Origin of the sequence: Kitasatospora sp. NPDC018058 (assembly GCF_044327205.1) — a bacterium.
Taxonomy (GTDB): domain Bacteria; phylum Actinomycetota; class Actinomycetes; order Streptomycetales; family Streptomycetaceae; genus Kitasatospora.
This window is the reverse complement of sequence record NZ_JBIRFA010000024.1, coordinates 57,672-110,938: the sequence shown is the minus strand read 5'-3', so window position 1 is coordinate 110,938 and position 53,267 is coordinate 57,672. Positions and strand designations below refer to the sequence as shown.

Annotated in this window: 60 protein-coding genes and 3 pseudogenes (2 of these 63 cut by a window edge); 39 read left to right on the top strand and 24 right to left on the bottom strand. The window is 72.0% G+C overall.

The genetic code is table 11. From position 1 onward, the window contains the following. From ACH4E7_RS29705 to ACH4E7_RS29695, 3 genes are all read right to left on the bottom strand, one after another. Nucleotides 1-207: the 5' portion of an ABC transporter permease gene (locus ACH4E7_RS29705; RefSeq protein WP_396252149.1), read on the bottom strand. The gene continues 1,347 nt to the left of window position 1, outside the view; the window shows 207 of its 1,554 coding nt (coding positions 1-207); its start codon is at nt 205-207; the stop codon falls past the left edge of the window. Continuing rightward, nucleotides 204-1,271: an iron ABC transporter substrate-binding protein gene (locus tag ACH4E7_RS29700; protein WP_396252147.1), complete on the bottom strand. Its 1,068-nt coding sequence runs from the start codon at nt 1,269-1,271 to the stop codon at nt 204-206. The genes ACH4E7_RS29705 and ACH4E7_RS29700 overlap by 4 nt, the downstream gene beginning before the upstream one ends. A gap of 378 nt (nt 1,272-1,649) precedes the next feature. Then, nucleotides 1,650-3,896, bottom strand: coding sequence for a heavy metal translocating P-type ATPase (locus ACH4E7_RS29695; RefSeq protein WP_396252146.1), 2,247 nt, complete (start codon nt 3,894-3,896; stop codon nt 1,650-1,652). Between the two features lie 277 nt (nt 3,897-4,173). Between ACH4E7_RS29695 and ACH4E7_RS29690 the strand changes: the two genes are divergently transcribed. Together ACH4E7_RS29690 and ACH4E7_RS29685 are read left to right on the top strand one after the other, a co-directional pair. Further along, on the top strand, nt 4,174-4,473 hold the full coding sequence (locus ACH4E7_RS29690; RefSeq protein WP_396252183.1) for a metal-sensitive transcriptional regulator: 300 nt from the start codon (nt 4,174-4,176) through the stop codon (nt 4,471-4,473). Nucleotides 4,474-4,520: 47 nt separating this feature from the next. Then, the gene (locus tag ACH4E7_RS29685; RefSeq protein ID WP_396252144.1) at nt 4,521-5,456 is read left to right on the top strand and encodes a hypothetical protein; all 936 of its coding nucleotides are present in this window, start codon (nt 4,521-4,523) and stop codon (nt 5,454-5,456) included. A 107-nt stretch (nt 5,457-5,563) separates the two neighbouring features. Here the strand turns inward: ACH4E7_RS29685 and ACH4E7_RS29680 are convergent, their stop codons facing one another. Then, entirely contained in the window at nt 5,564-6,403 is an 840-nt protein-coding gene (locus ACH4E7_RS29680) for an SDR family oxidoreductase (RefSeq protein WP_396252142.1), read from the bottom strand. 92 nt (nt 6,404-6,495) lie between these two features. Here ACH4E7_RS29680 and ACH4E7_RS29675 point away from each other — a divergent pair, with 92 nt between their 5' ends. From ACH4E7_RS29675 to ACH4E7_RS29665, 3 genes are all read left to right on the top strand, one after another. After that, nucleotides 6,496-6,882 carry a winged helix-turn-helix transcriptional regulator gene (locus ACH4E7_RS29675; RefSeq protein WP_396252140.1) on the top strand — a complete coding sequence of 129 codons (387 nt, stop codon included), beginning with the start codon at nt 6,496-6,498 and terminating at the stop codon, nt 6,880-6,882. Between the two features lie 42 nt (nt 6,883-6,924). Beyond that, on the top strand, nt 6,925-7,176 hold the full coding sequence (locus ACH4E7_RS29670; RefSeq protein WP_396252139.1) for a hypothetical protein: 252 nt from the start codon (nt 6,925-6,927) through the stop codon (nt 7,174-7,176). A gap of 97 nt (nt 7,177-7,273) precedes the next feature. Beyond that, the gene (locus tag ACH4E7_RS29665) at nt 7,274-7,834 is read left to right on the top strand and encodes a YncE family protein (protein ID WP_396252137.1); all 561 of its coding nucleotides are present in this window, start codon (nt 7,274-7,276) and stop codon (nt 7,832-7,834) included. A gap of 361 nt (nt 7,835-8,195) precedes the next feature. Here ACH4E7_RS29665 and ACH4E7_RS29660 read toward each other — a convergent pair whose 3' ends face one another. Beyond that, a complete protein-coding gene (locus ACH4E7_RS29660; RefSeq protein WP_396252136.1) occupies nt 8,196-9,368 on the bottom strand; it encodes a permease in 1,173 nt (390 codons plus the stop codon). A gap of 255 nt (nt 9,369-9,623) precedes the next feature. Between ACH4E7_RS29660 and ACH4E7_RS29655 the strand changes: the two genes are divergently transcribed. The 8 genes and pseudogenes from ACH4E7_RS29655 to ACH4E7_RS29620 all read left to right on the top strand — a co-directional run. Further along, nucleotides 9,624-9,938 carry a type VII secretion target gene (locus ACH4E7_RS29655; RefSeq protein ID WP_396252135.1) on the top strand — a complete coding sequence of 105 codons (315 nt, stop codon included), beginning with the start codon at nt 9,624-9,626 and terminating at the stop codon, nt 9,936-9,938. Next, nucleotides 9,938-11,521 (top strand): hypothetical protein, encoded by a 1,584-nt coding sequence (locus ACH4E7_RS29650; protein WP_396252133.1) that lies wholly within the window; start codon nt 9,938-9,940, stop codon nt 11,519-11,521. The genes ACH4E7_RS29655 and ACH4E7_RS29650 overlap by 1 nt, the downstream gene beginning before the upstream one ends. After that, on the top strand, nt 11,518-11,907 hold the full coding sequence (locus ACH4E7_RS29645) for a hypothetical protein (protein ID WP_396252132.1): 390 nt from the start codon (nt 11,518-11,520) through the stop codon (nt 11,905-11,907). The genes ACH4E7_RS29650 and ACH4E7_RS29645 overlap by 4 nt, the downstream gene beginning before the upstream one ends. Next, entirely contained in the window at nt 11,907-12,407 is a 501-nt protein-coding gene (locus tag ACH4E7_RS29640) for a hypothetical protein (RefSeq protein WP_396252130.1), read from the top strand. Before ACH4E7_RS29645 ends, ACH4E7_RS29640 begins: the two co-directional genes overlap by 1 nt. A gap of 50 nt (nt 12,408-12,457) precedes the next feature. Then, nucleotides 12,458-14,047, top strand: coding sequence for a hypothetical protein (locus ACH4E7_RS29635; protein WP_396252129.1), 1,590 nt, complete (start codon nt 12,458-12,460; stop codon nt 14,045-14,047). Continuing rightward, entirely contained in the window at nt 14,044-14,556 is a 513-nt protein-coding gene (locus tag ACH4E7_RS29630) for a hypothetical protein (protein WP_396252127.1), read from the top strand. The genes ACH4E7_RS29635 and ACH4E7_RS29630 overlap by 4 nt, the downstream gene beginning before the upstream one ends. 297 nt (nt 14,557-14,853) lie before the next feature. Then, nucleotides 14,854-15,630, top strand: a complete 777-nt coding sequence (locus ACH4E7_RS29625; protein ID WP_396252126.1) for a hypothetical protein — start codon at nt 14,854-14,856, stop codon at nt 15,628-15,630. Nucleotides 15,631-15,697: 67 nt separating this feature from the next. Continuing rightward, nucleotides 15,698-15,889 (top strand): annotated as a pseudogene (locus ACH4E7_RS29620) (DUF6087 family protein); the annotation flags it as partial. A 301-nt stretch (nt 15,890-16,190) separates the two neighbouring features. On the opposite strand, the gene metF reads toward ACH4E7_RS29620, so the two are convergent. Next, complete coding sequence (metF, locus tag ACH4E7_RS29615) at nt 16,191-17,144, bottom strand: methylenetetrahydrofolate reductase [NAD(P)H] (RefSeq protein WP_396252124.1); 954 nt, start codon at nt 17,142-17,144, stop codon at nt 16,191-16,193. Between the two features lie 465 nt (nt 17,145-17,609). On the opposite strand from metF, the gene ACH4E7_RS29610 reads away from it, so the two are divergent. Both ACH4E7_RS29610 and ACH4E7_RS29605 read left to right on the top strand, forming a co-directional pair. After that, entirely contained in the window at nt 17,610-17,930 is a 321-nt protein-coding gene (locus tag ACH4E7_RS29610) for a heavy-metal-associated domain-containing protein (protein ID WP_396252123.1), read from the top strand. Further along, a complete protein-coding gene (locus ACH4E7_RS29605; RefSeq protein ID WP_396252121.1) occupies nt 17,890-18,318 on the top strand; it encodes a metal-sensitive transcriptional regulator in 429 nt (142 codons plus the stop codon). Before ACH4E7_RS29610 ends, ACH4E7_RS29605 begins: the two co-directional genes overlap by 41 nt. 153 nt (nt 18,319-18,471) lie before the next feature. On the opposite strand, the gene ACH4E7_RS29600 is transcribed toward ACH4E7_RS29605, so the two are convergent. After that, on the bottom strand, nt 18,472-19,014 hold the full coding sequence (locus ACH4E7_RS29600) for an MOSC domain-containing protein (protein ID WP_396252120.1): 543 nt from the start codon (nt 19,012-19,014) through the stop codon (nt 18,472-18,474). Nucleotides 19,015-19,061: 47 nt separating this feature from the next. Continuing rightward, on the bottom strand, nt 19,062-19,655 hold the full coding sequence (locus tag ACH4E7_RS29595) for a TetR/AcrR family transcriptional regulator (protein ID WP_396252118.1): 594 nt from the start codon (nt 19,653-19,655) through the stop codon (nt 19,062-19,064). Nucleotides 19,656-19,791: 136 nt separating this feature from the next. Between ACH4E7_RS29595 and ACH4E7_RS29590 the strand changes: the two genes are divergently transcribed. Next, on the top strand, nt 19,792-21,321 hold the full coding sequence (locus ACH4E7_RS29590; RefSeq protein WP_396252117.1) for an FAD-dependent monooxygenase: 1,530 nt from the start codon (nt 19,792-19,794) through the stop codon (nt 21,319-21,321). 12 nt (nt 21,322-21,333) lie between these two features. On the opposite strand, the gene ACH4E7_RS29585 is transcribed toward ACH4E7_RS29590, so the two are convergent. Continuing rightward, nucleotides 21,334-21,753, bottom strand: coding sequence for a DUF4345 domain-containing protein (locus tag ACH4E7_RS29585; RefSeq protein WP_396252115.1), 420 nt, complete (start codon nt 21,751-21,753; stop codon nt 21,334-21,336). Between the two features lie 105 nt (nt 21,754-21,858). Here ACH4E7_RS29585 and ACH4E7_RS29580 point away from each other — a divergent pair, with 105 nt between their 5' ends. Both ACH4E7_RS29580 and ACH4E7_RS29575 read left to right on the top strand, forming a co-directional pair. Continuing rightward, entirely contained in the window at nt 21,859-22,476 is a 618-nt protein-coding gene (locus tag ACH4E7_RS29580; protein WP_396252114.1) for a TetR/AcrR family transcriptional regulator, read from the top strand. A 130-nt stretch (nt 22,477-22,606) separates the two neighbouring features. Further along, nucleotides 22,607-23,806 carry a cytochrome P450 gene (locus ACH4E7_RS29575; RefSeq protein WP_396252113.1) on the top strand — a complete coding sequence of 400 codons (1,200 nt, stop codon included), beginning with the start codon at nt 22,607-22,609 and terminating at the stop codon, nt 23,804-23,806. A 15-nt stretch (nt 23,807-23,821) separates the two neighbouring features. Here the strand turns inward: ACH4E7_RS29575 and ACH4E7_RS29570 are convergent, their stop codons facing one another. Then, entirely contained in the window at nt 23,822-24,604 is a 783-nt protein-coding gene (locus ACH4E7_RS29570) for a phosphotransferase enzyme family protein (protein ID WP_396252112.1), read from the bottom strand. A gap of 63 nt (nt 24,605-24,667) precedes the next feature. Then, nucleotides 24,668-25,816, bottom strand: a complete 1,149-nt coding sequence (locus ACH4E7_RS29565) for a Dyp-type peroxidase (RefSeq protein ID WP_396252111.1) — start codon at nt 25,814-25,816, stop codon at nt 24,668-24,670. An 85-nt stretch (nt 25,817-25,901) separates the two neighbouring features. Between ACH4E7_RS29565 and ACH4E7_RS29560 the strand changes: the two genes are divergently transcribed. The 9 genes from ACH4E7_RS29560 to ACH4E7_RS29520 all read left to right on the top strand — a co-directional run bounded on the left by ACH4E7_RS29560 (nt 25,902) and on the right by ACH4E7_RS29520 (nt 33,833). Further along, entirely contained in the window at nt 25,902-27,263 is a 1,362-nt protein-coding gene (locus tag ACH4E7_RS29560; protein ID WP_396252110.1) for a right-handed parallel beta-helix repeat-containing protein, read from the top strand. Between the two features lie 141 nt (nt 27,264-27,404). Further along, nucleotides 27,405-27,704 (top strand): polysaccharide lyase, encoded by a 300-nt coding sequence (locus tag ACH4E7_RS29555; RefSeq protein ID WP_396252109.1) that lies wholly within the window; start codon nt 27,405-27,407, stop codon nt 27,702-27,704. Continuing rightward, a complete protein-coding gene (locus ACH4E7_RS29550; protein ID WP_396252108.1) occupies nt 27,704-28,432 on the top strand; it encodes a TSUP family transporter in 729 nt (242 codons plus the stop codon). Before ACH4E7_RS29555 ends, ACH4E7_RS29550 begins: the two co-directional genes overlap by 1 nt. Nucleotides 28,433-28,498: 66 nt before the next feature. After that, nucleotides 28,499-29,773 (top strand): MFS transporter, encoded by a 1,275-nt coding sequence (locus ACH4E7_RS29545; protein ID WP_396252107.1) that lies wholly within the window; start codon nt 28,499-28,501, stop codon nt 29,771-29,773. A gap of 137 nt (nt 29,774-29,910) precedes the next feature. After that, the gene (locus ACH4E7_RS29540) at nt 29,911-30,552 is read left to right on the top strand and encodes a hypothetical protein (RefSeq protein WP_396252106.1); all 642 of its coding nucleotides are present in this window, start codon (nt 29,911-29,913) and stop codon (nt 30,550-30,552) included. Continuing rightward, nucleotides 30,549-30,902 (top strand): metalloregulator ArsR/SmtB family transcription factor, encoded by a 354-nt coding sequence (locus ACH4E7_RS29535; RefSeq protein ID WP_355675223.1) that lies wholly within the window; start codon nt 30,549-30,551, stop codon nt 30,900-30,902. The genes ACH4E7_RS29540 and ACH4E7_RS29535 overlap by 4 nt, the downstream gene beginning before the upstream one ends. Before the next feature lie 113 nt (nt 30,903-31,015). Further along, complete coding sequence (locus tag ACH4E7_RS29530; RefSeq protein WP_396252182.1) at nt 31,016-32,383, top strand: MFS transporter; 1,368 nt, start codon at nt 31,016-31,018, stop codon at nt 32,381-32,383. 221 nt (nt 32,384-32,604) lie between these two features. Then, the gene (locus ACH4E7_RS29525) at nt 32,605-33,345 is read left to right on the top strand and encodes a hypothetical protein (RefSeq protein WP_396252105.1); all 741 of its coding nucleotides are present in this window, start codon (nt 32,605-32,607) and stop codon (nt 33,343-33,345) included. 113 nt (nt 33,346-33,458) lie between these two features. Next, a complete protein-coding gene (locus tag ACH4E7_RS29520; RefSeq protein ID WP_396252104.1) occupies nt 33,459-33,833 on the top strand; it encodes a hypothetical protein in 375 nt (124 codons plus the stop codon). 431 nt (nt 33,834-34,264) lie between these two features. On the opposite strand, the gene ACH4E7_RS29515 is transcribed toward ACH4E7_RS29520, so the two are convergent. Further along, on the bottom strand, nt 34,265-36,268 hold the full coding sequence (locus tag ACH4E7_RS29515; RefSeq protein ID WP_396252103.1) for a heavy metal translocating P-type ATPase: 2,004 nt from the start codon (nt 36,266-36,268) through the stop codon (nt 34,265-34,267). 98 nt (nt 36,269-36,366) lie between these two features. On the opposite strand from ACH4E7_RS29515, the gene ACH4E7_RS29510 reads away from it, so the two are divergent. Beyond that, entirely contained in the window at nt 36,367-36,732 is a 366-nt protein-coding gene (locus ACH4E7_RS29510; RefSeq protein ID WP_396252102.1) for an ArsR/SmtB family transcription factor, read from the top strand. A gap of 6 nt (nt 36,733-36,738) precedes the next feature. Here the strand turns inward: ACH4E7_RS29510 and ACH4E7_RS29505 are convergent, their stop codons facing one another. The 6 genes from ACH4E7_RS29505 to ACH4E7_RS29480 form a co-directional block, all read right to left on the bottom strand. After that, a complete protein-coding gene (locus ACH4E7_RS29505; protein WP_396252180.1) occupies nt 36,739-37,374 on the bottom strand; it encodes a response regulator in 636 nt (211 codons plus the stop codon). Further along, nucleotides 37,374-38,459 carry a sensor histidine kinase gene (locus tag ACH4E7_RS29500; RefSeq protein ID WP_396252101.1) on the bottom strand — a complete coding sequence of 362 codons (1,086 nt, stop codon included), beginning with the start codon at nt 38,457-38,459 and terminating at the stop codon, nt 37,374-37,376. Before ACH4E7_RS29500 ends, ACH4E7_RS29505 begins: the two co-directional genes overlap by 1 nt. Beyond that, nucleotides 38,456-39,139: a DedA family protein gene (locus ACH4E7_RS29495; RefSeq protein ID WP_396252100.1), complete on the bottom strand. Its 684-nt coding sequence runs from the start codon at nt 39,137-39,139 to the stop codon at nt 38,456-38,458. Before ACH4E7_RS29495 ends, ACH4E7_RS29500 begins: the two co-directional genes overlap by 4 nt. A 230-nt stretch (nt 39,140-39,369) precedes the next feature. Then, a complete protein-coding gene (locus ACH4E7_RS29490; protein ID WP_396252099.1) occupies nt 39,370-39,522 on the bottom strand; it encodes a hypothetical protein in 153 nt (50 codons plus the stop codon). Beyond that, complete coding sequence (locus tag ACH4E7_RS29485) at nt 39,510-39,773, bottom strand: hypothetical protein (protein WP_396252098.1); 264 nt, start codon at nt 39,771-39,773, stop codon at nt 39,510-39,512. The genes ACH4E7_RS29490 and ACH4E7_RS29485 overlap by 13 nt, the downstream gene beginning before the upstream one ends. Next, nucleotides 39,770-40,138: an ATP-binding protein gene (locus ACH4E7_RS29480; RefSeq protein WP_396252097.1), complete on the bottom strand. Its 369-nt coding sequence runs from the start codon at nt 40,136-40,138 to the stop codon at nt 39,770-39,772. The genes ACH4E7_RS29485 and ACH4E7_RS29480 overlap by 4 nt, the downstream gene beginning before the upstream one ends. A 275-nt stretch (nt 40,139-40,413) precedes the next feature. On the opposite strand from ACH4E7_RS29480, the gene ACH4E7_RS29475 reads away from it, so the two are divergent. The 3 genes and pseudogenes from ACH4E7_RS29475 to ACH4E7_RS29465 form a co-directional block, all read left to right on the top strand. Continuing rightward, nucleotides 40,414-41,262: a helix-turn-helix transcriptional regulator gene (locus ACH4E7_RS29475; protein ID WP_396252096.1), complete on the top strand. Its 849-nt coding sequence runs from the start codon at nt 40,414-40,416 to the stop codon at nt 41,260-41,262. Next, nucleotides 41,259-41,486, top strand: coding sequence for a DUF397 domain-containing protein (locus ACH4E7_RS29470; protein WP_396252095.1), 228 nt, complete (start codon nt 41,259-41,261; stop codon nt 41,484-41,486). Before ACH4E7_RS29475 ends, ACH4E7_RS29470 begins: the two co-directional genes overlap by 4 nt. A gap of 99 nt (nt 41,487-41,585) precedes the next feature. After that, nucleotides 41,586-41,792: pseudogene (locus ACH4E7_RS29465) on the top strand (maleylpyruvate isomerase N-terminal domain-containing protein); the annotation flags it as partial. Nucleotides 41,793-41,886: 94 nt separating this feature from the next. Here ACH4E7_RS29465 and ACH4E7_RS29460 read toward each other — a convergent pair. Beyond that, the gene (locus ACH4E7_RS29460; protein ID WP_396252094.1) at nt 41,887-42,498 is read right to left on the bottom strand and encodes a TetR family transcriptional regulator; all 612 of its coding nucleotides are present in this window, start codon (nt 42,496-42,498) and stop codon (nt 41,887-41,889) included. 121 nt (nt 42,499-42,619) lie between these two features. Between ACH4E7_RS29460 and ACH4E7_RS29455 the strand changes: the two genes are divergently transcribed. Together ACH4E7_RS29455 and ACH4E7_RS29450 are read left to right on the top strand one after the other, a co-directional pair. Next, the gene (locus ACH4E7_RS29455; protein WP_396252093.1) at nt 42,620-42,877 is read left to right on the top strand and encodes a hypothetical protein; all 258 of its coding nucleotides are present in this window, start codon (nt 42,620-42,622) and stop codon (nt 42,875-42,877) included. A 16-nt stretch (nt 42,878-42,893) separates the two neighbouring features. Then, nucleotides 42,894-43,475: a hypothetical protein gene (locus tag ACH4E7_RS29450; RefSeq protein ID WP_396252092.1), complete on the top strand. Its 582-nt coding sequence runs from the start codon at nt 42,894-42,896 to the stop codon at nt 43,473-43,475. 10 nt (nt 43,476-43,485) lie between these two features. On the opposite strand, the gene ACH4E7_RS29445 is transcribed toward ACH4E7_RS29450, so the two are convergent. Beyond that, nucleotides 43,486-44,136 carry a DUF5753 domain-containing protein gene (locus ACH4E7_RS29445; RefSeq protein WP_396252091.1) on the bottom strand — a complete coding sequence of 217 codons (651 nt, stop codon included), beginning with the start codon at nt 44,134-44,136 and terminating at the stop codon, nt 43,486-43,488. Between the two features lie 304 nt (nt 44,137-44,440). Between ACH4E7_RS29445 and ACH4E7_RS29440 the strand changes: the two genes are divergently transcribed. From ACH4E7_RS29440 to ACH4E7_RS29425, 4 genes are all read left to right on the top strand, one after another. Continuing rightward, nucleotides 44,441-45,112, top strand: coding sequence for a DUF6879 family protein (locus ACH4E7_RS29440; protein WP_396252090.1), 672 nt, complete (start codon nt 44,441-44,443; stop codon nt 45,110-45,112). Next, complete coding sequence (locus ACH4E7_RS29435) at nt 45,109-45,951, top strand: helix-turn-helix domain-containing protein (RefSeq protein WP_396252089.1); 843 nt, start codon at nt 45,109-45,111, stop codon at nt 45,949-45,951. The genes ACH4E7_RS29440 and ACH4E7_RS29435 overlap by 4 nt, the downstream gene beginning before the upstream one ends. Nucleotides 45,952-46,079: 128 nt before the next feature. Continuing rightward, nucleotides 46,080-46,238: a hypothetical protein gene (locus ACH4E7_RS29430; RefSeq protein WP_396252088.1), complete on the top strand. Its 159-nt coding sequence runs from the start codon at nt 46,080-46,082 to the stop codon at nt 46,236-46,238. 12 nt (nt 46,239-46,250) lie between these two features. Beyond that, nucleotides 46,251-47,414 carry a methyltransferase domain-containing protein gene (locus tag ACH4E7_RS29425; protein WP_396252178.1) on the top strand — a complete coding sequence of 388 codons (1,164 nt, stop codon included), beginning with the start codon at nt 46,251-46,253 and terminating at the stop codon, nt 47,412-47,414. 138 nt (nt 47,415-47,552) lie between these two features. On the opposite strand, the pseudogene ACH4E7_RS29420 reads toward ACH4E7_RS29425, so the two are convergent. After that, nucleotides 47,553-47,912: pseudogene (locus tag ACH4E7_RS29420) on the bottom strand (FtsX-like permease family protein); the annotation flags it as partial. 5 nt (nt 47,913-47,917) lie between these two features. Between ACH4E7_RS29420 and ACH4E7_RS29415 the strand changes: the two are divergent. Continuing rightward, the gene (locus tag ACH4E7_RS29415; RefSeq protein WP_396252087.1) at nt 47,918-48,256 is read left to right on the top strand and encodes a hypothetical protein; all 339 of its coding nucleotides are present in this window, start codon (nt 47,918-47,920) and stop codon (nt 48,254-48,256) included. Between the two features lie 189 nt (nt 48,257-48,445). Further along, nucleotides 48,446-49,054: a response regulator transcription factor gene (locus tag ACH4E7_RS29410; RefSeq protein ID WP_355676674.1), complete on the top strand. Its 609-nt coding sequence runs from the start codon at nt 48,446-48,448 to the stop codon at nt 49,052-49,054. 46 nt (nt 49,055-49,100) lie between these two features. Here ACH4E7_RS29410 and ACH4E7_RS29405 read toward each other — a convergent pair whose 3' ends face one another. The 3 genes from ACH4E7_RS29405 to ACH4E7_RS29395 form a co-directional block, all read right to left on the bottom strand. Beyond that, nucleotides 49,101-50,018, bottom strand: coding sequence for a sensor histidine kinase (locus ACH4E7_RS29405; RefSeq protein WP_396252086.1), 918 nt, complete (start codon nt 50,016-50,018; stop codon nt 49,101-49,103). A gap of 319 nt (nt 50,019-50,337) precedes the next feature. After that, nucleotides 50,338-51,966, bottom strand: a complete 1,629-nt coding sequence (locus ACH4E7_RS29400) for a SagB family peptide dehydrogenase (RefSeq protein ID WP_396252085.1) — start codon at nt 51,964-51,966, stop codon at nt 50,338-50,340. A gap of 61 nt (nt 51,967-52,027) precedes the next feature. Continuing rightward, nucleotides 52,028-53,267 carry the 3' portion of a TOMM precursor leader peptide-binding protein gene (locus ACH4E7_RS29395; protein ID WP_396252084.1) on the bottom strand. The gene runs 1,073 nt beyond the window's last position, so only the last 1,240 of its 2,313 coding nucleotides appear in the window; its start codon lies off the right edge, out of view; it ends in the stop codon at nt 52,028-52,030.

Genomic DNA, 53,267 nt, shown 5'->3' with positions numbered 1-53,267 from the left:
GGCGGTCAGGCCGAGGGTGTGCCCGAGCAGGGTGGCGATCAGCGGGCGGCCGAGCAGCCGCCGGGTCTGGTCCCAACCGGCCTGCGCGGCCTGGGCGATGACGAAGCCCAGCGGCGAGGCGACCACCGCGACGACGGCGACGGCGACGGGGGCGAGCAGGCCGGTGGCCCGCCCGCGCCACCGCCGTCCGCCAACGGGGATCGTCACTGGAGCAGACCGGCGTCCTGCAGCAGGGCCAGGGCCTGCTTGCCGTCGCCGAGCTGCGCCGGGTCGGCGACGGTGCCGATGCCGTCCAGGGCGGGCAGTTCGGGCTTGCCCTTCACGCCGTCGACCAGCGGGTACTCGTAGCTCGCGGAGTTCGCGATGACGGTCTGGGCCGGGGCGGAGGCGAGGTAGCCGAGGAAGGCCTGGGCGGCGGCCTGGTGCTTGCCGTGCTTGAGGACGGCGGCACCGGAGACGTCGACCAGCGAGCCGGGGTCGCCCTTGGCGAAGTAGTGCAGGGTCGCGTGGGTCTCGGCGGCGCCCTTCTCGTCGCGCATCCGGTAGAAGTAGTAGTGGTCGATGACGCCGCCCTCGACCTCGCCGCTGTTGATCGCGGCGGAGAGGTTCTCGTTGCTGTCGTAGACCTTGGCGTTGTCCTTGAGGCCCTTGAGCCACTGCTTGGCCGCGTCCTCGCCCTTGGCCTTGAGGACCTGGGTGACGACCGGGGCGAAGTCGGTCTCGCTGGGGGCGATGCCCAGGCGCCCCTTCCACTCGGGCTTGGCCAGGTCGAGCACGGAGGCGGGCGGCGCGGTGTCGGCGCCCTTGCCGGTGCCGGCCAGGAAGGCGGAGGTGCGGGCGGAGACACCGACCCAGTCGCCCTTGCCGGAGCTGTCGGCGGCCGGCACGGACTTGAGGGTGTCGGGGGCGACCTTGGTGAGCAGGCCCTTGTCGCCGAGGACGGTGAGCGCGGGCGGGTTCTCTGCGTAGAAGACGTCGGCCGGGGAGGCGTCGCCCTCCTGGAGGATCTGGTTGGCCAGCTCGGCCTCGTCGCCGGAGCGCAGCTCGACCTTGATGCCGGTGCGCTTGGTGAAGTCCTCGGTGAGCGCCTTGACGGTCTGCTCGTGCTGGCCGCTGTAGAGGGTGATGGTCTGGCCGGCCAGGGCGGTACCGGAGGGCGCGGGCGCGCCGCTGTCGCCACCGGAGCCGCCGGAGCTGCCGCAGGCGGTGAGCGCGAGGGCGCAGGCGGCGACGAGGGACAGGCCCACGAGGGGCCGGACGGTTCCGGGCATGGTGAGGGTCCTCCGAGGAAGCGGGTACGGCCGTACGGGCCTGCGGCAGCCGCAGGGCACCGGCCTGGCGACACGAGAATCTAGGGCAGGAAAGGCTTGCCTAACAAGTGGCGGAGCGTCACATCTCGGTCCGGTCGCGATGAGGTAGGACTTCGGTGAGTGCTCCCCCAAGTCCACGCAAACAGCCCTTCAAGTGCAGGCCATATCGGATGTACCCGGACGGGGCGGATTCCGTCGGTCGATCTGGGCCGGCGATCCGGGCCGGCGATCTTCACTACGGTGCGTGAGGGAGATCGGCGGTACCAGGAGGACCCGGACGTGCCGAGGCCCCGGAACCGGGCAGCGGTTCCGGGGCCTCGGGGCCTGGGCGGAGGGGGCTCAGCGGAAGCGGCGCAGCCGGAGGCTGTTGCCGACCACGAAGACCGAGGAGAAGGCCATGGCAGCCCCCGCGATCATCGGGTTGAGCATCCCGGCCGCCGCCAGCGGCAGGGCGGCGACGTTGTAGCCGAACGCCCAGAACAGGTTGCCCCTGATGGTGCCCAGGGTCTTGCGGGAGAGCCGGATGGCGTCCGCCGCGGCCAGCAGGTCGCCGCGGACCAGGGTCAGGTCGCCCGCCTCGATGGCGGCGTCGGTGCCGGTGCCCATCGCCAGGCCCAGGTCGGCCTGGGCGAGCGCGGCCGCGTCGTTGACGCCGTCGCCGACCATCGCCACGACCTTGCCCTCGGCCTGCAGCCGCTTGACGGTGTCCACCTTGTCCTGCGGCATGACCTCGGCGATCACGTGCTCCGGCTTGATGCCGACCTCGGCGGCGACCGCCTCGGCGACCAGCTTGTTGTCACCGGTCAGCAGCACCGGGGTCAGACCCAGGGCCCGCAGCTCGGCGATGGCCTCGGCGCTGGTCGGCTTGACCGCGTCCGCCACCTCCAGCACCGCGCGCGCCTCGCCGTCCCAGCCGACCGCGATCGCGGTGCGGCCCGCGGACTCGGCCTTGCGCTTGGCCTCGGCGAGGGCCTCCGGCAGGTACTGCGACCACTCGTTGAGCAGCGCCTCCCGGCCGGCCACCACCGCGTGGCCGTCCACCACGCCCTGGACGCCCAGGCCCGGCACGTTCTCGAAGCCCTCGACGGCGGGCAGTTCGCCTGCCTTGGCGGCGGCGGTGGCGATCGCCCGGGCGATCGGGTGCTCGGAGGCGTGCTCCACGGCCCCGGCCAGGCGCAGCACCTCGGCCTCGGTGACGCCCTCGACGGCGTGGACGGCGAGCAGGGTCATCTGGCCGGTGGTGACGGTGCCGGTCTTGTCCAGGACGATGGTGTCGACCTTGCGGGTGGACTCCAGGACCTCAGGGCCCTTGATCAGGATGCCGAGCTGGGCGCCGCGGCCGGTGCCGACCAGCAGCGCGGTCGGGGTGGCCAGGCCCAGGGCGCACGGGCAGGCGATGATCAGCACGGCCACAGCGGCGGTGAAGGCGGCGGTCCAGCCCTCGCCGGTGCCCAGCCAGTAGCCGAGGGTGGCCACCGCGAGGGTGATCACGATCGGCACGAAGACCGCGGAGATCCGGTCCGCGAGGCGCTGCGCGGCGGCCTTGCCGTTCTGGGCCTCCTCGACCAGCTTGGCCATCCGGGCCAGCTGGGTGTCCGCACCGACCCGGGTGGCCTCGACCACCAGGCGGCCGCCCGCGTTGACGGTGGCGCCGGTGACGCTGTCGCCGACCCCGACCTCGACCGGCACCGACTCGCCGGTCAGCATCGAGGCGTCCACCGCCGAGGCACCCTCGACCACCGTGCCGTCGGTGGCGATCTTCTCGCCCGGCCGCACCACGAACCGGTCACCCACCGCCAGTTCGGCGATCGGGATCCGCACCTCGGCTCCGCCGCGCAGCACCGTCACGTCCTTGGCGCCCAGTTCCAGCAGCGCCTTGAGAGCAGCTCCGGCGGTGCGCTTGGAGCGGGCCTCGAAGTAGCGCCCGGCCAGGATGAAGGCGGTGACGCCGGCGGCCGCCTCCAGGTAGATGTTGGAGGAGCCGTCGCTGCGGGCGATGGTGAACTCGAAGCCGTGCCGCATCCCGGGCATGCCGGCGTCGCCGAAGAACAGCGCCCACAGCGACCACAGGAACGCGGCGCCGGTGCCGAGCGAGACCAGGGTGTCCATCGTCGCGGCGCCGTGCCGGGCGTTGGTGAACGCGGCCTTGTGGAACGGCCAGGCGGCGTAGGTGACGACCGGGGCGGCGAGGGTCAGCGAGAGCCACTGCCAGTTGTCGAACTGCAGGGCCGGCACCATCGCCATCGCGATCACCGGGACGGCCAGGGCCACCGCCGTGAACAACCGCTGGCGCAGCAGGGCCAGTTCGTCGGACGGCTCGGCCTGCTCGGCACCCTCGCCACCTGCGGCGGCCGGGGGCTTGGGCAGGGCGGCGGTGTAGCCGGTGGCCTCGACGGTGGCGATCAGGTCGGCCACCTCCACCTCGCCCTCGAAGGTGATCTTCGCCTTCTCGGTGGCGTAGTTGACGCTGGCCGAGACGCCGTCCATCCGGTTGAGCTTCTTCTCGATGCGGGCGGCGCACGAGGCGCACGTCATTCCGCCGATCGAGAGTTCCACCTCCGTGGAGGCGGGGGCCTGCGTGGTCATCGTTGCTCCTCGTGACAGTCGGTGCTTCGAGGTACGTGCGCGGCCAGGCCGCCATACCCTGGAGGGGTACCGGGCGGGTGCCGGGTTCCTTTATACCCCCGGGGGGTACGCGGGGCAAGCCCTGGCCGATACCCCCAGCAGGTATTTTTACGCAGCAGCGATCCGCTTGACTTGATACCCCCATGGGGTATTCACTCATCAGCGTCGAGGGCACCAAGCAGAGGCCGCACGCCCCCGCCGACCACTCGCTCCTGCTCCGCCCGCACTCCCCGCCGGAATCCCGAGGAGGGCCGCAATGGCCGGCTACCACACCGAGAAGGACCAGCTCCTGCGCAGACTGCGCCGCGTCGAGGGCCAGATCCGCGGTCTCCAGCGCATGGTCGACACCGACACCTACTGCATCGACACGCTGACCCAGGTCTCCGCCGCCACCAAGGCCCTCCAGTCGGTGGCCCTGCAGCTGCTCGACGCCCACCTCGCCCACTGCGTCCAGGACGCCATCGCGGGCGGCGGCGCCGAGGCCGACGCCAAGGTCGCCGAGGCCTCGCAGGCCATCGCCCGGCTCATGCGGGCCTGAGGCCGCTCCCCTTCTTCTTCGTACGTCCTTCTGAGGAGAACCCCGCCATGAACACCGCGCTGCGCATCACCGCCTTCACCGCCGGCCTCGCCGCCGCCTTCGGCCTCGCCCTCGGCGTCGGCCACGCCACCGGCAGCGACCCCGCCCCCGAGCCCACCGCCGCGCACGCGGGGCACAACGCCACCTCTCCCGCGGGCGAGCACGCCGGGCACGGTGACGGGGGCAGCGTGGCCGCAGAACACCTGCCCGGCGGGCTGCAGATCTCCGAGCGCGGCTACACCCTGAGCGTCGACAACCCCTTCGTCACCGCCGGCTCCCCCACCGACCTGCGGTTCCGCATCCTCGGCGCGGACGGCAAGCCGGTCACCGCCTACCAGCAGCAGCACGAGAAGGAACTCCACCTGATCGTCGCCCCGCGCGACCTCTCCACCTTCCAGCACCTGCACCCGACCCTCGCCGCCGACGGCACCTGGAGCGCCCCCACCGCCGTACCCGCCGCCGGCGAGTACCGGGTCTTCGCCGACTTCACCCCGGCCGGCGCGAGCGAGGGCCTCACCCTCGGCGCCGACCTCCACGCCGCGGGCGACCTGCGCCCCGCCCCGCTCCCCGAGACCGGACGGACCGTCAGCGTCGACGGCTACACCGTCACCCTCGGCGGCGACCTCACCCCCGGCCGCAGCAACCACCTCACCCTGAACGTCAACAAGGACGGCAGCCCCGTCACCGACCTCCAGCCCTACCTGGGCGCCTACGGCCACTTGGTCGCCCTGCGCGCCGGCGACCTCGCCTACCTCCACGTCCACCCGGACACCACCACCCCGGGCCCCGAGATCGGCTTCACCACCACCGCGCCGAGCGGCGGCAGCTACCGGCTCTTCCTGGACTTCCAGCACCAGGACACCGTCCACACCGCCGCCTTCACCGTGACCACCGACGGCAGCCCCGCTCCCACCGAGGAGCCCGCCGGCGACCACCAGCACTGAGCCGGCCCGTACGAAAGGTGCCGGGCGATCCACGCGGGATCGCTCGGCACCTTTGTCAGCAGTGGATCACCGGCCATGGAGAGCAGTTCCGGTGGCGCTGACCGGTCTCAGCGGAAGGCCGCCGCATTGCAGGCGGCCCAGTCGGCGAAGGTGCGCGGGGCCCGGCCGAGGACCCGCTGAACGTCCGGGCTGACGCGCAACTCGGCCGGGCTCGGGGAGCCGAGGATGTCGAGGGTATCGTCGGCGAGTTCCGCCGGCATGCTCCGGGTCATGGCGGCCTTGGCCTCGTCGCGGGTGAGCTCGTGGAACCTCACCGGCGAGCCCAGCGCGGCGGCGATGGCCGCCGCCTGCCCGCGCGGAGTGATCACCTCCGGGCCGGTCAGCTCGTACACGCCGCCGGTGTGCCGGTCGTCCAGCAGGCAGGCCGCCGCGACCTCGGCGATGTCCGCCGGGTCGATGATCGGCACGCCGACGTCACCGAAGGGAGCGGCGACGACCTGGTGTGCGCGAACGGATTCGGCCCACCACAGGGCGTTGGAGGCGAAGCCGCCCGGCCGCAGGATGGCCCACTCCAGGCCGGACTCCCGCAGCGCGTCCTCCAGTGCGCGCATCCCGATCCGCGTCGGGCCGAAGGGCCTGGTCGCCACGCCCTGGGTGGAGAGCAGGACGACCCGGCGGACCCCACTGGCCGCAGCTTCGCCGATGAGGTCGGCAGGGTTGGCCCCTGCGGCGTGCAGGTCGCCGGACAGCAGCAGGAACAGCGCCTCCGCCCCGGCCAGCGCAGGCTTGAGACTGACCGGCCTGGCCAGATCGGCCACCACGTGGCGGACGCCGTCCGGCGCCGCCGCCGTGCGCCGCGACACCGCCGTCACCTGCCGGCCCGCCTCGGCCAGCGCCTGCGTCAACGGCCGGCCGATGTTCCCGGTAGCCCCGGTCACCACGATCATGATCAGCTCCTTGTCGGATGTCGTCTGCGGTCCTCACGCTAGGAGCGCCAGCTAACTTTTCGTAAGGACATACCTGAAGGTAAGCTCATGACATGACGGAAGGTTTGCAGCACAGCCAGGCCGAGGCCGGAGCCCGGTATGACGTGTTTCACACCGACTGCCCCGCGCGCGACATGGTCGACCACGTGACCAGCAGATGGGGCATCTGGGTGCTGATCTCCCTGCGCGGCAACGACCTCCGGTTCTACGAGCTGCGCGAGAGCATCCAGGGCATCAGCGAGAAGATGCTCTCCCAAACCCTGCGCGCGCTGGTCGACGACGGCCTGGTCTGGCGGCACGTCGAGCCGACGATGCCGCCCCAAGTCACCTACGGACTGACCGAGTTCGGCCGGGAAGTCAGCGAGCCCCTGACCGAGCTGTTCGACCGGATCACCCGCGGGCTGTCACTGCTCGGCATGCGCCGGCCCGGCAACGACTGACCGACTGCCGGGTGGACACCAAGCGGCCCTAGGATCCGGGCCATGCGCCACAGCCTCACCGACCTCGCCCGCTACCTCTGGGGCGACGAGTACGGACCCACCCCCGGCTGCGACGCGCAGTGGCAGCACGAGGAGTCCTACTTCACCGAACTGCTGACCTTCGCCGGCCGGACGAGATCCTCACCATGCTGCGGACCCTCTGCCCGCACCTGGTCGACGGCTACCTCCCGGTCCGGGTCCGCAACCTCGCCTACCGCCTGCTCCTCCTCCAGCGCCCCGACGACCCGGCCCTGATCCGCGACGCGGCCAACAGCCTCTACTCCCACGGCCCGGACTGGGACGACATCGCGAACGAGCTTCTCCGCCGCGCCGACGCCCTCGAAGCGCAGGGATGTCGGGCGAGGTCGGTCGGGCCCGCGTCCTGCAGTTCTCCCCGGAGCAGCAGGCGTTCACCGCCACTGTGGCGGTACCCGGCCGCGAACCGGGGTCGATCGTCGCGCGGCCGGACGGCGACGACGCGTACGTCAGCACCGGCAACGGCCTGGTCCACCTGGACACGAGCGACGAGACCCCGGTCGTGGCCAACACCATCGCCGTCCCCGGCGCGTTCCTGGCCCTGTCCCCCGACGACACCCGTCTCTACGGCGTGGGCGGCAGCAAGGACTACGTCGTCGACCTCGCCAACGACACCGTCACCGCGACCATGGACATCGCCCCGGGACAGCAGCTGCGGGACCCGTCGGTGAGCGCGGACGGCACCCGGCTGTACATGGTCCAGCTGAGCTCGGACAGCGGCAAGACCTCGGTCCTCTCCCTCGACACCTCGACCAACACTCTCGTCCCGGCCGAGGGGGTCACCGGTCTCGACCGCGTGACGAGTCTGGCGGTGGGCCCCGACGCCCACACCTTCTACGTCACCGTCGGCGCCGGCCTGCGGATCACCGGGTTCTAAACGGGCCGGCGGGTTCTGAACGGAAGGTGCCGGGCGGTCCATGCGGGATCGCCCGGCAGCTCCGTTTACCCGGACGGGTGTCGGGCGGCTTGCCGGAGCACTGAGAGGAGAAGGGCTTCGGCGCTACGGGGGGGGAGGTCACCCAGCGCTGCATCTCGGTGTGGGCGGCCTGGTCGTCGTCCAGCGGGAGTCGGGCGAGGGTGGTGCGGATGGCGTCGAGGGCGTCGGTGATCCTGGCGAAGGTGGCGAGCTTCGTGATGCTGGACGGCCTTCGTCACCGCCACCAAGACCGGCGAACTCCCCAACACCCGAACATGCCTGCGTGAGAAGTCGGCCTGGCCGACTTCTCACGCAAGTCCCCTCAGTGGTGGCCGTGGTGGTCGTGGGCCCCGTGTGCACCGACGTCCGGGGAGCCGCCCATCATCCGTAGCATCGCGGCGCCGCCGGTGCGGAAGAAGCGGGTGAGGAGAGCGGCCGCGAGCAGGAGGAAGGCGATGTTGAGCCAGGTGGTGTAGTTCCACTCCACGCCCGACATCGGGATCTCCGCGTTCCGCTGGTCCGGGATCAGGCCGAGGGCGCCGAACAGGAGCTCCACCGCGTAGCCCGCCAGCACCATCGCCGTGTAGAAGGTGCCGAGCAGGAAGAGGGCCATCCGGCGGCCGTAGTACTTCCGGTAGATGTTGAGGATCGGCAGGATCAGCAGGTCGGCGAAGATGAACGCGACCACGCCGCCGAAGCTGATGCCGCCGTTCCACAGGACCACGGCCAGCGGCACGTTGCCGATCGAGCAGACGAAGGACGCGATCGCCACCAGGGGGCCGATCAGTGGGCCCCACAGCTTGGCGGCCAGCGGGTGGTCGGCGAAGAAGAAGGCCTGCCAGAAGGAATCGGGGACCCAGGCGGCGATGGCGCCGGCGATGAGCAGACCGATCACCAGGTCCTTGAGGATGGCGGCCCACTCCATCACGAACACGTGCGAGACCGAGGTGACGCCCTGCCCGGAGAGCAGCCGGCGGGCGAAGGATCCCTCCCCGGCCACCGACATGTCCATCACCGCGTGGCCCTCCATCGAGCCCGCCCGGCCGAACTCGGCCTGTTCGCGGGCCCCCCGGATCAGCCGTTCCCGCAGAAACAGCCGGAACAGCAGGGCGAGCAGCAGGATCATCACCGGTCCGCCGACGAACTCGGCCGCGGTGAACTGCCAGCCCAGCAACAGGGCCAGGATGATGCCGAGTTCGATCACCAGGTTGGTCGAGGCGATCTCGAAGGCCATCGCCGAGGTGAAGTTCGCGCCCTTGCGGAAGAGCGAGCGGGCCAGGGCGACGGCCGCGTACGAGCAGGAGGAGGAGGCCATGCCGAGGCCGGCGGCGACGGCGAGGGTGCGCGGGCGGTCGTCGCCGAGGAGGCGGACGACGGTGGACTTGTGCACGACGGCCTGCACGACGGCGGAGAGCAGGAAGCCGAGGATGAGGGCCCAGGTGATCTCCCAGGTCATCGAACCGGCGATGGACAGCGCGTGCAGGATCGCGTGCATGGTGGTCCGCCTTCCTCAGTCCCCGGTGGGCGCCGGCCACCATATACCTCTACGGGGTATTCGGGAACCGTGGCGCGCCGACACGCGGCGCTGCGCCGCCTGACCGCCGACACCCCCACCTACTCCGCAGCCACCCCGAGCCCACCCGCCCGGAACTGACCCCGCAACCACTCCCCCCATGACGGCGTCTATGCTCGTCGACCGTGCTCGTACGATCACGACGAGCAATGGAGCACCATGGGGGGAGAACGGCCGATGGGCGACAAGCCGGGCGGGTACACGGTCCAGCCGGATGCGTTGGACGGGGTCGCGGGGGCACTCGGAGAGGTGGCGACCGACCTCTCGTCGGCCAACCAGTCCTACACCGCGCAAAAGCCTTACGTCTCGACCGACTTCGGCGAGTTCGGGATGGACCAGGCGTGGTCCGGTTTCGACAGCAACTGGTCGCAGGAACTGCACGTCACCCAGCGCGCCGTCGACGAGCTGGTGCAGAAGGTGTCGGCCACCAACGCCAACTACCGCGCCGCCGATGCCAAGGTCGCCGCGTCGATGACCCCTGAGCGCGCCTGATGAGCAAGGTCACCGACCTGAAGCAGGCCCAGCAGACGATCAAGTCGATCCAACCGCTCAGCAGCGGCGGCGCTACCGAGCTGATGAAGGCCGTCCAACAGGCGCTGGCCGTAGCCGGGCCGGTCGGATCCCCGGAGACGATACGCGACCGGGCCAAGGACTACGCGAAAGCCGCCAAGGCCTATGCGAAGGCGTCCGCCGACCTCGGCACGGTCGCCACTGCCAAACTGCCGAGCGTCTGGACCGGCGCGGTCGCCGAACACGCCTCCCAGGCCGTACAGGCCCTGGCCAACGAACTGGACGTCTCGAAGAAGACCCTGGAACTGGCCGCCTCCTGGCTGAACTTCTGGGCGGGCGAACTGGAGACGGCCCGGTCCCAGGACGTCGCCGGCGTAGGCCTCCTGGAGAGGGCGCTGAAGTCGATCGCTTTCAGCCCCTTCGCCGCCGCGGGCCTCCAGGACGCCCTGGACGGGGTGTCGTGGCGGGTCAGCGGCGCTGAGCATGCGGAGAACGGCGGCACCCGCACCGCGAGCATGCTCAACCAGTTCGCCACCCGGGCCCGCACCGAGCGCGCCGGGGCGGGAAAGTTCGATCCGCTCGCCGCGCTGGTCCTGGCCAACGAAAAGGGCCCCGGCGGAAAGGCCGACGGCGACTACATCCTGACGCCCGACCAACTCTCGCGCGCGAACGTGTACCTGGCAGGGCTGAACGCCACCGACCAAGCCGCCTTCCAGGGGCTGGTGTCCGGCGCCAAGTCGCCCGAGGAGGCCGCCTACCTCTGGAAGGCGCTGGCCGCCGGCCACTCGATGACCGAGGTCCAGCAGTTCGCCGCGCTGATCCACCCGCACGGAGACGATCCGGTCTGGCTCTCCCAGCACCTGGTTCCCGCCCTCAGAACGGACAGCGCCGCCCAGGAATCCACCACCGAGACAGTGAGCCTGGTCTACCGGGGCGAGACAGTCCCCAACTCGGCCAGGAACATCCTCGGCGACATCGAGGGGACATACAGCCAGGGCAGCGTCGGCGACTGCGTCGCCGCTTCCACCGTGGTAGCCCACCTCAAGCTGGACCCGGTGACGATGCTCCAGGTCACCACCGGCAACACCCCCGATGCCCCGGGAGCCGACTCGAAGAGCAACTTCGAGCGGCGGCTCCAAGAGCTCTACATCCAGCGGTACCAGCAGGGCCAACTAGCCGACGGCGGCCAGGCCTACCCGCAGGTGGACAAGGGGCTCTCCGATAAGGGAACCAGGTTGGTGATCGCCGAGAACCTCGGAAAAGCCACGGGTGACACGTACGAGAACGTCAGTCTCAAGAGCGATGACGACCGGCGCGCGGCCCTCGTCCGGATCGAGAAGGCCGTTGACGAGGGCAAGCCCGTGCCGTTCTCCGTCGGCGACGGAACCGGATTCCACGAGATGGTGATCACGGCTCGTGACGGCAATCGACTCCAGGTCTACAACCCCTGGGGACGCTCGGAGTGGGTAACGGAGGACCAGTTCATCCACAGTCAGATGAATGCCGGGCACATCACCGACAACTCGAATCTGAACACGGCCTACGGCGCGGAGCTGCCGAAATGACGACCATTCGACTGGACGCCGAGCTGATGACCGGCTACGACGTCGAAGCCGCCATCACCCGCGGCCTGCTGATCACCGGAGTGCCGCGCCGCGTGCTCTTCAGCGAGGCCGCGATCGCCGCCTCCTACCAGGCCGAGGCCCTGCTCATCGGCCCCTACCCGCTGGGCTTCCTGGCCCGGTACGTCCGCGCCGGCGGCTTCACCGCGGCGCTCGACCTGCCGGAGCCGGTGATCGGCCCGGAGGCCACCGAGCTGGTCCGCGGCTGGCTTCGCGCCGCCGCGGCCACCGGAGCTGACCTTCAGCGCGAGGTTCTGTTCGCCCGCTGGCTGGCCTCGGTCGCGCTGCTCATCACCCTGCGCCGCCGAGTCCGGGAGGAGTGGAACTGATGCGCCGTATCACCGGCGGCGTGGCCGCGCTCCTGGCCGCCGCCTCCCTGCTCACAGCGTGCTCCTCCGGGGGACCGTCCGCCTTCTCGCCGGTAGCCGACCCGGCCAGCAGGCCGCCGACCACGGAGATCGCTCTCCCCGACCTTGATGGGGCCAACCAGGCCGCCTCCCCGTACCCGGCCAGCACAGTGACCCTGTCCGTCGGTCAGCGGCTCGGCGTGCCCGGAGGCCTGATGAGCATGACGGCCGTCACCTGGGAGCTCTCCTCGGCGGGCGACGGAGCCGTGCTGCGGCAAGGCCCGGACTTCATCACCCACGCCTGCCCGGCGAACTCGGTCGGTTGCTCCCCGAAGGGCGACCAGACCTTCATCGCCGTCGCCCCCGGCAGCACCACACTGACCTGGCAGTTCCACAATCGAGGCATATGCCTCAACGAGGCGACGGCTCCGGCCCTCGGATGCGGCAACATCACCAAGAGCATCCAGGTCACCGTCCAATGAGAGCCCCCGTCCATGCCGACACACCGGGCGGGCGTTGACCGATGAGCAAGGTGACGGATCTTCAGCAGGCCCAGATGGCGGCGCAGTCCATCGGCGGGCTCTACCCCGGTGTCCAACTGCTCGAGGCGATCAACAAGGCCCTTTCCGTGGGCGGTCCGGTGGGCAACCCGGACACGATACGTGAGCGGGCCAAGTCGTACGCGGAGACCGCCAAGGCCTACGGCAAGGCGTCCACCGATCTCGCGACCGTCGCCGCCAACCAGCTGCCGGCCGCCTGGACCGGCTCGGTCTCTGAGCACGCCGCCCAGGCCGTACAGGCGCTGGCGAACGAACTGACCGTCTCCCAGCAGGCCCTGCAGAAGGCGGCTGGTCTGCTCGGCGCCTGGGCGGACGATCTGGAGTGGGCCCAGAGCACCGACAAACACGGCGTGGACAACCTGGTCAAGGCGCAGAGGTCGGTCGCCAGCGACTTCCTCGACGGCGACCAGGTCGTCGCCGCCATGGGGCCCGCCCAGGTCGGCGTGGCGACGCGGATCTCGGCCGCCCAACGGGCGGAGATCAGCGCCACCCACACCGCCAGCATGGTCAACCAACTCGCGGCCAAGGCCCGTACGGAGCGCGCCGGGCAGGGCCCGATCGATCCGCTCGCCGCGCTGGTCCTGGCGAACGAGAAGGGCCCCGGCGGCAGCGCCGACGGCGACTACCTCCTGACGCCCGACCAACTCGCTCGCGCCACCCAGTTCATGAACGTGATGAATGGCGCTGACCAGGCCGCGTTCCGGAGCCTGCTGTCCGGCGCCAAGTCTCCCGAGGAGGCCGCCTACCTCTGGAAGGCACTGGCCGCTGGCCACCCGATGACCGAGGTCCAACAGTTCGCCGCACTGATCCACCCCCACGGCGACGACCCCGCCTGGCTCTCCCTGCACCTGGTCCCGGCCCTCAGTACGGACGACACCGGCACGGAGTCCACCACAGAGAAGGTGACCCTCCTCTACCAGGGCAAGGAACTCCCCAGCACCGGCAGAGGAAGCTTCGGCAGCACCGGCGACGTCTACGGCCAAGGCAACATCAACGACTGCGTCGCTGCCTCCACGGTCGTCGCGCACCTCAAGCTCGACCCGGTGACGATGCTCCAGCTCACCACCGGCAACACGCCTGAAACCCTGGGAGCCGACTCACCGAGCAACTTCCAGCAGCGCCTCCAGGACCTCTACATCGACCAGTACCGGCAGGGCCAGAAAGCCGACGGCAAACAGGAGTACCCGAAGCAGGACGACGGGCTCACCGGGAAGGGCGGCACCGTGCTCGCCAACCAGGACCTCGGCAAGGCCACCGGCGACACCTACGAGTACGTCCCGCTCAACAGCGACGACGACCGGCGAGCAGCCCTCCTCCGGATCGAGAAGGCGGTGGACGAAGGCAAACCGGTGCCTGTCGCCACCCACCACGACGGCGTGGCCTTCGGCCACCAGATGGTGATCACGGCCAGGGACGGCGACCGGCTGCAGATCTACAACCCCTGGGGAGTCTCGGAATGGGTGACCGAGGACCAGTTCATTCACAGCCGGCTGAACGACGGGAATCTGACCGGCGCTTCCAATGACAACAACGCGCGGGGCCTGGAGCTGCCGAAACAATGACACGGGAACTGATGCGTCGTGCCACCATCGGGATGGCGGCACTCCTGGCCGCCGCTCCCCTGCTCGCCGCCTGCGGCAGCGGACCCGGGGCGCCCGCGGGCCCGGCCACCGACCCGGCCACCAATCGACCGAAGACGGAGGTCGCCCTCCCCGCCGACAAGGAGGCCTGGAACGCCACCTCCCCGTACCCGACCAGCACGGTGACCCTGGCCGTCGGGCAGCGGTTCGGCGTCGCCGGGAACGAGGGCGCCCAGCAGGGGGCCTGGATCCAGACCTCGGCGGGGGACGGAGCCGTACTGCGGCCCGGCCCGGACGTCGTCACCGCGCCCTGCCCGGAGGACTCGCTCGGCTGTGTCGAGGGGGTTGACCACACCTACACCGCCCTCGCTCCCGGCACCACCACGCTGACCTGGGAGTTCCACGACCGGAGCAAGTGCCGCGACACGCCGACGCAACCGGTCGTCGGGTGCAGCGACATCACCAAGAGCGTCCTGGTCACGGTCCACTGACACCCCGCGGGGCTGCGCCGGGGCGGCCAGTCATCCGGACGATCGCCCGCGGCCAGCCCGTGGGTGCGGACCATCCGGACCCCGGGATCCCCTCACCGCCGAGGACGACGCTGTGTTGCGCCGGGTCGGCGGCCACCTCGCACCTTTGATCGGTATGCGATGTGTGCCGCAATTCCACCTGGCTGGACCCATGGCGTCACACCTTCGATATGTCCGAAATGACAGCCATAAGAGCTCTCGTTACGTTCGTCGCAGGTCGGTCGCCTGGCCGGCGTCCGCGCGACAGAGAGAAGCGACATGCTCACGCGTTCATTAACTGTGGCCGCTGCCGGAATAGGCGCGACGGTCCTTGCAGCCACCGGCATCACCTACGCCTCGCCCTCGGGATCCCCCCCGGTGCCCCCGCCCGTCCAACCGGCGGCCCAACCTGTCCAACCGGCGGCCCAACCTGTCCAACCGGCGGCCCAACCAGCCCAACAGGCCGCCCCGGCCACGGTCACCTCTGGCGGCGACAGCGCAGGCGGCCAGAAGAACGAAGACCACGGACACGGGGGCGGCGGGCAGGACAACCGCGGGCACGGGGACCAGGGACGCGACGACCGTGGAGGCGAGCACGGCGGCGGCGAGCACGGCAGCGAACGCGACGACCGCGGCGGCGAACACGGCAGCGGAGGCGAACACGGCAGCGGACGCGACGACCGCGGCGGCGAACACGGCGGCGGACGCGAGCACGGCGGAGGCGAGCACGGCGAACGTGGCCACCGCCACAAGGAGGGAAGGATCTTCTTCAACGAACGTTCGTACTCCGCCGCCATCGAGGGCTGTATCACCACGGCCAGCGGCCTGGGCGCCAGAAGTTTCAATATCCTCAACGAGAGCTGGAAGACCGTCGAGGTCTTCCGCGGCTTCAACTGCGACAACGGCGGTCCGGTCGCCACCGTGGGCCCCCGCAGCGCCACCAACGGCGTGGTGACCCGGCACGGCGACGAGGACTCGTTCGGTTACGGTGGCGCCTTCGACTGCGATGGCGTCGTGGGCAGCTTCCGGGTGATCGGCCACCGCCACGAGTGGTGACAGCACCGCCCGGAGCACGGGAGCGGTCCCGGCCCGCCGGAAGCGGGCTCGACGTGGCTTCGAGGCCGCCGCCCACGTGCATCAGCACCTTCCCCGACTGCTCTCCCATGGGAACGGCTACCAGTGGGTACCGGAGTCCAGCGCGGCCGACTACACCGCCGCCCGACGAGTGCTGAACGGGGTCGAGAGCGATGCGGTGGTCCACATGTCGGCACCTCAGCCACGCAAGTCCCGCGTGGGCGAGCACCGCAAGACCTGAATCGTCTGGAAACGCGAGATGCCCCTCTCCTGGGCGGAGAGGGGCGTCTTCGCAGCGTCCGGCGCCGTGTCCGACCTGGACGACCGTCGGAATTCAAGGTCGAGCTCGATGACGTCCAGCTCACCACCCGCCGCCTCGATTGCCGGGCCGGCCTCGGCCATGCCGAACTCCAGCTCGTCCAGGATCCGCCGCACCAACTACTCGGCGTCGCGCAGCAGGGGCAGCAGGGTCTCGCGCTCGGTGCGCAGGAGCATGCCCGGGGCGCGCCGGGTCGCGGGTGGTGGTCATGAGGGTTCTCCCGTCAGGAGAGACTGCTGATCAGCGGTCGGGCCGCGTGCTCGTGCGGGAGGCGGTCCAGCCCGAGGTTGCGGTGGATCTCCAAAGCCGCGGTGGAGCGGTTCAGGGTGATGAAGTGCAGGCCGGGCGCCCCCTCCTGGAGCAGCCGCTCGGCCATCCGGGTCGCGTGCTCGACGCCGATCCGGTGCGCCGCCGCGCGGTCGCCGCGGGCCGCCTCCAGCTTCCCCGCCAGGTCGGCCGGGAAGGAGGCTCCGCTCAGTTCGGCGAAGCGGGCGATCTGGCGCACGTCGGTGGCGGGCATGATCTCCGGGATGACCGGGGTGTCGCAGCCCGCCGCGGCCAGCCGGTCGCGCAGCCGCAGGTAGTGCTCGACCCCGAAGAACATCTGGGTGACGGCGTAGTCGGCGCCCGCCCGGCACTTCGCGGTGAAGTGCCGGATGTCGTCCTCCCAGTCCGTCGAGCGCGGGTGGCGCTCCGGGAAGGCCGCCACACCGACCGAGAAGGCGCCGAACTCCTTGACCAGCCGGACCAGTTCGACCGCGTAGCGCAGGCCCTGCGGGTGCGGCTCCCAGGCGCCGTTCGGGTTGCCGGGCGGGTCGCCGCGCAGCGCGAGCACGTCGCGGATCCCGACGTCCGCGTAGCGCCGCAGGATGGCCTGGAGTTCGGCGGTGGAGTGGCCGACGGCGGTCAGGTGGGCGACCGGGCGCAGGGTGGTCTGCGCCGCGATCCTCTCGGTGGTGCCGATGGTGCGGTCGCGCGACGAGCCGCCGGCGCCGTAGGTGACCGAGACGAAGGTCGGCGCGACCGCCTCCACCCGACGGATCGCGGCCCACAGGGCGCGCTCGCCTGCCTCGTCCTTGGCCGGGAAGAACTCGAAGGAGTACGTCCGCTCACCGGACGCGAGGATCTCGCGCAGGCCGCGCGGGCCGCGCGGGCCGCTCCGGGGGGTCTGGTCCATGGGTTTCACCTCGTGTGGTGGGGTCGGTCGGCTGTCCTGGAGGGCGGCCGACCCGACGCGCGGGCGGCTGCGCCCATCCTGCCCGTCGACCGCAACAGCACTGCCACAAGGCGGACTTGAGGCATGGTCGAGAGTCACTGGAGGACGCGGCCGCCGCTCGGGACGAGGGCGGCGGCCGCGGACCCGCTCGGCCGGCGGCGCCCGCACCCTGCTGCGGATGCGGCGGCTGCGGCCGGCGCCCCGACTGCGGCTCGCGGTGCGACTGGTGACGGCGGCGCTGATCGCGCTGGGGTCGCCGGCGCCGCACCTGCTCACCTGCTCACCTGCGGGCCGACTCCGGGCCACCGATCCGGGGCCACGTCAGGCCTTCCACTTACCCTAGGGGGGTATGGTATGTTCTCAAGTGAAGCAGCCGCCCGGGCCACTCCGGAAGGCGCCGCACGCACCGACCGACAGGAGCACACCATGAGCGAGACCACCGTCACCATCGAGTCCTCCGCCACCGAGACCTCCTCCTGCTGCGGCTCGTGCGGCACCGGCGCCGCCGAGGCCCCCGCCACCGCCTCCGCTGTGCGCGCGGTCTTCCAGGTGAAGGGCATGACCTGCGGCCACTGCGTCACCTCGGTGACCGCCGAGCTGAAGAAGGTCGACGGCGTCACCGAGGTCGCGGTCGACCTCGCCACCGGACAGGTCACCGTCGACAGCACCAAGCCGCTCGTCGACGGCGACGTCGCCGCCGCCATCGATGAGGCCGGCTACGACCTGGTCGGCCGCCTCGACGGCTGACCGCCCGTCGGCCCGGACGGCGCCCCGTACGTCCGGGCCGGCTCCCCTCCCACCGTGCCCCGGTAGAGTGAGAACACTCCTCACCGCACAGGAACCGGAGACGGCCATGGCCAGCTACAGCCCCCACAAGGACGACTTCCTCAAGCGGCTCCGCCGCATCGAGGGCCAGATCCGCGGCCTGCAGCGCATGGTCGAGCAGGACACCTACTGCATCGACGTCCTCACCCAGGTCTCCGCGGCCAGCCGCGCCCTGCAGTCCTTCGCGCTCCAACTCCTGGACGAGCACATCGAATGCTGCGTCCGGGACGCCATCGCCGAGGGCGGCCAGGAGGCGAGCGGCAAGATCCGCGAGGCCAACCAGGCCATCGCCCGCCTGGTGCGGTCATAGCACCGAACGCGGCACACGCCGAAACGCTTCCGGCGGCGCGAGCCGGCCGGAGGCGTCCTGCATGACGGGGTAGGGGTATTACAGGGTAGGGGTATTGCGAGGTAGGGGTATCCGGGTCATCCGCACTCCGAGCGCGCGCCCCCGCCGACTGCCTCAGACCCGCTCCAGCGGCCGGTGCGGCGCCGCCGGCAGCTCCACGCCGATGGTGTCGCCGGGCCTGACCGGCCCGCCGGCGCGGACGACGCCCATGATCCCGGCCCGGCGCACGATCGTGCCGTCCTCCGCGCGCCCGACGACCCGCTTCAGCAGCCCGCTGCGGTAGTCGTCGATCTGCGCGCAGGGATTGCGCAGGCCGGTGATCTCCACCTCCGCCTCGGGCCCGATCCGCAGCACCGTGCCGACCGGCAGGCCGAGCAGGTCCAGCCCCTCGGTGGTGATGTTCTCGCCGAGCGCGCCGGGCGCCACGTCGTAGCCGGACTCGCCGAGTTCGGTGAGCAGCTCCCGGTGGATCAGGTGGACCTGGCGCAGGTTGGGCCGGGTCGGGTCCTGCGCCACGCGCGAGCGGTGCTTGACCGTCACCCCGGCGTGCACGTCGCCCTCCACGCCGAGCCCGGCGAGCAGCGTGATGCCCTCCCGGTTCGCCTTGCTGAACGAGTACTCGGCGTTGCTGCTGACTGCCACCACGGTGCCGCCCATGCGTTCCGGGCCCTCCTCGCAGATGTCCGTTCGATCGGCCCCGAAGCCTACGGCCTGGCGGACGCGCTGAGCAGGGGCAGGACGACCTCGTCCAGGATCTCCGCCACCACCCGGTCGGACGGCACCGCGCCCTCGATCAGGAAGGTGTCGCGCAGCAGGTCCAGGGGCAGCGCGACCACCCGCGGGGTGAGCCGCGCCGGGTCTATCTCGCCGCGGTCGGCGGCCCGGCGCATCACCGCGGCCAGGCCGTCCACCGGCCCCCGGGCGGTGAGTCCGGTCCGGAAGAGGGTGCGCAGCTCCGGGTCGCGCATGATGTCGACCAGCAGCCCGTGCACGGTGTCGACCGGCAGGTCGTCGAAGCGGTGCAGCATGCCGCACAGGAAGAACAGCAGGTCGGTGCGCAACTCGCCGGTGTCGGGCGGCTCCTGGTAGTCGGGGGCGTTGCGGCCGAGGGCGGCCACGACGAGTTCGACCCGGTTCGACCAGCGACGGTAGAGCACCGGCTTGCTGGTGCGGGCGCGGGCGGCGACGCCGTCCATGGTGAGGCGGTCGTAGCCGTGGTCGACGAGTTCGGCCCAGACGGCATCGAGGATGGCCCGTTCCAGTTCACCGCCGCGCCGCCGGACGCCCCCCGCGCCCACCGTTCCCGCTCTGCCGCTCGCCACCGGATCCCGCCCCCACCCTCATAGATACGTTGCGTTTCTTATCGGGGACAGTCTACAGTCGAGGGCAGGAAACGCGCCGTATCTTACGGCCCGGCGAACAGGGGGCTTCGTCATGTCCGACACACCCGAGACCGATGTCCTGGTGGTCGGCGCCGGCCCGGTGGGCCTCGCGCTCGCCATCGGACTGGCCCGCTCCGGGGTCGACTTCCGGATCATCGAGCGGGACCGGGAGTTCCGCACCGCGGGCGTCCGCGGCAAGGGCCTCAACGCGCGCACCCTGGAGGTCTTCGACGACCTCGGGGTGGTCGAGCGGATCCTCGACCGCGGGGTGCTCAACCTGAAGGTCCGAACCTACGAGGGCCCGACGCTCGTCCATGAGGTCGACCCCGCGGCCGCCCTCCCCGCCACCCCGGACCGCCCGTACCGCGGGATGCTGCTGGTCGCCCAGCACCACACCGAGGCCGTGCTGCGCGAGCGGCTCGCCGAGTACGGCGTCCGGGTCGAGACCGGCACCGAGCTGACCGGCCACACCCAGGACGGGGACGGCGTGCTCGCCACCCTGCACCGGGACGGCCGGAGCGTGCGGGTGCGCGCCCGCTACCTGGTCGGCTGCGACGGCGGCCGCAGCGCCGTCCGCAAGCTGGCCGGCATCCCCTTCCTCGGCGAGACCTGGGAGGAGGAGCGCTTCATCATGGCCTCGATGGACCTCGACGGCCTCGACCCCGACCACATGCACATCTGGAACCACCCCCGGTTCGGCGCCGGCGCCATGGCGCTGGTCCCGATGCGGCAGGACGGCACGTGGGCCGTGCACGCCGCCGTCGAACCAGACGGGCGGGGCGAGCTGCCCGCCCCCACCCTGGACACCTTCCGCCGGCTCTTCGCCGAACGGGCCGGCCTGCCCGGCGTCCGGATGCACGAGCCGATCTGGTCCACCGTCTGGCGCCCCACCGTGCGGGTGGTCGAGCGCTACCGCGACGGCCGGGTCCTCCTCGCCGGGGACGCCGCGCACTGCCAGTCCGCGGCGGGCGGCCAGGGCCTCAACACCGGCGTCCAGGACGCCCACAACCTGGGCTGGAAGCTGGCCGCCGTCCTGCGCGGCGCGCCCGAGGCGCTGCTCGACAGCTACCAGGAAGAACGGCTGCCGATCGCCCGGGCCTCACTCGCCGCCACCTCCGCCCACCACAAGGCGGTGTTCGGCGGCGACGGCGCCGGCCCGCTGACCGAGCAGTTCCGCACCCTGGCCGTCGCCGGCGCCGACCTCACCGGGCTCACACTCGGCTACCGGGGCGGACCGCTCGGCCGCGACCTCGACGGGACCACCGGCATCCGGGCCGGCGACCGCGCCCCGGACGCGCCCTGTGCGACCGGCGACGGCACGCCGACCCGGCTGTTCGACCTGTTCCGCGGACCGCACTTCACCCTGCTGACCTTCGGCGACCACCCGGGGCCGGCCCGGCTGCCCGCCACGGACGGACTGCGCCGGGCCGCCGTGCTCGACCCGGACGGGCACGCCGCCCGCGCGTACGGGCTGCGCGGGGACGCCGTGGTGCTGGTCCGGCCGGACGGCTACGTCTCGCTCACCGGGGCGACGGCCGACCCGGGTACGGTCCTCGGGCACCTGCGGGCCTTCGCCGTGTGACCGGGTGAGCGCTCAGGCCCGCTGGACGCCGGGCGCCGCCGGAGCCCCGGCCCCGACCGCCCGCTCGTCCGCGTCGGCGAGCCAGAAGAACACCGGCGAGAAACCGAGTTCGATCACCATCAGCACCACCTGGAACCCCTGCGGCCACCCGTCCGTGACGATCGCCAGCACCCGGCCGAGGCCGCCCAGCAGGAACACCGCCGTCAGCCAGCGGACCGCCCGGGCCGGCACCGGCGTCTGCCGGGCGACCCAGATCCAGGCCGCGCCGTACCCGGCGAAGATCGCGCCCATGAAGCGGCCGAAACTGTCGATCGTCGGGCCGGGGTCCGCGATCCCGGGGATCGCGGCGTTCCCGCCCAGTACGTGGAGGAACCCGATCGCCACGCAGGCGACCCCCATGATCCACGCGAGCACCCGCAGAGTCTTCGCCATGAGCCCACCATCCCGATCTCCGGCCCGAGGGACCGTCAGGTCTTAGTTGACACGCGTCTACTAACGCTAGCTACTAGTGGAACCGTGTCAAGTAACCTGTCCGGCATGCCAGTCCAGGACCACCGCAAACGCCTACCCCCCGCCGAGCGCCGCGCCCAGCTGCTCGCCGTCGGCGCCCGGGCCTTCGCCACCCGGCCGTACGAGGACGTGCTGATGGAGGAGGTCGCCGAGCAGGCCGGGGTGTCCCGCGCCCTGCTCTACAAGCACTTCGCCGGCAAGCACGAGCTGTTCGCGGAGGTCTACCGGCAGGCGGCCGGGGACCTCCTCGCGAAGAGCCGGTTCGACCCGGCGGACACCCTGGTCGAGCAACTGGTCGAGGGCATGGACGCCCACCTCGACTACTTCATCGCCAACCGGCACGCCGTCCTGGCCGCCAACCGCGTGCTCGCCGGGGACCCGGTGATCCAGACCATCATCACCGAGGAGCTGGACACCCTGCGCAGCCGGCTGCTCGGGGTGCTCCCGCTCGCGGACCCGAGCGCGCGCCGGGCCGCCTCCCAAGTCCTGCGCAGCTGGCTGGTGTTCGTCCGGGTGCTGGTCGTGGACTGGCTGACGGAGGAGACCTGCACCCGGACCGAGCTGCGCGACGCCTGCATCGGCGGCGTCCTGGGGGCGCTGAGGCCGCTGCTGCCGGCCGATCCGGCACCCGAATGGGGGCGTTGACGGCCCCGACGGGACGTTCGGGGGCGTACCATCGGGCCGGAACGGGAAACACCCGTAGGGATCAAGTACCTACGAAAATATGACAGTTGGATGCCCGTGACCCGCCGGCCCGTCGACCCCGAAGGGATCCATGTCCTCCGCCGCACCCGACACCGCGACGCCGCTCCCCCCGCTCCACCGGCTCACCGTCACCCCCGCCCAGCCTCCGCACCCCACCACCCTCCCGGACGGCACCCCCGCGTGGCTCGTCACCCGCTACCACGACGTCCGACAGGTCCTCGGCGACCCCCGCCTCACCCGGGCCGACCTGCACGAGGTCGGCACCGCGGGCAGCACCGCCGACGTGGCCGCCAACCCGGCCTCCCTGTTCAACCAGGACGGCGACGCCCACCGCCGCCTGCGCGCCACCATCCAGAAGGCCTTCACCCCGCGGGCGATCGCCGGCTGGCAGCCCTGGGTCGCGGCCGCCGTCCAGCAGGCCGTGGACGCGCTGGTCGCCGCCGGACCGCCCGCCGACCTGGTCACGGCCTTCACCCGGCCGGTGCCCTTCGCGGTCACCACCCGGCTGATGGGGCTCGACGGCGACGGCCCCGACCGCCTGGACGACGAGCGCCTGCGACGCTGGACCCTCGCCCTGCTCGCCCAGGGCGGCGATCCGACCGAGGACCACGGTGCCTCCCTCGCCGAATTCGGCGCGTTCACGCGTGAGTTGATCGAGCGTCGGCGCCGAGCACCCGGCGAGGACCTGGTCAGCCGGCTCGTCCGGGCCGCCGACCGGGACGGCGGCGTCCCCGAGGACGCGCTCGCCTTCCTCGTCCTCGGCCTCACCGCCAGCGGCAACGAGAGCGTCACCGGCGCCCTCGGCAACGCCCTGGTCTACCTCCTCGGCGAACGCCCCGACCACTGGCCCCGCCTGGCCGACCCGGCCGTCACCGAGCAGACCGCCGAACGCCTGCTGCACTTCATCCCGCTGGGCGACGACGAGGCCACCATCCGCCGCGCCACCGCCCCGATCGAGCTCGGCGGCGTCACCATCCCGGCCGGAGCCGTCGTCGCCGCCAGCCTCGGCAGCGCCAACCGCGACCCCGCCGTCTACCCCGACGGCCTGGACGCCGACCTCGACCGCCCCCTGGCCGCCCCCACCCTCGCCTTCAGCTCCGGCCCCCACTACTGCATCGGCGCCTGGCGGGTCCGCCTCGAAATGCGCGAGTCCCTCCGCCGCCTGGCCGCCGCCCTCCCCGGCCTGTGCCTGACCACCCCGGTCGACCGCCTCCCCTGGCAACTCGGCACCACCACCCGCGGCCCGGCCGCCGTTCCCGTCACCTGGTGACCCCCGGGCGCGGCGTCAGCCGTCCAACAGGGCGCGTTCCCAGAGGTCCTGACGCTGCTCGATGTAGTCGGCGTCGCCGCGCCAGACCTCGCCGTGACCTTCCTCCCACAGCCGCGCCCAGGGCCGGACGCCCCGTCCGGCCCCGTCACGCAGGAAGTCGTGCATGGAGCGGGCGCGCCGGCCCAACAGCGGGACCAGGCGGCGCCGTTCCGCCTCGTCCAGCCCGTAGGCGTCGGCGAAGACCCGCACCCGCTGCCCGGCGTCGGCGCGCTGCCAGGCCGGATCCGCCGACAGCGGGACGAAGCCGTGGAGGGCGTAGGCGACGTCCCACAGCCGGGAGCCCGGGGCGGCGGCGTCCCAGTCGATGAAGGCGAAGCCGCCCCCGCCGTCGGCCACGAGGTTCCACGGGGCCAGGTCGTGGTGGGCGATGATCTCGTGCTCGTCCGCCGGGATGAGCACCTGCCAGCGGGCGTCCGGCGGGGGTGTGAAGTCCTGTACGGCGTCGTGGAACTCCCGGATCAACCGGGCCACCCGGGCCAGCCGCTCCGCCGGCTCCACCAGTGCGAAGCGGTCCGGCCAGACCACCTCGCCCGGCAGGTAGTCGAGCACCTCGCGCCCCCGCTCGTCCAGACCGAGGGGTCGGGGAGCCCCCCGGAACCCCACCCCGTGCAGGTGCGCGAGCAGGGCGTGCACCGCGGGTGTCCACACTCCGGCCGGGCGGCGCACGGTGTCCCCGACCCGGACGACACCGGCGCTGACGTTCCCGCCCGTCAGCGGCTGCTCCTCGTCGTGATCCATCGCGCCAGTCTGCCAGGTGGGTCGGCCGCCGATCACCGGCATACGGGGGCCTGCGGGCAGACCCTAGGCCCACAGCCCCTCGCCCAGCACCCCGCCCTCCCGCACCCCCGGCAGCACGTACGCCACCGCCGAAGCCGTGTGCACCAGGAAGGAGTTGAGCGCGTCCTTGGCCGCCAGCCGCTCCTGCACCCGGTTGAACTGGGCCGGATCGCGGACGAAGGCGCAGAACAGCAGGCCGCGGTCGTCCGGCGCGTCGTCGTAGCTGTAGCCGCGCCGCAGCATCCGGGCACCGGCGTCCAGGCGGGGGCTGCTGAGGCGGACGTGCGCGGTGTTGGGGATGACGTAGGAGCCGTCGGGGTTCTTGGCGTAGATGTCCGGGTCGTCGTGCTCGGCCGTGCCGGTGAGCGGAGTGCCGTCGGTGAGGCGGCGGCCCATGGCCAGATCCCGGCGGTCCTCGGGGAGGGCGGCGAACGCCGCGGTGTCCATCCGGATCCGGCGGTAGACCAGCACCGTGCCGTGCTCGTGCGGCCCGGGCGGGCCCCAGACCCACTGCCGGGCGGCCGTCTCGTCCGGGTTGGCCGTGCCGTCCTTGAAGCCGAAGAGGTTGCGCGGGGTGGTGCCGGGGGCGGTCCGGGCCAGGAAGCCGGACTGGGTCCAGCGGACGCCCGCCCCCGCCGACTTCCCCGCCGCGCCGACGAGTTCGGCGACCACCGTGAGCGGCCAGCGGTCGGCGGCGCACAGCTGCACCACCAGATCCCCGCCGCCGCGTGCCGGATCGAGCCGGTCGCCCGGGAAGGCGGGGACGTCCGCCAGCGCGGGCGGCACGGTCAGCCCCAGCCTCGCGGCCAACCCCGGCCCGACCCCCACCAGGCTGCTGAGCTGCGCCGACTCCCCGCCCCGCAGCCGCGGGTCGCTGGACGTCCCGCCCGCCGCCTCGGCGAGCACCCGGGTCAACTCCCCCAGCAGGGAACGCAGGGCGCCGCGCCCGTCCGAGACGGCGGCGGGCGCCAGGTCGAGGGCCAGCAGCACGGTGGCCGGCTGCTGCGGGGCCGTCACCCCGGCCTGTCGCTCCCCGTGGAACGGCACGGGGACGGGCGCGGACGGCGGCGGGGGCGAGGCGGCGGGCCGGCCGCGCCCCAGCGCGACGGCCCCGGCGCCGACCCCGGCGGCCAGCACCGCACCGCCGCCCGCGATCAGCGCTCTCCGGTCCACACCGCTTCCGACGGTTCCCGGTTCTTTCCGCGCCTTTCCGGTTTCGGCATGCATGACCGACATTGGAGACGATAGAACACCCTTTATGCAACTTTTGACTATCCGTCAACTCACCGCTCTTTCGTCACCTGTCCGTGGACGGAGCTCGCTCCGGGGCCTCCCCGCACTCTTCATCGCCGCCGCCCTCGCCCTCTCCGGTTGCTCCTCCGCCACCGATTCCTCCGCCGACGCCCACCACCCGGACGGCACCGTGGTGCGGGTCCCACAGGACTTCCCGACCATCCAGAAGGCCGTGGACGTCGCCCGCGAGGGCGACACCGTGCTGGTCTCCCCGGGCACGTACCAGGAGAGCGTGCGGATCACCGAGCCCCGCGTGGTGCTGCGCGGCACCGACCGCAACACCGTGGTCCTGGACGGCGGTGTGCGGCTGGTCAACGGCGTCACCGTGACCGGCCCCGGCTCGGTGGTCGAGAACCTCACCGTGCACGGCTTCCTCGCCAACGGCGTGCTGTTCACCGGCGTCACCGACGAGAAGCTGCAGCAGCGCGGCGCCGGCGGCTCCGCCTACAACCCCCTGGACACCACCCGGTTCCCCGCCGTCCAGGGTTTCCGCGCCACCCGCGTGACCGCCTACAACAACGGCCTGTACGGCATCTACGCCTTCGACGCCCGAGCGGGGGTCATCGAGGACTCCTACGCCTCCGGCGGGGCGGACTCCGGCATCTACGTCGGCCAGTGCAAGCCCTGCGACACCCTGGTGCGCGGCAACACCGTCGAACGCAACGCCGTCGGCATCGAGCTCACCAACTCCTCGGACGGGCTGTACATCCTCGGCAACCGCGTGGTCGGCAACCGGGTCGGCGTCACCGTCAACTCCAACGACCTGGAGGCCCTCGCCCCCCAGCACGGCGCCGTGATCGCCGGGAACGCCGTCACCGACAACAACGCCGCCGACACCCCCGAACAGGCCGACGGCGGCTTCGGCATCGGCATCGGGATCGGCGGCGGCACGGCGAACAAGGTCGAGCGCAACCTGGTCAGGGGCAACCGCGCGGCCGGCGTCATCATCACCGACCCGCCCGGCCACCCGGCGAGCGGCAACCAGGTCCAGGGCAACCGCACCGAGGGCAACGGGGCCGATCTCGTCCTCGCCTCCGCCGACCCCGGCAACTGCTTCACCGGCAACCAGCCCGCCACCCAGAGCCCTACGGACCTCGAAACCCAGGCCGCCTGCGGCGCCCAGGGGCGCAGCCCGCTGGCCGCCGGCCGCACCGCACCCGTCCAGGCGCCCCCCGGCGTCCCGTTCAACCAGGTCCCGGCCCCGCCCGCGCAGCCGTCCCTGCCCGACCCGAACGCCCCCGGCCGCCCGGCCGTCGACCTGCCGGGAGCCGTCGACCCGGACACCTACCCGCTCCCGGCGACCGCCGACGCGCTGCGGAAGCCGTGACCCGGGGGTGCGCTCCCCTGGCCGCGGGCCCGTCCGACCCCCGTCGGCGGTACCGCGGCTGCGACCTCCAGGGCGCCCGCGTGCGGCAACTGCGCCCTGGGGCATGATCGGTGCGGACCGACCGCCGACCGAGGAGCCCGCATGAACCGCCCCGTGCGTACCGCCGCCCTGGCGGGCCTGGGCGACTGGCACTTCCAGGCCGACGGCCGCTGGCACACCGTCGAGCAGCTGGTGAACCGCGGCACCGGCGACATCACCGTCTGGTACGACGGCCAGCAGGTGCACGCTGCCACCGGTACGGCCTCCGGCATCGGCTCGCTCCCCTTCGGCGGCGTGCTGTTCTCCACCTTCTACGGCGGCCACGACACCAGTTGGGGCCCGGCCAGTACCCAGCACGCCTACTTCGCCGACTTCTCGCTCTCCACCGGCGTCCAGCACTGATGGGCGGCTGGGTCGGCGAAGTGGTCCTGGGCCTGGTCGTGCTGGTGGGCGCCTCGGTCCAGCGGCTGGCGGGCATCGGCTTCGCCCTGGTCGCGGCGCCCGTCCTGGTGCTGATGCTCGGCCCGAACAGCGGGGTGACGCTGGCCAACTTCGCCGCCGGGGCGATCAGCGCCGTCGGCCTGGCGGGGAGTTGGCGGCAGGTCCGGCCGACGACCATGCTGCCGCTGCTGATCGCCGCCTCCTGCACCGTCCCGGCCGGTGCCTGGGTGGCGGCCGTGGTGCCCACGTCGGAGTTGCTGATCGGTATCGGCCTGCTGGTCAGCGCGGCCTCGCTGCTGGTGATCCGGGGCGTCCGGGCCGCCGCGCTGCGCGGGGTCGGCGGGGCGCTGGTCGCGGGTGCCACCAGCGGGTTCATGAACTCGGCCGCCGGGGTGGGCGGCCCGGCGATGTCCCTGTACGCCGTCAACTCCGGTTGGAAGGCACGGGAGTTCGTGCCCAACGCCCAGTTGTACGGTGTGGTGGTGAACGCCTTCTCGCTGGCGACCAAGGGCCTGCCCGCACTGAGCGCGTCGTCCTGGGGGCTGGTGGCCGTCGCGCTCGCGGGCGGCGCGGCGGTCGGCCGGCTGCTGGCCGCGCGGGTGCCCGAACACCGGGCCCGGGTGGTGGTGCTGGGGCTGGCCCTGGCCGGTGGGCTGACCACCCTTGTCAAGGGCGTTTCCGGACTCTGACGGCCCGGCTGGGAATGCTCTGTGAAGGGGCGGCCAATTCTGTAGCGGTCATGCCATACTGCGTCGGTGACCTCAGCCAGCCTAGCGACACCCCCGCAGCACAGCAGGCCCCAACTGGGCCGAAAATTCGCCATGCTGTGGTCGGCCTCCTCGATCTCAGCGGTGGGCGACGGCATGCGGGACTCCTCGCTGCCACTGCTCGCACTGACGGTCTCGGACTCCCCGAAGGCCGTTTCCCTGGTCGCGGTGTCCGGCTCGCTGCCCTGGCTGCTGATGGCCCTGTTCGGCGGGGTCATCGCGGACCGCTTCGACCGCCGCCGACTGATGTGGACGATCGACATCGGACGCGCCGTCATCGTGCTCGGCTTCGCGACCTGGGTCTTCCTCGCCACCCCGCCGTTGGCCGCGCTCGCCGCCCTGGCCTTCGTCCTCGGCTGCGGCGAGACGGTGTTCGTCAACGCGGCCACCTCGGCCATCCCGGACGTGGTCCGGCCCGACCAGCTCGACGCCGCCAACGGCCGGCTGCAGGGCGGTCTGCTGGTCGGCCGGATGATCGGCCCGCTGGTGGGCACCACCCTGTTCGCCCTCGCCGCAGGCTCCCCCTTCACGGTGGACGGCCTCTCCTTCGCGGCCGCCGCCTCCCTGGTCTTCCTCACCGGCCGCTCCAGCGCCCCCCGGGCGCGGGCCGACCGCCCGGTGATGGCCGACATCCGCGAGGGTGTCCGCTGGCTCTACCAGCACAAGCAGCTGCGCCTGGTCGCGTCCCTGTCCGCCCTGGCCGGCGGCGCCTCCGCCCTCGGCATCACCATGCTGGCGCTGCTGGTCACCCGCACCCTGTCCGCCCCGACCTGGGCCTACGGCGCCGTCCTCGCCTCCGGGGTGATCGGCGGCACGGCCGCCAGCACCCTGGCCGGCCGGCTCAGCCAGCGGATGGGCCGCCGCGCCCGGATCGCCCTCTCCTTCGTGCTGATGGGCTCGGCGCTGCTGCTGATGGGCCTGAGCCCCTCGGTGATCCTGGTCGCGGCGCTCTTCGCGGTCGGCAACTTCGGCGTGGTGACCTGGAACGTCCAGGCGATCTCGCTGCGCCAGCAGATCGTGCCGAAGGAACTGCTCGGCCGGGTCAACAGCTGCTACCTGATGCTCACCCGGATCGGCATGCTGATCGGCGCGGGCCTCAGCGGCTGGATCGGCTCCACCGTCAACGTCCGCACCCCGCTGGTGATCAGCGGCATCCTGCTCCTCGCCGCGCTGTTCGCCCTCCCCCGGATGGGCAACCTGGAGCCCGCCCCGGCCCCCGCCGAGGAGCCCGCCGAGGAGCCCGCGGAGCAGACGGCGGACTGACCGGGCCCCTCCCCCGCCCCGCACCCCCGGACCGCTTCCCCCACGAGGGGGAGGCGGTTCGTTCCGTCGGCCGAGGTGCGCCGACCCACCCCGCTGCGACCGTGGACACACAGTCCACACCGCATCGGGGAGCCGCCGTGACCGCCCTGACCCGACCACTGCACACCACCGGCCGCCTGCGCACCGCCTGGGACGCCGCCCACACCCCCGTCCCCGGCGTCCCGCGCTGGGCCCGGATCGCCGCCCGGGCGGTGCCCTTCACCGTCCTGCCGTCCTGCGCCTGGCGGATCGCCACCTGCACCTTCCACGTCCCGCTGGACGGCGGCGCGGTCCAGGACTCCGGCACCCTGCCCTGGTGGCTGCCGCTGGAGCTGTACGTCATCGTGCTGTCGGTCTTCTCCGAGCTGCTGGCTTTCACCGCCTTCGGCCTGATCGCCCGCTGGGGCGAAGTCTTCCCCCGCTGGTTCCCGCTCCTGCGCGGCCGCCGGGTCCCGGTGTCAGCGGCCGTCATCCCGGCGGCCCTGGGCGCCGCCGCCCTCACCTTCATCACCGCCCTGGTCGCGGTCATGGTCTCCACCGGCCACACCATCCAGGGCCGCCCCCTCCGCGACGGCATCCCGGTGTTCACCGGCGACTGGCACACCGTCGTCCTGGTCGCCTGCTACGGCCCGCTGCTGCTCTGGGGCCCGCTACTGGCCGCCGTCACCGTCGCCTACTGGCGGCGGCGCACGTCGGGTGCGTACGCACGCACCCGACCAGGGCCTACGATGGCCGGATGAGCACTGGCACCGATCTGGCAGATGCACACCGCTCGCAGCAGCGGGCCGAGGCGAGGCTCGATGTCGCCGCGTCCGTGCTCGCGCTGCTGGCCGACCGGACCAGGCTCGCGCTGCTGGAGCGGCTCGGGCGGGGCGAGGCGGATGTGACCACGCTGACCGAGGCGACCGGGGCCGCGCGACCGTCGGTCAGCCAGCACCTGGCGAAGCTGCGGCTGGCCGGGCTGGTCGCGACCCGCAAGGACGGCCGGCGGGTCGTCTACTCGCTGCGGCACGGACACCTGCGCCGGCTCGTGGACGAGGCGCTGAACGTCGCCGACCACCAGATCGGGCACCTGCCGCCGCACGACTGAGCCCGGGCCGCCTCCCCTCGGCGGGGTTCCGTCCCATCAATAGGTGCACACGTATGCACGCATTACCTATGATGGACACGTCATCTCCCACCGCCGCCCCCGGGACGGGCTCCATGCTGAGCGTGCTGCGCAACCGCACCTACCGCCACCTGTTCACCGCCCAGGTCGTCGCCCTGGTCGGCACCGGCCTGGCCACCGTGGCACTGTCGCTGCTGGCGTACAAGATCGCCGGGAACGACGCCTCGGCGGTGCTCGGAACCGCGCTGGCGATCAAGATGGTCGCGTACGTGACCATCGCTCCCATCGCCGGAGCGCTCTCCGGTCGAATACCCCGGCGGGTCCTGATGGTCGCGATGGACCTCACCCGGGCCGGGGTCGCGCTCACCCTGCCGTTCGTGGACCGGGTCTGGCAGGTCTACGTCCTGATCTTCCTGCTCCAGGCCGCCTCCGCCGCCTTCACCCCGACCTTCCAGGCCACCATCCCGGACGTGCTGCCCGCCGAACGCGACTACACCCGGGCCCTGTCGATGTCCCGGCTCGCCTACGACCTGGAGTCGCTGTTCAGCCCGGCGCTCGCCGCGCTGCTGCTCTCGGTGGTCTCGTACAACTGGCTGTTCGCCGGGACGACGGCGGGCTTCCTCGCCTCGGCGGCGCTGGTGGTCTCCGCCGCCCTGCCCAAGCCCAAGCCGGTCGAACGCCCCGGCGGCATCTACCGCAAGGCCGCCTTCGGCTCCCGGCTGTTCTGGGCCACCCCCCGGCTACGGGCACTCCTGGCGCTGGACCTCGCGGTCGCGGCGGCGGGCGCGATCGTCTTCGTCAACACCGTCAACGTCGTCCGCGACCACTTCCACCGCCCGGCCGGTGCCGTCTCCCTCGCCCTCGGGGCGTACGGCGTCGGCTCGATGCTCGCCGCCCTGCTGCTGCCCCGGCTGCTCGCGAGGGTCAGCGACCGGTCCGTGATGCTGCCCGCCGCCTTCGCCCTGCCCTGCGTGCTGGTCGCCGTCACCGCCATCACCGCCGCCCCGGCCGGGACCGGCACCTGGCTCGCCCTGCTCGCCGCCTGGGCCCTGGTGGGCGCCGGCAGCTCGGCCGTCCTGACCCCAGGCGGCCGGGTCATCCGCCGCTCCGCCGCCGACCCCGACCTGCCGGCCGCCTTCGCCGCCCAGTTCTCCCTCTCCCACAGCTGCTGGCTGCTCACCTACCCCCTGGCCGGCTGGCTCGCGGCGGGCCTCGGCCTGCCCGCCACCGCCGTGGCCCTGGGCGCGGTCGCCCTCGCCGCCGCCACCACCGCCACCGCCCTCTGGCCCACCCGCGACCCGGACACCCTCAGCCACCTCCACACCGACCTCCCCGCCGGCCACCCCCACCTCGCCGGCGCCCACCCCGCCGCCGGCGGCGCCTGGCAGCACGGCCACCACTACGTCATCGACCAGCACCACCCCACCTGGCCGCGCCCACACCGCCCGGCCGCCCTCGGCTGACCGCGCCGCCGGCGGCCCGAACGGTCGGCGCCCCGAACCGGCCTGTGGGGAGGCCGAATCGGCGGCACATCGCAGAGGAATCCGGCCAGGTTCCCGAGGTGGCCATGTCCCATCTTTTGGATCGTTCCAACTCCTGTTAGGGTCGCACCGGCTCCACCGAATCCGGCGCCGCCCGGCCGTCTCGCGGTGCCGTACGGACCTGCCGATTGGACTGGTGTCACGTGAACCGAAGGCATCACCGACTACTGGACCGTTCGTCGATCGCGGCCCTCCGCAGCCGGCTCGCCGCCCTGACGGGGATAGTGGCCCTCATCGCGGCCGTCCTCACCGGCGTCACCGCCGGCCCGGCCGGTGCCGCGCCCACCCGCGCTTCCGCGTCCGCTCCCACCGCCACCGCGGCGGGGGCCGGGTGGATCTGCAACGGGGCGCCCGTCACCCCGGGCTACGTCCTCACCAGCCACACGAACAACGGCTGCAACGGGGCCGGCATGTGGTTCCAGCAGCCCGTGCAGAACGGCATCTGGACCTGCGCCACCTCGCCGATCCCGGCCGGGTACGTGCTCTCCGGCCACAACCCCACCGGCTGCGACGGTTACGACTCCTGGTACATGCGGCTGCCCGTGGACGGCCTGTGGACCTGCGGCACCTCGCCGATCCCGCCCGGCTACGTGCTCACCCAACACGCCGGCAACGGGATGGGCTGCTCCAACATCGACGCCTGGTACATGCAGCTGGCCAGGGACGGGATCTGGACCTGCGCGGGCTCGCCGATCCCGCCCGGGTACATCAACACCAACCACCAGGTCCCCGGCTGCGGCGGCATCGGCTCCTGGTTCCAGCAGGTGGCCAGGCCCTACCTGTGGATTTGCCCGTACACGCCCGTTCCGGCCGGCTACCACACCACCACCTACAACGGCTCCTACTGCGGCGGCCTGGGAGCCTGGCTCCTGGTGCGCAACTGATCCCGACCACGGCGCGAGGCACCCGGGAGGTACTCGAGGCGCCCGGCGGATAATGGCCGGTGCCGCAGGCCGACTGCGCCTACGGCACCGAGCGACTGAGAGGCAGAGGACGGATGACCCTGGAGGAAGGCCGGCGCGTCAGGCTGGTGGAGGACCTCGGGATCGGTGAGGCCGTCGCCGGGGAAACCGGGGCGACCGTCGGATTCCTCTCGCTGGGGGCCGGGATCGAGGGCACCGTCGAGCGCGTGGACGGGGAACTCCCGGAGAGCGAGGAGGTCCGCGAGTACCAGCGGCTCAAAGCGCTGTTCGAGGACTACGGGCACACCATGCCGGCGGCGAGCCGGGAGCGGCTGGAGGAGCAGATCGCCGCGCTGGAACCGGAGTGGGCCGCGCACCGGGAGCGGGGGAAGCGGGTGACCGTCCGGGTCCGACTGGACAACGGCTTCGTCCTCGACGGGGCGTACCAGGACATCCTCACGTCGCTGTGAGGGAGGACATCCCCTGACCTGGGCGTTGAGCGGGCGTTTACGGCACCCGGGGAGGATGAGCCATCACTGGAATCACGGGAGGTAAGTCGATGCCCGGTTGGGGTGGAGGCAAGGCGACGCCCGGTGTGAGTGGAGGCGAGGCAATGCCCGATGTGACAGGAGGGAGCGCCGACCGCGATGCGGCGGCCCCCGCGGAGACGACCACGACCGAGGCTCCGGCCGCCGATGCTTCGACGAGCGCCGACCAGCCGGAGGACACGGGCGAAAGCACGCCGAGCAGCTGAGGCGTCGCTGACCTGCGGCGGCCGGCTCCCCCGGCCGCCGCGGTGTTGCGTCAGGTTCCCGGTCGGACCGGATCGCCCGCCCCCACGACCGGAACCCGGTGCGCGGCCGGATCCGCCACCAGACCGTCGTCGTCCATGACGCCCCGGCTAGCCGCAGGCCTGACCCCGGGCCTTGGTCCACGCCGCCTCGCGGAGCAGCCGCAGGCCGTTGAGGCCGACGATGACGGTCGAGCCCTCGTGGCCGAGCACGCCGAGCGGCAGCGGGAGGGTGGCGACGAGGTCCCAGACGACCAGCACCGAGATGAACACCGAGGCGATCACCAGGTTCTGCACCACGAAGCCGCGCGCCCGCCGGGAGAGTGCCACCACAGCCGGGACGGTGGCGAGTTCGTCGCGCACGATGACGGCGTCGGCGGTCTCCAGCGCCAGGTCGGAGCCGGCCCGGCCCATGGCGATGCCGGTGTGGGCGGCGGCCAGGGCGGGGGCGTCGTTGACGCCGTCGCCGATCACCAGCACCTTGCGGCCGGCCGTCTCCTGCTCGCGGACGGCGGCGACCTTGCCCTGCGGCAGCAGCCCGGCCCGCACCTCCGCGATGCCGACCTCCGCGGCCACCGCGGCGGCGGCGCGCGGGTTGTCGCCGGTGAGCAGCGTCGGCGCGCGGCCGGTGAGGGCGGTCAGCGCGGACACCGTCGGGGCGGCGTCGGGGCGCAGCCGGTCGGCGATCCCGAGCACGCCGACCGGGACGCCGTCCGCCTCCACCAGGACGGCCGTGCGGCCGCGCTCCTCCAGCTCGGCCACGGCTGCCGAAGCCGCGCCGGAACGCCCTCCCCCAGCCTCCGGCCGGGAGGTGCCCCCAAGCAGCCGCTCGGGTGCGCCGACCGCGACGATCCGGCCGTCGACGGCGGCGGTGACGCCGACGCCGGGGACGGAGTCGAAGTCCTCGGCGGCGGCCAGGGCGAGACCGCGGGTCCGGGCGGCGTCGACCACGGCCCGGGCGAGCGGGTGCTCGCTGGGGTGCTCGGCGCCGGCGGCCAGGGCGAGCAGCCGGTCCTCGGTCAGGCCGGAGCCGGGCAGCGGGTGGATGTCCGTGACGCGCGGGGTGCCCTCGGTCAGGGTGCCGGTCTTGTCCAGGGCGACGGCGTCCACCTGCCCGAGCCGTTCCATCACCACGGCGGACTTGACCAGCACGCCGTGCCGTCCGGCGTTGGCGATGGCGGAGAGCAGCGGCGGCATGGTCGCGAGGACCACGGCGCACGGCGAGGCGACGATCATGAAGGTCATGGCCCGCAGCAACGAGCCGGTGAAGGCCGCGCCGAGGGCGAGCGGGACGGCGAAGACGGCGAGGGTCGCGATCACCATGCCGATCGAGTAGCGCTGTTCGACCTTCTCGATGAACAGCTGGGTCGGCGCCTTGGTCTCGGAGGCCTCCTCGACCATGGCGACGATCCGGGCGATCACCGAGTCGGAGGCGTCCCGGTCGACCTTCACCCGTAGGGCGCCGGTGCCGTTCAGGGTGCCGGCGAACACCTCGTCGCCGGGCTGCTTGGCGACGGGCAGCGGCTCGCCCGTGATGGTGGCCTGGTCGACCTCGCTGGCGCCGTCCAGGACCCGCCCGTCGGCGCCGATCCGCTCGCCGGGCCGGATCAGCACGGTGTCGCCGACGGCCAACTCCTCGGTCGGGACGCTCTCCTCGGTGCCGTCGTCCAACAGCCGGGTGGCGGTGGCGGGCGCGAGGTCGAGCAGTCCGCGCACCGAGTCGGCGGTACGGGCGGTGGCCAGGGCCTCCAGGGCGCCGGAGGTGGCGAAGATGACGATCAGCAGCGCGCCGTCCATGACCTGTCCGACGGCGGCGGCGCCGAGCGCGGCAACGATCATCAGCAGGTCGACGTCGAGGGTCTTCTCGCGCAGTGCCTGGAGGCCGGCCCAGGCGGGCTCCCAGCCGCCGGTGGCGTAGGCGAGGGCGTACAGCGGGCCCCAGGCCCAGGCGGGGGCGCCGGTGAGCTGGAGCGGCAGCGCGGTCAGGAAGAGCAGGGTCGCGGCGGCGGCCCAGCGGGCCTCGGGGAGGGCGAGGACCCGGGTGCGGCGGCGCGGGGCGGTGCCCGGGCGCGGTGCGGCGGTGGGCGCGGGGCGCTCGGTCAGGGTGGTGGGCATGCGGACGGGACCCTTCGGGGCAGGGTGGGGCCGGTGACTCAACCACCATACATGAACATATGAACGCCCCTTCATGTATGAGTTGTAGTATTGCCCGCATGGGTCATGGAGCCGCCCCCGCCACCACCGTGCCACACACACGTCTGGACGCCACCAGCGCCGCCCGGGTGGCCAACACCCTGCAGGCCCTGGCCACCCCGTCCCGGCTGCTGATCCTCTCCCGCCTGCGCGAGGGGCCCTGCGCGGCGACCGAACTCGCCGCCGAGGTCGGCATGGAGCAGTCGGCCTGCTCCCACCAGCTGCGACTGCTGCGCAACCTCGGCCTGGTGGTCGGCCAGCGCCAGGGGCGCTCGGTGGTGTACGCGCTCTACGACAACCATGTGGCCGCCCTGCTCGACCAGGCGGTGTACCACATCGAACACCTGCGCCTCGGGCTCACCGACGAGCCGGACACCCTGGACTGACCCCGGTCAACTCCCCAGGAACCGCAGGACCGCCAGTACCCTGCGATTGGAGCCGTCGTCCCGAGGCAGCCGCAGCTTGTCGAACACCGCGTTGGTGTGTTTCTCCACCGCGCTCCTGGAGATGAACAGCTGCTGCGCGATGGCCGTGTTGGTACAGCCCTGAGCCATGAGGGTCAGCACGACCCGCTCCCGGTCCGTCAGCAGATCGAGATCGTCGCTGTGGCGCGTGCGCGCCAACAGGCGGCGCACCACCTCCGGATCGAAGACCGTGTCGCCGGCGTGCACCCGCTCCAGCGCGGACAGGAACTCCTCCACCCGGCCGACCCGGTCCTTCAGCAGGTACCCCACGCCCCGGGTGTCGGCCGCCAGCAGCTCGGCGGCGTACCGCGGCTCGACGTACTGCGACAGCACCAGCACTCCCACCCGCGGGTGCTCGGACCGAAGCCGCAGCGCGGCCCGCAACCCCTCGTCGGTGTGGCTCGGCGGCATGCGAACGTCCACCACGGTGACGTCCGGGGGCTCGGCGGCCACCGCGGCCAACAGCGCGTCCGCGTCCCCCACCGCGGCGGTCACCTCATGCCCCTCGTCGGCCAGCAGCCGGACCAGGCCCGCGCGCAGCAGCGCGGAGTCCTCGGCGATCATCAACCGCACGGCAGCTCCGTCACCACGCACGTGGGGCCGCCCGGCGGACTGTCGACGGTCAGGCACCCGTCCAGCGCGGCGATGCGGCGGGCCAGCCCGGCCAGTCCCGGCCCGGCGGGATCGGCGCCGCCACGCCCGTCGTCGCGCACCGACACCCGCACCACGTCGGCGTCCTGAGCGATCGCCACCTCGATCCGGGTGGCCCCGGCGTGCTTGGCCGCATTGGTGAGGGCCTCGCGCACCGCGAAATAGGCGGCCGTTTCGACGGCGGGGGCGGGCCGCCGCGCCAGGTCACCGCTGAGGTGCACCGGGATGGGCGAGCGTTCCGCGTCCACGGCCAGCGCCTCGCGCAACCCCAGCTCGTCCAGCGACGCGGGATACACCCGCCAGGCCACCTGCCGCAGCTCCTCCAACGCCTGCTCGGTCTCGGTCTGCGCCTGCCGGTACAGCTCCTCGGAGTTCCTGCGGCGCGCCCGTCCGAGCAGCATCGCCACCACCACCAGCCGCTGCTGCAGCCCGTCGTGCAGGTCGCGTTCGATGCGGCGCCGCTCGGCGTCCACGGCCGCGACGATCCCGGACCGGGTGGCGGCCAACTCATCGATCCGGCGGCGCATCCGGGCCAGTTCGTCGGGGCCGAGGAAGCGGCCCACCAGCCTCCGCTCCAGCTCGGCGACGGCGGCCAGCCCGGCCAGATCGAGGAAGAGCAGCAGCAGGCCGACCGCGAGGAGATATCCGGCGACCGGCCAGGTCGGCTCCATGCCGTCGGCGTCACGCCCGGACAGCCAGCGCGACAGCCCGGCGGCAGCCGTCCACGCGCCCGCCGCCAGCAGGAACAGCGCCCCGCCACCGAGCAATCCGACCGGCACGCGGCACCACAGGTACGCGGCGGCCCGGCGCGGCTCGATCTCGCCCGACGAAGCGGTGGCGCCTCCGAGCAGGACGGCGACCCGCCGCTGATCCAGCACGGCCAGGCGGACCACCGGCCCGGTCGACCGCACCAGCGCCCCCGCGGCGAGAACGGCGAGCCCAGCGCACGCCGAGACCGCGCCGAGGGCGATGCCGACCGCAGTACGCACGGCCCTCATGAACGGTGCCGGGCGCTCGGACGACGGCGCCGCCGCACCGAGAACCAGCGGGCGACGGCCACCACCGCCAGCGCCACCACTGCCTTCGACACCCATCCCCCGTACTCCTCCACCAGGCGCCAGTTGTCGCCCAGCCAGTATCCCAACAGGACGAACACGGTGTTCCACACCAGGCTTCCGACAGCGGTCAGGGCGGTGAAAACCGGCAGCGGCATGCGCTGGATCCCGGCCGGGACCGAGATGAGGCTGCGCACCACCGGCACCATGCGGGCCAGCAACACGGCGGCACGGCCCCGCCGTTCGAACCACGCCTCGGCCTTGTCGATCTCCTGCGGATGGATGAGGGGGATACGGGCGGCGAGCGCGCGGGTGCGGTCGCGCCCCAGGAGGGCGCCCGTGGCGTAGACGATCCAGGAGCCGACGACGGAGCCGACCGTGGTCCAGACGATGACGGCCGGCAGGCTCAACCGGCCCTGCCCGGCCGCGAATCCGGCGACGGGGAGGATGATCTCGCTGGGAATGAAGGGCAGGACGGTGTCGACGAGGTTGGTCAGCCCTGCGCCCGCGGCACCGAGAGCGTCCATGACGTCGACGGCCCAGCCGGCGACGCCACTGGCGGGCTCGGCGGAGGCGGAGGCGGAGGCGGCGAGGAGCGGCGCGGAAGCCGATGGTGTGATCATGCCGTTCACGCTAGGAGGGGGGCAGGGCCACCACCATGCGGTGAACCGCCCGATCACACTGTGGTTTTCCGCAACCACCAGAGCGGGAATGTGCGCGGGCGCCACCGACGACGACCTGCTGCCCATCGTCTTCACCGGCGCGAATGCGACGGAAGTCGGCGGGCCCGACTTCCTGTGCCACGCCTCGGCCGCCCGGCGGGTCCGGCCGGGCGGCTTGAGCGGGACGGGGACTACACCACCGGCTGGCGGTCGCCGTTCGGGGTGGCGGCGGTCGCGTCGTCCGGGCGGTGGGGCATCCGCAGGACGGCGACCGCGCCGAGACCGACGACGGCGATGGCGAGGAAGAGGAGAACGAGCAGGGCGAGACCGATCAGGAGTCGCACGAGCCGTCCTCGGTCACGGCGCGGTCGCGGAGAAGGGCGAGCAGGTTGAGGACGGTGCTCGCCGGGGCGTTGCCGAAGCGGACGAGGACACGGCCGTCGACGACGCTGTCGATGGTGGCGGAGGGCCAGAGGAGGCCGAACTTGCGGCCACGCTCGTGGAGTTCGGCGAGCAGGTAGGAGACCTCGGGTTCGGTGTAGGTGCGCATGAGCGGGTCGGCCGGCTCGATCGGGCGGCGGTCGTCGGCGCTCACGCGGCGGCGTCCAGCTCAAACCAGACCGATTTGCCGGCTTTGCGGGGGTCGGTGCCGAAGCGGTGGGTGAGCGAGCGCACGAGGTGCAGGCCCCGGCCGGAGACGGCGTAGGGGTCGGCGGCGTCCCGCTGGACCGGGAGGACGGGGCTCGCGTCACTGACGGAGACCCGAAGCACGCCGTCGAGGATGACGACGACCACGAGGGGCGCCGAGCTGCCGCCGTGCCGCCAGGCATTGACGAAGAGTTCGAGGAGCGCGACCTCGGCGTCGGCGACCAGGTCGGGCTTCCACCCGGCGCGCGACGTCGCTTCACGCAACTCCTCGCGCGCGGCCGACCAGTCAGGGGGGAGTTCGAGGGAGAACACGAAGAGACCTCCGCGAGGGCGAATTGGATCACTCATCGCCGCATGTCGACAGATGCACCTCAGACAACGGCGAGATCACAGGCCGTCGCATACTCAGCGCACACGACCCGCTACGCTCAGCATGGAGCCTATGTGGCACGCCGCGCAACTTGTTCGCGATTACTCGCATATATACAAATCGAACCTGAATTCGGCGGCCCAGGCTGCCAGTTGTTGGTAGCGCTGGCGCCCGTCACGCAGGCAGACTGGTCAACTGACAGCTCAGGAGGGGCAACATGGCAGTCTCGACCGTTCGCCGACGGAGGCTCGGCGGAATGCTGCGGAAGCTGCGTGAGGAGCGGAAGCTCACCGCAGAGGTGGTCGCAGAGGCCACCGGGATGAGCCAGCCCAAACTGACCCGGATCGAAACAGCTCACACCGCAGCCAAGATCGAGGACGTCAACAAGCTCCTCGACTTCTATGGCTGCGCCGACGAGGACTTCCGCGCGGGGCTGATCGCCATCACCAAGGACGGCAGCAAGCGAGGCTGGTGGCTGAGCTACCGCGATGTCCTCCACGCGACTGCCACGGACCTGATCCTGCTGGAGTCCGACGCCTCGACGCTGAGGACGTACGAACCGGCCTTCATCCCGGGCCTGTTCCAAACCCCCGAGTACGCCCGCGTCGTCATCGACCGACTTCGAACCGAATCCAACGGCACGGTCGAAGACATGGTTCAGGTCCGGATGGCACGGCAATCAATCCTCACCCGGCCGAACCCTGTTCAGGTCTGGGCCGTCATTCATGAGACGGCCCTGTGCGCGAACGCCAACCGCCCAGACATCATGTCCGCGCAGCTGGACAAACTGATCTCCCTGATCCGCCTCTCCAATGTCAACATCCAGGTCATGCCGACAGGAGCAGCGGTCCACCCAGGGATGGCCGGTGCCTTCGCCCTGCTCGGGTTTCCCCAACGCGCCGACCTGGACGTCGTCCTCACAGAAGGTCTGATCAGCAGCCTCTGGGTTGAGGACCCCGCCGACGTGGAGCTCTACCGAGCGAAGTTTCAGGAGATCACGGCCGAAGCCCTGCCAGTTGACTCATCGCTCGACTTCATCACCGCACAGAGGGACAAGATCAAGTGACGTACTACTACCCCGACGCTTCTGCTACCGGATTCGTCTTCAAGAAGTCGAGCTACAGCGGGGGGAACGACAACTGCGTTGAAATCGCCATCCCGAGCGAACGCGTCTCCTATGTCCGCGACTCGAAGGATCCGAAGGGGCCCGCTTTGGGCTTCGACCGTGCGGCGCACGAGGCCTTCATCCATGCCGTCGCCGCCGGGGAGTTCGACTTCGGGCTCCTCTAACTGACCGCTCCGAGGGCGCGCGGCAGGAGCCGCGCGCCCTCGGTATGAGCGGAGAAAATCGCTCGCCGACGATCGAAGCACGGCGATAGACAACCGGGCGTGGAAAAGACTCTGGAGCTCCCCGACCTGCTGCGCCTGATCGACGAGCGGTCGACCGCCTTCCGCGCCGCCATCGCCGCCGCCCCCAGCCTCGACGCGCAGGTGCCGGCCTGCCCCGAGTGGACGCTGTTCGACCTGGCTGAGCACCTGGGCGAGCGACGCCACCGCTGGGCCGCCATCGTCGCCGCCGGGCCGGCTGCCACTCCGGAGGCGTAGACCCTTCCGAAACGATCAGCGGTGCCTCGCCCAGCCCGGGCGGGGCACCGCTTCCATGCCCGTCCATCGCCATGCGCCGAGCCTGTCAGGTTACGGGCTTCGTCAGACGGCGGACCAGGGTGACGACCGCCTCCCGGTCCGTCGCGGGGTCCGTCGTGCCGGACAGGAGCAGGCGCACCATCTGCGGCAGCGTGAACCACGCGTTCACCAGGCCGATCACCGCGAACATCAGCCGCCCCGGATCCACCTCGTCGGCCAGCTCGCCGGCCTGCTGGGCGGCTGCTACGGCGGCGACCTTCTCGCCATAGTGCGCGGTGCGTTCGGGCCCGGCTGCCAACTCCCCGGCCGCCAACTCCCCGGATACCGTGCCGCGTTGCAAGCCCTCCCAGGCCAGCAGGCGGGAGAAGTGCGGGTTGGCCGAGTGGTAGTCGAAGACGCGCCCGGCATAGTCGCCGAGGTCCAGTCCCTGTTCAGAGCCGCCGAGCGGCACCGCTTCTGCCAGCTTGCCGAGTTCGGACGCCAGGACAGCGGAGAAGAGCTGCTCCTTGTTGCCGAAGTACTGGTAGATCCGCTCCTTGTTGACTCCCGCCCGGGTGGCCACCCGGGCGATCCGGGCACCGTCCGGGCCGGATTCGGCGAACTCCTCGACCGCGGCGTCGAGGAGGAGTTGCTGCGTGCGTGCGGTGTCCCAGGCCATGGCCCGACAATAGCGCGAATCTCCAACCAAAGGGTTGGACATCCGCACACGCGTCTGCCAGACTCCAACCGAAGGGTTGGAGATTTGGGCTCCAGCCGCTCGCCAAGGGGAGGAACACACCATGAACACCGACACCATCGCCGCGCCGGCACCCGCAGCTCCGTCCGTGCACCGCCGGGCACTGCTCACGTGGCTCGCCGTCTACCCGACCATCACTGCCGCCTTCGTCCTGCTCGGCCCCTACCTCGGACACCTGCCACTGGCGCTGCGGACCCTGGTGATGACCGGTCTCGTCGTCCCGGTCGTCGTCTATGCACTGATGCCCCTGCTGCTCAAGGCGGAGACGAAGCTCGCCCACCGCCACGGCCGCCGGAAGTAGAGGTCAGGAAGCAAGCGTGGACGAACTCGGACTCTCGACGACTCTCTCGGCGGCCGGCCTGACCCATCTCGGTCCGGCCGATCCGACCGCGCCCCTCGTTCCGCCCGGGGTGGCCGGCTTCATCAGCATGTGCGACGCCGAGGACCTGGTCTTCTTCGACGGGGTCGATCGCGAGGATCCCCAGCTGGCGGCGAAGCTGAACGAGATGTGGCAGCGCGCCACCGAGGCGATCGGGCTGGCGGCCGACGCGCCGCTCCTGCTGGCGGTGAAGCTGCCCCCGCAGGCCGAGACCCGCCAACAGTGGGGCTGGGTACGGGTTATGCGCACCGAGCGCTTCGACCCGGCCAGCGGCACCCCCGGGGTGCTCGGCCATGGGGCCGGCCACCCGTCCTTCGTGATGCTCACGGACGACGGCAAGGCGATCCTGCAGATGACCTACGGCGAGGTGTCCGGGGAGTGCAATGTGGCGCGTGATCCCGAGCGGATCCAGGTGTTGCGCGACCACGCCGCCCGGATGCTCGGCTGGGACCGGCGCCGGCTCGACCAGCACACCCGCAGCGCTGTCGAACGCTGGCTGGCCGCCCACCCGCTACCGTAGCGGGACCGTCTCAGGTCCAAGCCGCCCGGCAGGCCCTGGCGATGACCTGATGGGCCGCCGGACCGTAGACAGCGCTCTCCGCCAGCGCCTCCCATGCCCGGACGTGGAGCGCAACGTCCGCCGGATCGTCCAGCCACATCTCCGCGTGCCAGGACTCGGTGATGACCAACTCGCCGTCGTGGATAGAGAATCCGACCCCCGCAGGCACACTCAGATCGGCATCGAACGGCACGATCCCGAGTCGGACGTTCCCAGGTGCCAGCCGGGGAACAAGCGACTCCAACTGGTCGGCCATGAGGGCCGGAAGGCAGAGACGGGAGACAAAAGCGCCCTCCCACACCAGGAAGTGGAACGATCGCGACCGATCGTCGAGGACCTTCTGACGTTCCATCCGGGCCGTCACCGCAGCCTCGACATCGCTGATCGACGGATGGACCCGAGTGAATCGGGTGAGCACCGAGCGGGCGTAGTCAGCGGTCTGAAGCAGACCGGGAATCCGGGTCGGATCGAACGACTGGCGATGCGCGGTCTTCCTCCCCTGCGCGGCGTGCGCCTCCTGCACCGGCCGCACACCACCGGCGAGTTGGCGCCGCCACGATCGGTACTGCGTCTCCAGCGTCCGCCCGTTGCCTGCGTTCTCGGCCATGTCGTCGCGCGTCATGATTCAAGTGAACCCGATTCACAGGACGTGCGGGAGGACACATTTGGGGCAAGCTTTCGCCTGCGCCAAACTTGCTCGAATGAGCGTTCCCGTACATGGAGGCCCGTAAGAACCCGGGCTTGGGCTTCCATTCGCCGCAGGAGAATATTCGAGAATCGGCGCTCGCGTTGGGACGGTTCCACGGCATCCTGATTCCGCCTGACCGACTGTGAGGGGAGCGGCTGTGAGCCGACGACTGCGGTACATCGGAAGCAACTCGGGGCACAACGGGTGCCCGACGCTCTACGAGGACGTGGAGACCGGGATGGTGATCGTGCAGGGCGACGTCGTGACCGACCAAGAAGAAATCGCCCAACTCCGGAATGTCAAGCCCGGCGAAGGGGCGGTGGCTGTGCCGCGCGTGCTGCTGGCCGACTTCGCTCCGCGAGACGTGGACCGAGAGCCCGTGCTGATCAGCTTCGAAGAGTTCGACGACATGTTCAAGAGCCTTCAACACACGGCCTTCCGATTGGAGACCCGTCGCCAGTACCGCTCCGATGAGCTGACGAAGACGTACCGCCGGTTCGCCGCCGGGCTGGACCCCGAGTGGGAACTGGATGACGCCTGGTGCCGCTCGCGTCGCGAACAGTCCGCGCTGGGCAAGCGGTTCGAGCGCGTGCGGATCATGGACAACCCGCCCACTCTGGGGCAGCGATACCTGCTCGACAACGCCGAGCGGAACAGCAAGGTCGGCGAAGACATCCGGTACCTCTGGCGCGCCGACGCCGAGCGGCTGGGCCTTCCTGAGGAAGATGCCTGGCTGTTCGACTCGCGCGTCATCGCCCTGCTGCACTTCGACGCCGACGACGACCTGACCGGCGTGGAGCTGATCACCGACCCGGTACAGGTGGCCCGTGCCTGCCAGGTCCGGGACGCTGCCTGGCACTATGCCACCCCGCACCGTCAGTTCGGCGCTGAGGTACCGTCCGACGTGTGAGCACCGACTTCCAGCAAGCCAGAATCGCCCTCGGTCTGCGGCTCCGCGAGCTGCGCGCCGAGGGCGGTCTCACAGGTCGGCAACTGGCCGAGCGGCTGGGCTGGACCCAGTCCAAGGTCAGCAAGCTGGAGACCGGCCGCCAGACTGCCACCCACGACGACCTCAAAGCCTGGGCGGAAGGCGTCGGACAACCTCACGCGGCGCCCGAGCTGGCAGCCAGGCTTCGGGCCTTCGAATCCGGCACCCGATCATGGCGGCGACAGCTGGCCTCCGGACACAAGCCGGTCCAGGACACGCTGACCGCCGAGCACGACCGTTCAACTGTCATGCGGGCCTGGGAAGGCGCCATGATCGTCGGCATGCTACAGACGGCCGACTACGCCCGGCACATCTTCAGCACGTACGTCGGCCTCCACCAGTCGCCGCGAGATATCGAGGATGCCGTACGAGCCCGCATCCGGCGGCAGGAGAGCCTGTATCGGCCGGGCAAGCAGTACCACATCATCATGTGGGAATCCGCGCTTCGTGCCCTCGTGTGCCCACCGGCCGTGATGGCCGCGCAACTCGACCGGCTCAGCGGCGTGATCGGACTGGACACCGTCTCCCTCGGCATCGTTCCGTTCGAAGCTTCGCTCAAGTTGCCGCCCGCCAACGGATTCTGGATTCACGACGAACGACTCGTCATCGTCGAGGACTGGCACGCGGAGCTGTGGCTGGACCAGCCGGACAATGTGGCACTGTACCTGCGTGTATGGGAGACGCTGGCCGGCGCGGCCGTCTACGGAACGGATGCCCACAAGGTCATCACACGGTGCCGCAGGGCTCTCGGAACCGTCTGAAGAATCCCCGCGAACCCCACCTGCCGGGTGCCGGAATATCCGAGAATCACCCGCCCATCGGCGCTTTCCGTCCACCTACCGTTCTGGTCACCGGCGGCATTCGGCGCCGCCGATGAAAGGGGAATCGCATGCCCGTGTTCAGCGACGGCAAGCACGGCGGGGGCTCCGGCTCCGGCACCGGTGGCGGCCAGCAGGACGACAGCAACAGCGGCAACAAGCACGGCGGCGGCGGTAGCGACGAGGGCGGCAACACCTCGGACGGCAGCGGGCCGGCGACGGGCCGCTGACGCGTGAGCGAGATGCACGAAGCGGAGGCCGGTCGGACCCGGCTGGCCTCCGCGCTCATCGCGAACGGGTCCCTCACCTCGGACTGGCTGGCGGCCTACAACGCCGTCCCACGCCACTGGTTCGTCCCCGCACAGATCTGGCCCGGGCAGGGGGACGGCGTGCGGCAAGGCGAAGCGGTCAACCGGCATGCGGACCCCACTGCCTGGTGGAGCGCCGTCTACTCCGACGTCCCGCTCACCACCCAGTGGGACGACGGCGACCACACCGGCGACGGCCGAGGCACCATGCCCACGTCCTCCAACTCGATGCCCACCATGGTGTTCTCCATGCTCGCCGCCCTGGACGTCGAGCACGGCCACCGAGTACTGGAGATCGGCACCGGCACGGGCTGGAACGCCGCTCTGCTGTCCCACCGTCTCGGCGCGAGGAACGTCGTCACGGTCGAGGTGGACAAGGAGAGCGCAGCCGAAGCGCAGCTCCGGCTTGCCCGCGCCGGGCACTTGCCGACGCTCGTGGTCGGCAACGGAGCAAGCGGCTATCCCGACAGCCCGCCCTTCGACCGGGTGATCGCCACCTGCTCGGTACGCCAAGTGCCATACGCCTGGGTGAAGCAGTCCCGGCCCGGCGGGATCATCGTCGCCCCGTGGGGCCCGGAGTACGGCGGGGAAGCCGTGGTTCGGCTCACGGTCGGCGGCGACGGCACGGCGAGCGGCCGGTTCGTAGGGTCGTCCGCCTTCATGCGGCTGCGCCAACAGCGCACCGCCCGGCCCAGCAGCCTGGAGTTCCTGTCCGGTCCCTGGCCGGCGGACGGGGCGAAGTCGTCAACGACACTGTCGCCAGATGACGTTGGCAGCTGGCTGGCGATGTTCGCCATCGGGGTGCAGGTGCCGAACGCGTTCCCGCTGACCGAGCGGTACGCCGACGGCTCGTACACCCTGTGGCTGCACGACACGGCCATCACCTCCTGGGCCACCGCCGACTGGGAACCCGACCGTGCTGCCTACGAGGTCGTCCAGTCCGGCCCCCGCAGCCTCTGGGGCCAGGTGGAGGCCGCCTGGCGCTGGTGGGACGACCAGGACCGCCCCGGCTTCGACCGCTTCGGGCTCACCGTCACACCCGATGGCCAGACGGTGTGGCTGGACAGCCCGGACAACCCCGTGCCCCAACGGGAATGATCACGGCGGTGGGGGGGCCCCCCCCCCCCCGGCCCCCCCCCCCGCGGGGGGCCGCGGGGGGGGCCCCCCCCCCCCCCCCCCCCCCCCCCGCACCCCCCCCCCCCCCCCCCCCCCCCCCCCGCCCCCCCCCCGCCGCGTTCAGGAGCCGGCGATGGCGCCCAACACCCGCATCCGGGCCGCCTTCGCAGCCGGCACCACCGCCGCTGCCAGCCCTGCGACCGCTGCGCCGACCAGCACCGCGAGGATGGTGGTCCACGGGATGCTCAGCGCGGTGATGCCGTAGAGGGTCAGCACCTTCTGGCCCGCGACGCCCCAGGCCAGGCCCAACCCCAGCCCGAGCAGCGCGCCGTGGACGGCGATCAGCACCGACTCCAGGCGGACCATCCGGCCGACCTGTGCCCGCGACGTACCGATCGCGCGCAGCAGGCCGATCTCCCTCGTGCGCTCGATCACCGACAGGGCGGGGGTGTTGACCACGCCGAGCACCGCGATGACGATCCCCCGTGGAACGCTGGGCCGACGAAAGCGCCGCCGCGGCCGTCGGCGACCGCGGACAGGTCGCCCGCACCATCGGCAAGGCCGCCCTCGCCGCCCGCCGCACCCGGGCCCGCACCCGCGTCCCGGCCGCCGCCCTCGCCCTCCTCGGCCGCCTCCGCCCGAACACCCTCGGCCCGGTCCCCCGCCGGGTCACCGCCCTGCTCGCCCCCGCCCCCACCCCCCGCAGCTGGCCCCTCGCCGCGCTCACCGCGCTCGCCCTCACCACCGCCCTGTGCACCGCCGAGGCCGCCCACGACCTGGAGGGCCTGCTGGAGCTGGCCAAGCACGCCGCCGGCCACAGCTGAACAGCCGGCCGGCGCGGCCCCGGGCCACCACCGACCACATCCGGCCGCCATGCCCACGACCGTACGAATGCGCACCGCCGGACCCCCGCCCTCAGCGGGGCGTGTCGACCACCGTGGGGCCGCGGTTCCCCTACCATCGGAGGTCCGTCCGGGCGGCACGCCCGGTCGTGGCTCTGGGGGGATTACCGGGTGATACGGATTCTGCTGGCCGAGGACATGCACATGGTCCGCGGCGCGCTCGTGGCGTTGCTGGACCTGGAGGACGACCTCGAAGTGGTCGCGGAGACCGAGCGCGGCGATCTGGTGGTGCCGAAGGCGCTGGAGACCGGGCCGGATGTCGCGATCATCGACATCGACCTGCCGGGCATGGACGGCCTGACCGCCGCGAGCCTGCTGAAGACCAAGCTGCCGCAGTGCCGGACGCTGATCCTGACCAGCCTGGGCCGGCCCGGCACGCTGCGCCGGGCGCTGGAGGCGCAGGTGTCCGGCTTCCTGCTGAAGGACGCGCCGCCGAAGCAGCTCGCCGAGGCGGTGCGCGGGGTGGCCGCGGGTCAGCGGGTGATCGACCCCCAGTTGCTGCTGGACGCCTTCGACAGCGGGCAGAACCCGCTGACCCTGCGGGAGACCGAGGTGCTGCGGGCCGCCGCCGGCGGAGCCGAGGCGGCGGAGATCGCGGCGACCCTGCACCTGTCGGTCGGGACGGTACGGAACTACCTGACGACGATCGTGACGAAGCTCAACGCTCGCAACCGGATCGACGCGATCAGGCTGGCCGAGGAATCCGGCTGGCTGCTCTGAACCGACGGTTCTGCACCGTCGGTTCAGAACCGTCGGAACGGGAGGCTCAGGCCGGGACCTCGGCGACCAGGTGGAACCACCCCCGCCCGTCCGGCCCGGCGCTGAGCCGGCCGCCGACCTTGGCGAGCCGTACCTGCAGGTTGTCCAGTCCGCCGCCGTGCCGGTCGGCGTCCCCGAGCGCTGCCCGCTCGGGGACGCCGTCGTTGGAGAGGGTGAGCCTCAGTCGCCCGCCCTCCGCCTGGCCCTTGACCACGCAGGACTCCGCCTTGCTGTGCCGCAGCAGGTTGGTGACGCCCTCGCGCAGCACGGTGGCGAGCACGGTGTCGGCCTCCCCGGTGGGCCGGATGCCGCCCAGGTCGAACTGGGCCTCGATGTCGGCGGCCGAGAGCACCGAGCGGGCCGAGACCGCCTCGCTCTCCAGCGACATGTCCCGGTAGCCGCGGGCCACCGCCCGGACGTCGGCCAGCGCCTGCCGGGAGATCTCCAGCACCCCTCCGAGTTCGTCCAGCGCCCGCTCGGGGTTGGCGGTGACGAGTCGGCAGGTCAGCTCGCTCTTCAGGGTGATCGCCGAGAGGCTGTAGCCGAGCAGGTCGTGCAGGTCCCGGGCGAACCGTAGTCGTTCCCGGGTGACGGCCAGTCGGGCCAGTTCCTGTTGGGCCCGTCGCACCTCGATGACCAGCTGGGCGAGGCTGGTCAGGCCGAAGACGATCAGCCCGGTCAGCGCCGTCGCCACGGTGAGGTAGACCGCCTCGGCCACGCTGAGACCCAGCAGCGCGCCGCTGACCCCGGACAGCACCACCACCGACCCGAAGGCCGCGCCCGCCCGTTTGCCGCGCAGCAGGAGCAGCACCGAGGAGCCGAGGAAGCCCGCCATCCCGCCCCAGGCGAAGCCGAAGAACACCAGCGGCACGTACGTCAGCACCGCCTGCGCCAGCAGCGTCCAGTGCCCGAATCGCTCCCGCACCCTTTGCATCCTGGGCGCGCAATGCACGAACTGGAGCGCCGAGGCGGCGGTGAATGTCAAGCTAGCGGCGATGAATTGGCTTTCCGTCGGATGACTTGTTGTCATGTTCAGAAAGCCGACCAGCACGAAGCCGAGCTGAACGATCACCACAATGGCTAACGCCAGCCTCGGCGGAGGGGCATTGAAACCGGTCGGTCTGTTTTCCCCCGACGACTGCCCCCCCGCGTCGCCGGATCCGTCCGGCTCCTTCCGCACACGCACGGTTTCCCTCACCCGGCTGGACTCCCCCCACGCGACTTGGGGGGAGTATAGGGCGCGACTATCCCCGGGCCGACACCTCGTTCGCACACTCGTCCCAGCCGACGAAATCGGCCGGATCCGACCACCCCTCCCGAATCGGTCGACCGCCCTCCGGAAGCGTGCCCAGGACGAAGCCGCCGACCCTGGTCTCGGCCCGCCAGTCGACCCCCAGCGCCCGGTCGGCCAGCCCGATGTCGCCGCTGCGCAGCGCGCAGGTCGCCAGGCCCATGGCCGTCCCGACCAGGTACATGCTCTGGGTCACCACGCCGACGTGCTTGAGCGTCAGCGCGTACGCCAGGCCGCTGAACTTCCAGGACAGCCGGCGGTGCCGGGAGGTGATGGCGACCACCACGGCCGGCGGGGTGACCAGCCGGGCGCCCACCGCGGCCTCGGCGAACAGCTCGTCCAGCTCCTCCGGGCTCTCATTGACCGCGATCAGACAATGCTCGGACGGTGCGTAGTAGTAGATCCCGTCCGGCAGCCCCTCGCAGTCCCGCACGGCCGGATAGAACTCCAGCTCGTACGCCCCGTCCCCGCTGGGGTACGGCCGGTCGCTGACCGGTTCGCCGGACGGGTCGTCAGCGGGCGCCGGACGCAGCCCGCGCACCCGGACGGTGCGGTGCAGGAACTCCCCGAGCTGCTCGGCGGTGAACGGGGTCGCGCCGAACTCGCGGATCGAGCGACGGCCCTCGATCACCGTGGTGAGCACCGGGTCGGCGGCCAGCACCTGCTTGAGGTCGGGGCGGGCCAGCGGGTGGCGCCGGCCGTCCGGGAGCGGGCGCAGCGCGGGCTCGGGGGCGGTGCGGCCGCGCAGCGGGTAGGTCGCGCCGAACGGGCCGTCGTGCCGCCCGGTGGTGCTGCGGGTGTGGAAGAGCAGGTCCACCCCGGACCAGGCGGCGAGCACCGGGTCGAGGTCCTCGCCGAAGGTCGGGGCGGAGAGCCGGATCAACTCCACCGAGGCCTCCGGGTCGGGCCCGCCGTCCTCGGCGACCGAGAGCAGCCCGGCGCCCGACAGTTGGGCCAGCACCGCCAGCACCGCCGGCTCCGACAGGCCCGACTCCGGCACGATCTCGGCCGGGCGCACCGGGCGGCCGAGCATGCCGACCACCCGGGCGCTCTCCGGCCGGTGCAGCTCCACCCGGTGCAGGGCGGTGGGCGCCTCCAGCACGAAGCCGGAGCCCTCGGTCCGCAGGAAGGCGAAGCGGGACAGCCGCACCGGCCGGGCCGGATCGACCCGCCCGGGCTGGAACCGGGCCTCCCTGGCCATCGGGACCACGGACAGCAGCGGCTGGGCGGCGTCCTCCAGGCCGAGCGAGCGCACCACCAGGTGCTGGAGCCGGTGCAGCACCCGCAGCACCTCGGTCTGCCCGGCCTGGTCCACGACCGGCTCACCGTCGCCGGAGGCGGGGATCGCCCCGGCGAAGACGTTCTCCAGCATGATCGGCCCCAGGCTCATCCGCCGCAGGGTCTCCCCCACCAGCGGATGCGGACGGTCCAGCCGGAAGTCGCCCCAACGGGCTCTCAGCAGCAGCGAACCGTCCGGCTCCACCGGCTCGACCAGGACGTCCTCGCGCAGGGACCACAGGGCGCGGGGGCGGGCTCCGCCGGCGGCACGGGCCGCGGCGAGGATTCCGTCGCTGGTCGGCATGGGGGTACTCCTCGGTGCTGGGGGCGGGCGGGGGCTCCGCCGGACGGTCCGACCGGATCGGTCAGACGAACAGGGGGATCGGATTGAGGTCCTCGTAGCGGGTGGGCCGGTCCAGCCGCCCGAGGGCGACGGGGACGTCGAACAGGCGGCCCGGGGCGAACCGGGCCCACATCTGGCGCAGGCCGGGGACGACGACCTTGACCACCGGCAGGCCGATGTCGGGTCGGGTCTGGTCGAGCACCAGCAGGTCGAGGCCGTGGGCGCGGACGGTCTCCACACAGGCGGCGACCTCCTCGCCGAGGTCGCGGCGCGGGCCGGCCGGGAAGTCCGCCGGGCCGCGCGCCGCCCGGGCCGGATCGGGCAGCAGGTAGGGCTGGTTGCGTACGGTCGCCGCGCGCCACCAGGAGAGCAGCTCGGGGTCGTCCAGGTCGTAGCCGGTGCCGTCGGGGGCCGCGCCGAGGGCGGCCGGCAGCAGCTGGCCCATCTCGGTCAGGGCCCGCCGCAGGGCGATCCGGGCGTCGAAGTGCGCGCCGAAGCCGAACATGATGTCCTCGGCGGGCTTGTCGGTGCGGCGGGAGAGCACGGCGAAGACCGGGATGCCCAGGTCCGAGGTGAGGTCCAGGGCCCACACCTCGCGGTTGAGGCCGGCGTAGAGCTCCATCGCGTCCCGGCACCAGGGATCGTCGAACCCCTCCATCCGGACGGCCGGTTGACGGGTGCGGTTGTACCACCAGAGCGCGACCGCGTCCCGCTCGACGAGTTCGAGGAAGCCGTGCACGATGGCGTCCTCCAGGCTGCTGCCGGCCGCGTTGCCGTTGGAGTCGGCGCGCAGCGTGCGACTGCCGGCGGGCGGCACCACCGGGCCGACCGAGCAGCTGTAGTAGAGCATCCCGGTGGGCAGCAGGCGCCGGCGGCCGTCGGCCAGCGACCAGACCGGGGTCCAGTCCACCGGCGCGGTCTCGTCGAAGGGGGCCGGCACCTGCTGGTAGACGGAGTGCCGCTCGTTCCACGCCTCCCGGTCCGTGTACTGGCGCGGGTCGAAGAGCTGGCAGTCGTCCGGATGGACCGCCTCCGCCGCCAACTCCCGGTAGCTGCCCCGGATTTTGGTCTCATCACCGTGCAGCGCGCCGGAGTGCCGCTCCAGCGCCTCGCACAGCGCGCTGACCTTCGCCTCCAGCGGGGTCGCGCCCTTGCCGCCGCTCATCTGCCGCAGCCCGGCGCGCAGTTGGGCGAGGTCGCCGGAGCCGGCCACCGGATTGCGGCCGGAGACGTAGCAGTTGATCCGGACCGGGGCGCGCGGA

What these genes read in the sequence shown, in the direction of transcription:
- ACH4E7_RS29655 (WP_396252135.1), top strand. Translation starts at nt 9,624, where the DNA reads ATGGGCGACAAGCCGGGCGGGTACACGGTCCAGCCGGATGCGTTGGAC.
- ACH4E7_RS29680 (WP_396252142.1), bottom strand. Translation starts at nt 6,403, where the DNA reads ATGATCGTGGTGACCGGGGCTACCGGGAACATCGGCCGGCCGTTGACG.
- ACH4E7_RS29590 (WP_396252117.1), top strand. Translation starts at nt 19,792, where the DNA reads ATGTCCGACACACCCGAGACCGATGTCCTGGTGGTCGGCGCCGGCCCG.
- ACH4E7_RS29645 (WP_396252132.1), top strand. Translation starts at nt 11,518, where the DNA reads ATGACGACCATTCGACTGGACGCCGAGCTGATGACCGGCTACGACGTC.
- ACH4E7_RS29575 (WP_396252113.1), top strand. Translation starts at nt 22,607, where the DNA reads ATGTCCTCCGCCGCACCCGACACCGCGACGCCGCTCCCCCCGCTCCAC.
- ACH4E7_RS29505 (WP_396252180.1), bottom strand. Translation starts at nt 37,374, where the DNA reads ATGATCGCCGAGGACTCCGCGCTGCTGCGCGCGGGCCTGGTCCGGCTG.
- ACH4E7_RS29670 (WP_396252139.1), top strand. Translation starts at nt 6,925, where the DNA reads ATGCGCCACAGCCTCACCGACCTCGCCCGCTACCTCTGGGGCGACGAG.
- ACH4E7_RS29440 (WP_396252090.1), top strand. Translation starts at nt 44,441, where the DNA reads ATGGTGATCGTGCAGGGCGACGTCGTGACCGACCAAGAAGAAATCGCC.
- ACH4E7_RS29650 (WP_396252133.1), top strand. Translation starts at nt 9,938, where the DNA reads ATGAGCAAGGTCACCGACCTGAAGCAGGCCCAGCAGACGATCAAGTCG.
- metF (WP_396252124.1), bottom strand. Translation starts at nt 17,144, where the DNA reads ATGGACCAGACCCCCCGGAGCGGCCCGCGCGGCCCGCGCGGCCTGCGC.
- ACH4E7_RS29560 (WP_396252110.1), top strand. Translation starts at nt 25,902, where the DNA reads ATGCAACTTTTGACTATCCGTCAACTCACCGCTCTTTCGTCACCTGTC.
- ACH4E7_RS29400 (WP_396252085.1), bottom strand. Translation starts at nt 51,966, where the DNA reads ATGCCGACCAGCGACGGAATCCTCGCCGCGGCCCGTGCCGCCGGCGGA.
- ACH4E7_RS29455 (WP_396252093.1), top strand. Translation starts at nt 42,620, where the DNA reads ATGAACACCGACACCATCGCCGCGCCGGCACCCGCAGCTCCGTCCGTG.
- ACH4E7_RS29580 (WP_396252114.1), top strand. Translation starts at nt 21,859, where the DNA reads ATGCCAGTCCAGGACCACCGCAAACGCCTACCCCCCGCCGAGCGCCGC.
- ACH4E7_RS29570 (WP_396252112.1), bottom strand. Translation starts at nt 24,604, where the DNA reads ATGGATCACGACGAGGAGCAGCCGCTGACGGGCGGGAACGTCAGCGCC.
- ACH4E7_RS29515 (WP_396252103.1), bottom strand. Translation starts at nt 36,268, where the DNA reads ATGCCCACCACCCTGACCGAGCGCCCCGCGCCCACCGCCGCACCGCGC.
- ACH4E7_RS29685 (WP_396252144.1), top strand. Translation starts at nt 4,521, where the DNA reads ATGAACACCGCGCTGCGCATCACCGCCTTCACCGCCGGCCTCGCCGCC.
- ACH4E7_RS29665 (WP_396252137.1), top strand. Translation starts at nt 7,274, where the DNA reads ATGTCGGGCGAGGTCGGTCGGGCCCGCGTCCTGCAGTTCTCCCCGGAG.
- ACH4E7_RS29520 (WP_396252104.1), top strand. Translation starts at nt 33,459, where the DNA reads ATGACCCTGGAGGAAGGCCGGCGCGTCAGGCTGGTGGAGGACCTCGGG.
- ACH4E7_RS29700 (WP_396252147.1), bottom strand. Translation starts at nt 1,271, where the DNA reads ATGCCCGGAACCGTCCGGCCCCTCGTGGGCCTGTCCCTCGTCGCCGCC.
- ACH4E7_RS29555 (WP_396252109.1), top strand. Translation starts at nt 27,405, where the DNA reads ATGAACCGCCCCGTGCGTACCGCCGCCCTGGCGGGCCTGGGCGACTGG.
- ACH4E7_RS29430 (WP_396252088.1), top strand. Translation starts at nt 46,080, where the DNA reads ATGCCCGTGTTCAGCGACGGCAAGCACGGCGGGGGCTCCGGCTCCGGC.
- ACH4E7_RS29600 (WP_396252120.1), bottom strand. Translation starts at nt 19,014, where the DNA reads ATGGGCGGCACCGTGGTGGCAGTCAGCAGCAACGCCGAGTACTCGTTC.
- ACH4E7_RS29585 (WP_396252115.1), bottom strand. Translation starts at nt 21,753, where the DNA reads ATGGCGAAGACTCTGCGGGTGCTCGCGTGGATCATGGGGGTCGCCTGC.
- ACH4E7_RS29495 (WP_396252100.1), bottom strand. Translation starts at nt 39,139, where the DNA reads ATGATCACACCATCGGCTTCCGCGCCGCTCCTCGCCGCCTCCGCCTCC.
- ACH4E7_RS29535 (WP_355675223.1), top strand. Translation starts at nt 30,549, where the DNA reads ATGAGCACTGGCACCGATCTGGCAGATGCACACCGCTCGCAGCAGCGG.
- ACH4E7_RS29660 (WP_396252136.1), bottom strand. Translation starts at nt 9,368, where the DNA reads ATGCACGCGATCCTGCACGCGCTGTCCATCGCCGGTTCGATGACCTGG.
- ACH4E7_RS29530 (WP_396252182.1), top strand. Translation starts at nt 31,016, where the DNA reads ATGCTGAGCGTGCTGCGCAACCGCACCTACCGCCACCTGTTCACCGCC.
- ACH4E7_RS29460 (WP_396252094.1), bottom strand. Translation starts at nt 42,498, where the DNA reads ATGGCCTGGGACACCGCACGCACGCAGCAACTCCTCCTCGACGCCGCG.
- ACH4E7_RS29605 (WP_396252121.1), top strand. Translation starts at nt 17,890, where the DNA reads ATGAGGCCGGCTACGACCTGGTCGGCCGCCTCGACGGCTGACCGCCCG.
- ACH4E7_RS29425 (WP_396252178.1), top strand. Translation starts at nt 46,251, where the DNA reads ATGCACGAAGCGGAGGCCGGTCGGACCCGGCTGGCCTCCGCGCTCATC.
- ACH4E7_RS29550 (WP_396252108.1), top strand. Translation starts at nt 27,704, where the DNA reads ATGGGCGGCTGGGTCGGCGAAGTGGTCCTGGGCCTGGTCGTGCTGGTG.
- ACH4E7_RS29500 (WP_396252101.1), bottom strand. Translation starts at nt 38,459, where the DNA reads ATGAGGGCCGTGCGTACTGCGGTCGGCATCGCCCTCGGCGCGGTCTCG.
- ACH4E7_RS29445 (WP_396252091.1), bottom strand. Translation starts at nt 44,136, where the DNA reads ATGACGCGCGACGACATGGCCGAGAACGCAGGCAACGGGCGGACGCTG.
- ACH4E7_RS29475 (WP_396252096.1), top strand. Translation starts at nt 40,414, where the DNA reads ATGGCAGTCTCGACCGTTCGCCGACGGAGGCTCGGCGGAATGCTGCGG.
- ACH4E7_RS29510 (WP_396252102.1), top strand. Translation starts at nt 36,367, where the DNA reads ATGGGTCATGGAGCCGCCCCCGCCACCACCGTGCCACACACACGTCTG.
- ACH4E7_RS29610 (WP_396252123.1), top strand. Translation starts at nt 17,610, where the DNA reads ATGAGCGAGACCACCGTCACCATCGAGTCCTCCGCCACCGAGACCTCC.
- ACH4E7_RS29625 (WP_396252126.1), top strand. Translation starts at nt 14,854, where the DNA reads ATGCTCACGCGTTCATTAACTGTGGCCGCTGCCGGAATAGGCGCGACG.
- ACH4E7_RS29675 (WP_396252140.1), top strand. Translation starts at nt 6,496, where the DNA reads ATGACGGAAGGTTTGCAGCACAGCCAGGCCGAGGCCGGAGCCCGGTAT.
- ACH4E7_RS29695 (WP_396252146.1), bottom strand. Translation starts at nt 3,896, where the DNA reads ATGACCACGCAGGCCCCCGCCTCCACGGAGGTGGAACTCTCGATCGGC.
- ACH4E7_RS29630 (WP_396252127.1), top strand. Translation starts at nt 14,044, where the DNA reads ATGACACGGGAACTGATGCGTCGTGCCACCATCGGGATGGCGGCACTC.
- ACH4E7_RS29640 (WP_396252130.1), top strand. Translation starts at nt 11,907, where the DNA reads ATGCGCCGTATCACCGGCGGCGTGGCCGCGCTCCTGGCCGCCGCCTCC.